Annotated in this window: 46 protein-coding genes, 2 tRNA genes and 4 pseudogenes; 17 read left to right on the top strand and 35 right to left on the bottom strand. The window is 64.8% G+C overall.

What is annotated here, in order from left to right:
- The 4 genes and pseudogenes from PI86_RS06470 to PI86_RS06485 all read left to right on the top strand — a co-directional run.
- A pseudogene (locus PI86_RS06470) lies at positions 1–360 on the top strand (collagen-like triple helix repeat-containing protein); the annotation flags it as partial.
- A gap of 40 nt (positions 361–400) precedes the next feature.
- On the top strand, positions 401–1,831 hold the full coding sequence (locus PI86_RS06475; protein WP_039320054.1) for a collagen-like triple helix repeat-containing protein: 1,431 nt from the start codon (positions 401–403) through the stop codon (positions 1,829–1,831).
- Positions 1,832–1,973: 142 nt separating this feature from the next.
- Positions 1,974–3,659, top strand: a complete 1,686-nt coding sequence (locus PI86_RS06480; protein ID WP_039320056.1) for a ShlB/FhaC/HecB family hemolysin secretion/activation protein — start codon at positions 1,974–1,976, stop codon at positions 3,657–3,659.
- A 166-nt stretch (positions 3,660–3,825) separates the two neighbouring features.
- A complete protein-coding gene (locus tag PI86_RS06485) occupies positions 3,826–4,287 on the top strand; it encodes a DUF2147 domain-containing protein (RefSeq protein WP_014897205.1) in 462 nt (153 codons plus the stop codon).
- 101 nt (positions 4,288–4,388) lie between these two features.
- Here PI86_RS06485 and PI86_RS06490 read toward each other — a convergent pair whose 3' ends face one another.
- The 6 genes from PI86_RS06490 to typA form a co-directional block, all read right to left on the bottom strand.
- Positions 4,389–4,799: a transposase gene (locus PI86_RS06490; RefSeq protein WP_039320061.1), complete on the bottom strand. Its 411-nt coding sequence runs from the start codon at positions 4,797–4,799 to the stop codon at positions 4,389–4,391.
- 144 nt (positions 4,800–4,943) lie between these two features.
- A complete protein-coding gene (gene zapE, locus PI86_RS06495) occupies positions 4,944–6,041 on the bottom strand; it encodes a cell division protein ZapE (protein ID WP_014897207.1) in 1,098 nt (365 codons plus the stop codon).
- A gap of 100 nt (positions 6,042–6,141) precedes the next feature.
- Complete coding sequence (lpdA, locus tag PI86_RS06500; RefSeq protein WP_039320067.1) at positions 6,142–7,572, bottom strand: dihydrolipoyl dehydrogenase; 1,431 nt, start codon at positions 7,570–7,572, stop codon at positions 6,142–6,144.
- A gap of 81 nt (positions 7,573–7,653) precedes the next feature.
- Positions 7,654–8,928: a 2-oxoglutarate dehydrogenase complex dihydrolipoyllysine-residue succinyltransferase gene (odhB, locus tag PI86_RS06505; protein ID WP_039320069.1), complete on the bottom strand. Its 1,275-nt coding sequence runs from the start codon at positions 8,926–8,928 to the stop codon at positions 7,654–7,656.
- A 135-nt stretch (positions 8,929–9,063) separates the two neighbouring features.
- Positions 9,064–11,928 (bottom strand): 2-oxoglutarate dehydrogenase E1 component, encoded by a 2,865-nt coding sequence (locus tag PI86_RS06510; protein WP_039320072.1) that lies wholly within the window; start codon positions 11,926–11,928, stop codon positions 9,064–9,066.
- A 318-nt stretch (positions 11,929–12,246) separates the two neighbouring features.
- Positions 12,247–14,073 carry a translational GTPase TypA gene (typA, locus tag PI86_RS06515; protein ID WP_011351805.1) on the bottom strand — a complete coding sequence of 609 codons (1,827 nt, stop codon included), beginning with the start codon at positions 14,071–14,073 and terminating at the stop codon, positions 12,247–12,249.
- 337 nt (positions 14,074–14,410) lie between these two features.
- On the opposite strand from typA, the gene PI86_RS06520 reads away from it, so the two are divergent.
- The 4 genes from PI86_RS06520 to PI86_RS06535 all read left to right on the top strand — a co-directional run bounded on the left by PI86_RS06520 (position 14,411) and on the right by PI86_RS06535 (position 19,341).
- A complete protein-coding gene (locus PI86_RS06520) occupies positions 14,411–14,902 on the top strand; it encodes a MarR family winged helix-turn-helix transcriptional regulator (RefSeq protein ID WP_014897211.1) in 492 nt (163 codons plus the stop codon).
- 87 nt (positions 14,903–14,989) lie between these two features.
- On the top strand, positions 14,990–16,486 hold the full coding sequence (locus PI86_RS06525; RefSeq protein ID WP_039320078.1) for an efflux transporter outer membrane subunit: 1,497 nt from the start codon (positions 14,990–14,992) through the stop codon (positions 16,484–16,486).
- A gap of 52 nt (positions 16,487–16,538) precedes the next feature.
- Positions 16,539–17,753: an HlyD family secretion protein gene (locus PI86_RS06530; protein ID WP_039320080.1), complete on the top strand. Its 1,215-nt coding sequence runs from the start codon at positions 16,539–16,541 to the stop codon at positions 17,751–17,753.
- 28 nt (positions 17,754–17,781) lie between these two features.
- Entirely contained in the window at positions 17,782–19,341 is a 1,560-nt protein-coding gene (locus PI86_RS06535) for a DHA2 family efflux MFS transporter permease subunit (protein ID WP_039320083.1), read from the top strand.
- Between the two features lie 84 nt (positions 19,342–19,425).
- Here PI86_RS06535 and truB read toward each other — a convergent pair whose 3' ends face one another.
- The 9 genes and pseudogenes from truB to PI86_RS06580 all read right to left on the bottom strand — a co-directional run bounded on the left by truB (position 19,426) and on the right by PI86_RS06580 (position 31,499).
- A complete protein-coding gene (gene truB, locus PI86_RS06540) occupies positions 19,426–20,358 on the bottom strand; it encodes a tRNA pseudouridine(55) synthase TruB (protein ID WP_039320086.1) in 933 nt (310 codons plus the stop codon).
- A 13-nt stretch (positions 20,359–20,371) separates the two neighbouring features.
- Positions 20,372–20,770 (bottom strand): 30S ribosome-binding factor RbfA, encoded by a 399-nt coding sequence (rbfA, locus tag PI86_RS06545; RefSeq protein WP_039320088.1) that lies wholly within the window; start codon positions 20,768–20,770, stop codon positions 20,372–20,374.
- A gap of 112 nt (positions 20,771–20,882) precedes the next feature.
- Complete coding sequence (infB, locus tag PI86_RS06550; protein WP_039320091.1) at positions 20,883–23,804, bottom strand: translation initiation factor IF-2; 2,922 nt, start codon at positions 23,802–23,804, stop codon at positions 20,883–20,885.
- A gap of 91 nt (positions 23,805–23,895) precedes the next feature.
- Positions 23,896–25,371 carry a transcription termination factor NusA gene (gene nusA / locus PI86_RS06555; RefSeq protein ID WP_039320094.1) on the bottom strand — a complete coding sequence of 492 codons (1,476 nt, stop codon included), beginning with the start codon at positions 25,369–25,371 and terminating at the stop codon, positions 23,896–23,898.
- Positions 25,371–25,829: a ribosome maturation factor RimP gene (gene rimP, locus PI86_RS06560; protein WP_014897219.1), complete on the bottom strand. Its 459-nt coding sequence runs from the start codon at positions 25,827–25,829 to the stop codon at positions 25,371–25,373. The genes nusA and rimP overlap by 1 nt, the downstream gene beginning before the upstream one ends.
- Positions 25,830–26,254: 425 nt before the next feature.
- Positions 26,255–27,976 carry a 23S rRNA pseudouridine(2605) synthase RluB gene (gene rluB / locus PI86_RS06565; RefSeq protein ID WP_039320097.1) on the bottom strand — a complete coding sequence of 574 codons (1,722 nt, stop codon included), beginning with the start codon at positions 27,974–27,976 and terminating at the stop codon, positions 26,255–26,257.
- A gap of 60 nt (positions 27,977–28,036) precedes the next feature.
- Entirely contained in the window at positions 28,037–29,059 is a 1,023-nt protein-coding gene (gene scpB, locus PI86_RS06570; protein ID WP_039320100.1) for an SMC-Scp complex subunit ScpB, read from the bottom strand.
- A 272-nt stretch (positions 29,060–29,331) separates the two neighbouring features.
- Positions 29,332–30,532, bottom strand: a pseudogene (locus PI86_RS06575) (pyridoxal phosphate-dependent aminotransferase).
- A 64-nt stretch (positions 30,533–30,596) separates the two neighbouring features.
- Positions 30,597–31,499, bottom strand: coding sequence for a LysR family transcriptional regulator (locus PI86_RS06580; protein ID WP_039320103.1), 903 nt, complete (start codon positions 31,497–31,499; stop codon positions 30,597–30,599).
- Positions 31,500–31,929: 430 nt separating this feature from the next.
- Here PI86_RS06580 and PI86_RS06585 point away from each other — a divergent pair.
- Both PI86_RS06585 and PI86_RS16190 read left to right on the top strand, forming a co-directional pair.
- Positions 31,930–32,325: pseudogene (locus PI86_RS06585) on the top strand (transposase); the annotation flags it as partial.
- A gap of 201 nt (positions 32,326–32,526) precedes the next feature.
- Positions 32,527–32,778 carry a hypothetical protein gene (locus PI86_RS16190; protein ID WP_082012160.1) on the top strand — a complete coding sequence of 84 codons (252 nt, stop codon included), beginning with the start codon at positions 32,527–32,529 and terminating at the stop codon, positions 32,776–32,778.
- Between the two features lie 191 nt (positions 32,779–32,969).
- Here PI86_RS16190 and PI86_RS06595 read toward each other — a convergent pair whose 3' ends face one another.
- Positions 32,970–33,287 carry a hypothetical protein gene (locus PI86_RS06595; protein ID WP_039320107.1) on the bottom strand — a complete coding sequence of 106 codons (318 nt, stop codon included), beginning with the start codon at positions 33,285–33,287 and terminating at the stop codon, positions 32,970–32,972.
- A 157-nt stretch (positions 33,288–33,444) separates the two neighbouring features.
- On the opposite strand from PI86_RS06595, the gene PI86_RS06600 reads away from it, so the two are divergent.
- From PI86_RS06600 to PI86_RS06610, 3 genes are all read left to right on the top strand, one after another.
- Positions 33,445–34,161 carry a YdcF family protein gene (locus PI86_RS06600; RefSeq protein WP_039320109.1) on the top strand — a complete coding sequence of 239 codons (717 nt, stop codon included), beginning with the start codon at positions 33,445–33,447 and terminating at the stop codon, positions 34,159–34,161.
- Between the two features lie 219 nt (positions 34,162–34,380).
- Positions 34,381–34,653 (top strand): hypothetical protein, encoded by a 273-nt coding sequence (locus PI86_RS06605; RefSeq protein ID WP_014897228.1) that lies wholly within the window; start codon positions 34,381–34,383, stop codon positions 34,651–34,653.
- A 136-nt stretch (positions 34,654–34,789) separates the two neighbouring features.
- Positions 34,790–35,047 (top strand): hypothetical protein, encoded by a 258-nt coding sequence (locus PI86_RS06610; RefSeq protein ID WP_014897229.1) that lies wholly within the window; start codon positions 34,790–34,792, stop codon positions 35,045–35,047.
- 46 nt (positions 35,048–35,093) lie between these two features.
- Here PI86_RS06610 and PI86_RS16195 read toward each other — a convergent pair.
- The 3 genes and pseudogenes from PI86_RS16195 to PI86_RS06620 form a co-directional block, all read right to left on the bottom strand.
- Positions 35,094–35,402 (bottom strand): annotated as a pseudogene (locus PI86_RS16195) (putative quinol monooxygenase); the annotation flags it as partial.
- A gap of 521 nt (positions 35,403–35,923) precedes the next feature.
- Positions 35,924–37,132 carry an outer membrane protein assembly factor BamC gene (gene bamC / locus PI86_RS06615; protein ID WP_014897230.1) on the bottom strand — a complete coding sequence of 403 codons (1,209 nt, stop codon included), beginning with the start codon at positions 37,130–37,132 and terminating at the stop codon, positions 35,924–35,926.
- Between the two features lie 140 nt (positions 37,133–37,272).
- Positions 37,273–37,349 (bottom strand) — tRNA-Pro (locus tag PI86_RS06620).
- A gap of 414 nt (positions 37,350–37,763) precedes the next feature.
- Between PI86_RS06620 and PI86_RS06625 the strand changes: the two genes are divergently transcribed.
- Both PI86_RS06625 and PI86_RS06630 read left to right on the top strand, forming a co-directional pair.
- Positions 37,764–38,579 (top strand): tyrosine-protein phosphatase, encoded by an 816-nt coding sequence (locus PI86_RS06625; protein ID WP_235362699.1) that lies wholly within the window; start codon positions 37,764–37,766, stop codon positions 38,577–38,579.
- 347 nt (positions 38,580–38,926) lie between these two features.
- The gene (locus PI86_RS06630) at positions 38,927–41,137 is read left to right on the top strand and encodes a lipoprotein (RefSeq protein WP_039320113.1); all 2,211 of its coding nucleotides are present in this window, start codon (positions 38,927–38,929) and stop codon (positions 41,135–41,137) included.
- 78 nt (positions 41,138–41,215) lie between these two features.
- On the opposite strand, the gene PI86_RS06635 is transcribed toward PI86_RS06630, so the two are convergent.
- The 14 genes from PI86_RS06635 to PI86_RS06700 form a co-directional block, all read right to left on the bottom strand.
- Entirely contained in the window at positions 41,216–41,629 is a 414-nt protein-coding gene (locus PI86_RS06635; RefSeq protein ID WP_014897233.1) for a MerR family transcriptional regulator, read from the bottom strand.
- A 62-nt stretch (positions 41,630–41,691) separates the two neighbouring features.
- Positions 41,692–42,078 carry an integration host factor subunit alpha gene (locus PI86_RS06640; RefSeq protein ID WP_006486093.1) on the bottom strand — a complete coding sequence of 129 codons (387 nt, stop codon included), beginning with the start codon at positions 42,076–42,078 and terminating at the stop codon, positions 41,692–41,694.
- A gap of 72 nt (positions 42,079–42,150) precedes the next feature.
- Positions 42,151–44,580, bottom strand: a complete 2,430-nt coding sequence (pheT, locus tag PI86_RS06645; protein WP_039320117.1) for a phenylalanine--tRNA ligase subunit beta — start codon at positions 44,578–44,580, stop codon at positions 42,151–42,153.
- A gap of 96 nt (positions 44,581–44,676) precedes the next feature.
- Positions 44,677–45,690 (bottom strand): phenylalanine--tRNA ligase subunit alpha, encoded by a 1,014-nt coding sequence (gene pheS, locus PI86_RS06650; RefSeq protein ID WP_014897235.1) that lies wholly within the window; start codon positions 45,688–45,690, stop codon positions 44,677–44,679.
- 148 nt (positions 45,691–45,838) lie between these two features.
- Positions 45,839–46,198, bottom strand: a complete 360-nt coding sequence (rplT, locus tag PI86_RS06655; RefSeq protein WP_004192938.1) for a 50S ribosomal protein L20 — start codon at positions 46,196–46,198, stop codon at positions 45,839–45,841.
- A gap of 30 nt (positions 46,199–46,228) precedes the next feature.
- A complete protein-coding gene (rpmI, locus tag PI86_RS06660; RefSeq protein ID WP_004191477.1) occupies positions 46,229–46,426 on the bottom strand; it encodes a 50S ribosomal protein L35 in 198 nt (65 codons plus the stop codon).
- Positions 46,427–46,616: 190 nt separating this feature from the next.
- Positions 46,617–47,141 (bottom strand): translation initiation factor IF-3, encoded by a 525-nt coding sequence (infC, locus tag PI86_RS06665; RefSeq protein ID WP_080599380.1) that lies wholly within the window; start codon positions 47,139–47,141, stop codon positions 46,617–46,619.
- Positions 47,142–47,190: 49 nt separating this feature from the next.
- Entirely contained in the window at positions 47,191–49,098 is a 1,908-nt protein-coding gene (thrS, locus tag PI86_RS06670; protein WP_014897236.1) for a threonine--tRNA ligase, read from the bottom strand.
- 271 nt (positions 49,099–49,369) lie between these two features.
- Positions 49,370–49,446: transfer RNA gene (locus PI86_RS06675), tRNA-Val, on the bottom strand.
- A 96-nt stretch (positions 49,447–49,542) separates the two neighbouring features.
- Positions 49,543–51,777: a RelA/SpoT family protein gene (locus tag PI86_RS06680; protein WP_014897237.1), complete on the bottom strand. Its 2,235-nt coding sequence runs from the start codon at positions 51,775–51,777 to the stop codon at positions 49,543–49,545.
- 39 nt (positions 51,778–51,816) lie between these two features.
- Positions 51,817–52,170, bottom strand: coding sequence for a RidA family protein (locus PI86_RS06685; protein WP_014897238.1), 354 nt, complete (start codon positions 52,168–52,170; stop codon positions 51,817–51,819).
- A gap of 81 nt (positions 52,171–52,251) precedes the next feature.
- Positions 52,252–53,148: an alpha/beta fold hydrolase gene (locus tag PI86_RS06690; RefSeq protein WP_014897239.1), complete on the bottom strand. Its 897-nt coding sequence runs from the start codon at positions 53,146–53,148 to the stop codon at positions 52,252–52,254.
- A gap of 210 nt (positions 53,149–53,358) precedes the next feature.
- Positions 53,359–54,000, bottom strand: coding sequence for a CoA transferase subunit B (locus tag PI86_RS06695; RefSeq protein WP_039320124.1), 642 nt, complete (start codon positions 53,998–54,000; stop codon positions 53,359–53,361).
- Between the two features lies 1 nt (position 54,001).
- Positions 54,002–54,706, bottom strand: coding sequence for a CoA transferase subunit A (locus tag PI86_RS06700; protein ID WP_014897241.1), 705 nt, complete (start codon positions 54,704–54,706; stop codon positions 54,002–54,004).
- Positions 54,707–54,929: 223 nt separating this feature from the next.
- Between PI86_RS06700 and PI86_RS06705 the strand changes: the two genes are divergently transcribed.
- Entirely contained in the window at positions 54,930–55,475 is a 546-nt protein-coding gene (locus PI86_RS06705) for a LuxR C-terminal-related transcriptional regulator (RefSeq protein WP_014897242.1), read from the top strand.
- A gap of 105 nt (positions 55,476–55,580) precedes the next feature.
- On the opposite strand, the gene PI86_RS06710 is transcribed toward PI86_RS06705, so the two are convergent.
- Positions 55,581–56,012, bottom strand: coding sequence for an acyl-CoA thioesterase (locus tag PI86_RS06710; RefSeq protein ID WP_039320126.1), 432 nt, complete (start codon positions 56,010–56,012; stop codon positions 55,581–55,583).
- A gap of 32 nt (positions 56,013–56,044) precedes the next feature.
- Positions 56,045–56,821, bottom strand: a complete 777-nt coding sequence (locus tag PI86_RS06715) for an SDR family oxidoreductase (protein WP_039320127.1) — start codon at positions 56,819–56,821, stop codon at positions 56,045–56,047.
- A gap of 178 nt (positions 56,822–56,999) precedes the next feature.
- On the opposite strand from PI86_RS06715, the gene PI86_RS06720 reads away from it, so the two are divergent.
- A partial coding sequence (locus PI86_RS06720; RefSeq protein ID WP_039320129.1) for an NAD(P)/FAD-dependent oxidoreductase occupies positions 57,000–57,514 on the top strand: 515 nt, incomplete at its 3' end.

Here is a 57,514-nt window from a genome sequence, read left to right on the forward strand (position 1 = left end):
GCACTCGGCGGTGCAGCGGGCGGCACGAGCGGTGGTCCGCTCGCACCGGTCACCGGTCTCGTCTCCACCGTCACCGGCGCACTCGGCGGTGCAGCGGGCGGCAGCGGTGGTCCGCTCGCACCGGTCACCGGCCTGGTCTCCACGGTCACGGGCGCACTCGGCGGCGCGACGGGTGGCACCAGCGGCAGCAACCCGCTTGCCCCCGTAGCGGGCGCGGTTTCCGCAGTGACCAGCACGGTCGGCGCCCCGGCTCTGAGCGGCGCCACGGGCACCGTCACGAACTCGGGCTCCGGCTCGAACCTGCTCGCGCCTGTCACGTCACTGATCGGCGGCCTGCTCGGCGGCACGCACGGCAAGTAATCCGACGTCCATTCATCGACAAGACAGCGAGGAGTCCATCATGTCCCAGCAACGTTCCATCACGACGATCGCGCTGCGCCAGTGGCGCATGCCCCTCACCGCCCTCGCCACGGCCTGCCTGCTGGCCGCATGCGGCGGCAACAGCGTCAGCACGCCGCCGACCAGCAACAACAGCACCGGCTCCAGCGGCACGAGCGGTACCAGCGGCACGAGCGGTACCAGCGGTACGACGACCGGCACGAAGGGCGTCGTCAACACGGTCGGCCAGACCGGGACCGACCTCGGCAGCACGGTCGGCAACATCAGCGTGCCGGGTCTCGGCGACGGTGTGACGAAGGGTGTCGGCAGCACGCTGTCCAGCACCGGCACGATCCTCGGCGCGGCCACCGATGCCGTGAGCAACGGCCTGGGACAGATCGGCACGACGAAGGATCCGATCGGCACGACGGTCGCCGGCCTCGGGAATGTCGTCGGCGCGACGAGCAACACCGTGTCCGGGCTGAGCTCGACGGTCAAGGCGCTGGGCACCGGTCAGCTCGCGCCGCTCGCCCCCGTCACGACGCCGGTCGGCACCGTGCTCGACACGGTCGCCAACGGCCTGTCGGCCGCTGGCACGACGATCGGCTCGACGCTGTCGTCGGGTGCCGTGCAGCAGGTTACGCAACCGCTCAGCTCGGCGATCACGCCGCTGGTGATCACCGCGGGCCAGGTCACGCAACAGGTCGGCACGACCACCGGCCTCGGACAACCCGTGTCGGGCCTGCTCGGCCAGGTCGGCGGCGCAATCAGCTCGGCGGGCACGAAGGTCGCAAGCACCTCGAACCAACCGCTCGTCGGCGACGTCGGTCAACTCGTCACCGCGGTCGGCAACACCGTGACCAACGCGGGCGGCCTCGTGAACCCGAACGGCCCGAACGGCGCGGCACCGATCCCCGGCCTGATCACGAGCCTCGTCGGCGGTTCGACGACAACGGTCCAGAACGGCACGTCGTCGTCGGGCTCGAGCTCGACGAACCCGCTCGGCGGCTTGCTGTCCGGCCTCGGCTCGACGCCGCTCGGTTCGCTCACGGGTGCTGTCGGCGGCGCAACGGGCAGCTCGGGCAGCAATCCGCTCGCACCGGTCACGGGCCTCGTCTCGACGGTCACCGGCGCACTGGGCGGCCTCGGCGGCTCGGGTGGCAGCAGCCCGCTCGCGCCTGTCACCGGCCTGGTGTCGACGGTCACGGGCACGCTGGGCGGTGCAACAGGTGGCGCAGGCGGGGCAAACCCTCTCGCGCCCGTCACCGGTTTGCTGAATACTGTCACCGGCGCGGTCGGCGGTGCAGCGGGAGCCGGGGGTTCGTCGAACGCGCTCGCACCGGTCACGTCGCTGGTCGGCAGCGTGTCGGGTACGGCATCGTCGGGCAGTTCGACGGGCCTCCTGGCACCGGTCACGGGATTGCTCGGCACGCTGGGTAGCGTCGGCAAGTAAGGAGGACGACCGCGCCTTTGCAGCCGGAGCACGGCGCGGCCGTACAAACACAACCGGCAATGCGGCACGCAGCGCGGGGCACCCAGGTGCCGCGCGCTCAAATTACAAAGAAGACGAAAAGCAAGGCCTACGAGGAAGAACAATGAAATCCAGAGTCGACAGATGGATGATGCTGCTCGCCATCGCGGCGGCCGGCACGGCACATGCGCAGACGCGCGCGGCAGGTAACCCGCTCGATTCCCTCCCCCAGATCAACGCACCGAAGAAAGGCCCAAGCGTCACCGTGCAGGTCGCGCCGCAGGCGCCGCAATTGCAAGAGCTGCTGTCGCGCCACCTGACGCCGACGACGTTTCAGGTCGAGGGCGTGAAGTCGGTGCCGTTCGACGAAATCTCGCGTCGCTTCACGCCACTCGTCGGCAAGGACATCACGATCGGCGAACTGATCGAAACCGCCAACGGCGTGACCAAGCTGTACCAGGACCGCGGCTACGCGCTGTCGTTCGCGTTCATTCCCGCGCAGACGTTCGAGAACGGTGTCGTGCGCGTCACGGTCGTCGAGGGCTACGTGTCGGATGTCAAGGTCACCGGCAAGCCGGGCGCGATGGAATCGAAGATCCGCGCGATCGCCGCGCACATCACGGCCGATCGTCCGCTGCGTCGCGCCACGTTCGAACGCTACGTGAACACGTTCGGCCTCCTGCCCGGCGTCTCGGTGAAGGCCAACGTGCCGCCGCCGCAGACGACCGACGGCGCGACGACGCTTGAACTGGCCGTCGATCGCAAGGCATTCAACATCAGCACCGGCATCGACTTCAATCACCCCGGCGTCCAGGGTCTCATCACCGCGACGGAGAATGGCCTCACGTCGTTCGGCGAGCAGTTGAGCATTTCCGCGCTGGTGCCGCCCGGGCGCGACAAGCAGACCTACGTCGCGTTCAGCGGCGCGGTGCCGGTCGGCAGCAGCGGCCTGGTCACGCGTCTCGATGCCAGCACGTATCGCGGCAAGCCAACCGACAACCCCGGCCTGCCGTCGAGCGTCGAGCGCACGGTCAAGAACGAGAAGCTCAGTCTTTCGGCATCCTATCCGTTACTGTTGAACAACCAGCGCAGCCTGCTCGGCACCGTGTCGGGCTACGCGTCGCACAACGAGGACCGTTACCAGAACAAGATCTCCGGCAACAGCATCGACACCCGCTCACAGGTTCGCGTGCTGCAGATGCAGCTCGACTACACGAGCGTATCGGCCAAGCAGGTGCAGAAGCTGAGCGTGAACGTCGCCAAGGGCTTCAACATTCTCGGCGCGTCGAAAGCGCAGGACATCACGATCGGCTCGAACACGACGTCGGTCGACAGCCCGATTTCACTGACCTTCGTCCGTACCGGTGCGACCTTCACGCAGACCAACGAATGGCCGTTCAAGATCGGCACGTCGGTTTCGCTGACCGGCCAGTACAGCCCCGACTCGCTGCCGACGTCGGAACAGATCTCGTTCGGCTCGACGCGCTACGCGCTCGGCTATCAGCCCGGCGAAACGTCGGGGGACTCGGGTTGGGGGATGTCGCTGGAACTCAATCGCGGGTTCACGCCGGGCTGGACGTACATGAAATCCATCACGCCGTACGTCGCGTACGACATGGCGCGCGTGTACCTGCACACCGGCACACCGTCGCCGAGCCGCCTGTCGTCGGTCGGTATCGGCGTGCGCTTCACGGACAGCCGTTACTACAGCCTCGACCTGAACATCGCGAAACCGGTCGGCGATGCCCCCGTCGAAAGTGCATCGCGCAGCCCGCGCGTGAATGCAGCCTTCTCGTACCAGCTCAACTGATCCGTCACCGAACAGCCCGCGTCTCGCAGGCTGTTTCGATTAGAGCCCCCTCTATCAAACGCAGCGCGCGGTTTCACGTATTCTGGCAAAGCTCGCAACATGCCACCGCCCCATGCAGACGGTCGTGCGGGCAAATCGAACACGACATGAAACAAGGAGGAAGACAATGGTTCAACTGACCCGCCCGTTGCGTGCACTGGCCATCACCGGCGCACTGCTCGCCTGCGCCGCCCCGACGTTTGCCCAATCCGACAGCCCCATCGGCATGTGGCAGACGATCGACGACAATACCCATGCACCGAAGGCACTCGTGCAGATTGCCGATGACGGCGACGGTTCGCTGTCGGGCAAGGTCGTCAAGGGCCTCGGTGCCAACGACACACCCGATCGCCGCTGCGGCGCATGCACGGACGAGCGCAAGGATCAGCTCATCAAGGGCATGACGATCATCAAGGCGATGAAGAAGGACGGCGACCACTGGGACGGCGGCAACATTCTCGACCCTGAAAACGGCAAGGTCTACAAGTGCAAGATGTCGCTGGAAGACGGCGGCCAGAAGCTTGTCGTGCGCGGCTACATCGGCGTGTCGCTGCTTGGCCGCTCGCAGACCTGGGTTCGCGCGCAATAACACCAGGCGCATCAAAACGCGTGCGCAATAAAAAATCGGCCTGCGACGACGTCGTCAGGCCGATTTTGCTTTGATACGGACGCTAATGAAATGGACGGGCATCATGCCGCGTGCTTCAGCGTATCGGGCGCATAGTTGCCCGGTGCCCGATAGGCCGGCGCTGCCGCACTGCGCACCTCTGCTGCCTTCGATTGCGTGTGCTTGCGCATTCGCGAGGACAGCTCGTTGCACAGATTCACGCCGGCGTCGCCATACAGCTCGCGCATCACCTGCATCAGCGTGCCCGTCTCGTGCCAGGTCTTGAAGCGACGATGGCAGGTCTGATATGAAGGGTAACGACGCGGCATCGCGGACCAGGTCGCGCCGCTATAGATCACCCAGAGTACGCCGTTCAGGACGGCGCGCGTGTTGGCCAACGGACGACCGCGCAACTCGGTGCGCGGCTGCATTTCGGGCAGAAGCGGCACGACGCAGCGCCACTCATGGTCGGTCAGATCGCGATACGGTGTCATGGACATCTCCAGCCTTAGTAACCATGACACAACGATATCGGCTGACCTCACCGATGAATATAAGACAAATCCGAAAATACCCCAAGTTCCGGATAATTTGACCGGAATTGACGTTTGATGCCCGCCAATTGCCGGAAGCCACGATCAGGTCAGCGAAGTATCGACGATGCGACGCGGTGTCTCGATGTACTCCTTCGACTGCATCTCGACGATTCGCGATACCGTGCGCGCGAATTCGTTCGCCATCGGCCCTTCGACGTACAACTGCTCGGCCGGCACCGCCGCGGACATCAGCAGCTTGACCTTGTGGTCGTACAGCACGTCGATGAGCCAGGTGAAGCGACGCGCCTCGGACGCCATCCGCGGCGACATCTGCGGCACCTCGGACAGCACGATCGCATGGAAGCGGCTGGCCAGTTCGAGATAGTCGTTCTGCGAACGCGGGCCGCCGCACAGCGTCGCGAAATCGAACCAGACGACGCCGTCGGCCTTGCGCAGCGCCTTCAGTTCGCGCTTCTCGATATGCAGGATCGGGCTTTCGTCCGGCACCGCGGCGAGCTTCGCGAATGCATGGCGCAGTTCGCGATCGGCGTCCGCGCCGAGCGGCGTGTGATACATCTTCACCTGTGCAAGCGTGCGCTGGCGGTAATCGACGCCCGCGTCGACGTTCAGCACGTCGAGCTTTTCCTTGATCAGCGCGATGGCCGGCAGCATGCGGTCACGATGCAGCCCGTCGGGATAGAGATCGTCGGGATCGTAGTTGGACGTCATCACGAACTGCACGCCGTTGTTGAACAGGCGGTCGAGCAGCCGGTACAGGATCATCGCGTCGGCAATGTCCGATACGTGAAATTCGTCGAAGCAGATCAGCCGGTAGCGCTTCGCGATGCGTCGCGCCAGTTCGTCGAGCGGATCGGCCTGCCCTTTCAGTTCCTCGAGTTCGCGGTGCACTTCACGCATGAACTCGTGGAAATGCAGGCGCGTCTTGCGCTGCACGGGCACCACCGCGTAGAAGCTGTCCATCAGGAAGCTCTTGCCGCGGCCCACGCCGCCCCACATGTAGACGCCGCGCGGCAGGTCCGGATGATTGATGAGCTTCTTGAACGCGTTCGAGCGGCGCGCCTTGTAGTCGACCCACTCGTCGAAGCAGCGCTGCAGGCGATCGACGGCAGCGCGCTGGGCGGGATCGGACTGATAGCCGCGCGTGGTCAATTCGCGCGTGTAGTATTCGGTGACGTTCATCAGGACAAACCGGAAAAAACGAAGGCGAGCGGGAAACCCCCGCCCGCCTTCGTCATGAGACGGCTGCGCCGGCCGACGGCCGGCCGGCGCTATACCGCGCTCAGCTGTTCAGCGAGCGCTTGTCGACGGCGAGCGCCGCTTCGCGCATCACTTCCGACATCGACGGGTGCGGATGGCAGATGCGGGCGATGTCTTCCGACGCCGCCTTGAACTCCATTGCCACCACGGCTTCCGCGATCAGGTCCGACGCGTTCGCCGCGATCACGTGCACGCCGAGCAGTTCGTCGGTCTTCGCGTCTGCGATCATCTTCACGAAGCCGTCCGGCGCGTTCATGCCGAGCGCGCGGCCGTTGATCGAGAACGGGAACTTGCCCGACTTGATCTCGCGGCCTTCGGCCTTCAGCTGCTGTTCCGTCTTGCCGACCCAGGCGATTTCCGGGTACGTGTAGATCACCCACGGAATGCAGTTGTAGTCGATGTGCGGCTTCTGGCCGTCGATCACTTCCGCGACCAGCACGCCTTCGTCTTCCGCCTTGTGCGCGAGCATCGGGCCACGCACCACGTCGCCGATCGCGTACACGTTCGGCACGGCCGTGCGGCAGTGGTCGTCCACGTCGATGAAGCCGCGCTCGTTCGCCTTCAGGCCGATTGCCTCGAGGCCGAGGTTGTCGGTGTTCGGCACGCGGCCGACCGACACGATCAGGCGGTCGGCGTCGAGCGTCTGCGCGTTGCCGTCCTTGTCCGTGTAAGCGATCGACACGCCGTCCGCGGTCGTCTTCACGTCGCCGATCTGCACGCCGAGATGGATGTCGAGGCCCTGCTTCTTGAACAGCTTGGCCGCTTCCTTCGCGAGCGCTTCGTCGGCTGCGCCGAGAAACGCCGGCAGCGCTTCAAGCACCGTCACTTCAGCGCCCAGGCGGCGCCACACCGAGCCGAGCTCGAGGCCGATCACGCCTGCGCCGATCACGGCGAGCTTCTTCGGCACCGAGTCGAACGTCAGCGCACCTTCGTTGTCCGACACGATCTTGTTGTCGACCGGGACGTTCGGCAGGTGACGCGCCTTCGAACCCGTCGCGATGATCACGTTCTTCGCGGTGACGACTTCGGTTTCACCCTCGCCGCTCACTTCGATCTGCACGCCGGTGTCGGTCTTGCCGGCGAACTTGCCATGACCCTTCAGCCAGGTGATCTTGTTCTTCTTGAACAGGAACTCGATCCCGCTCGTCATCTTCTCGACGATCGCATCCTTGCGGCCCAGCATCTTCGCGACGTCGATCTTCACGCCATCGACCGTGATGCCGTGGTCGGCCAGGTGGTGCGACGTGTTCTCGAACTCTTCCGACGAAGCGAGCAGCGCCTTCGACGGAATGCAGCCGACGTTCAGGCAGGTGCCGCCGAGCTTCAGCGCGCCGGCCGGATTCTTCCACTTCTCGATACAGGCAACGGTCTTGCCGAGCTGCGCCGCGCGAATCGCGGCGATGTAGCCGCCGGGGCCGGCCCCGATCACGACGACGTCAAATTCCTTGGACATGACAATCCTTTCTACTTGTGCGTCCGCAGGTTCGCGCGTATGCGCGAACCTGCGGAACGGGTCAATGCAGTGAGACTCGGCTTACAGGTCGAGCAGCAGGCGTGCCGGATCTTCCAGCGCGTCCTTCATCGCGACGAGCGACAGCACCGCTTCGCGGCCGTCGATGATCCGGTGGTCGTACGACAGTGCCAGGTAGTTGATCGGACGGATCACGATCTGGCCGTTTTCGACAACCGGACGCTCCTTCGTCGCGTGCACGCCGAGGATCGCCGACTGCGGCGGGTTGATGATCGGGGTCGACAGCATCGAGCCGAACACGCCGCCGTTCGAGATCGAGAACGTACCGCCCGTCATTTCCTCGATCGACAGCTTGCCGTCCTTCGCCTTCTGGCCGAATTCGGCGATCTTCTTCTCGATCTCGGCGAGGCTCAGCTGATCCGCGTTGCGCAGGATCGGCACGACCAGGCCGCGCGGCGAACCGACCGCGATACCGATGTCGAAGTAGCCGTGATAGACGATGTCGTTACCGTCGATCGACGCGTTCACCAGCGGGAACTTCTTCAGCGCGTGCACGGCCGCCTTCACGAAGAACGACATGAAGCCGAGCTTCACGCCGTGTTCCTTCTCGAACTTGTCCTTGTACTTGTTGCGCAGTTCCATGACCGGAGCCATGTTGACTTCGTTGAACGTCGTCAGGATCGCGTTGGTCTGCTGCGATTCGAGCAGACGCTCGGCGATACGCGCACGCAGGCGCGACATCGGCACACGCTGTTCCGGACGGTCGTTCAGCCAGGTCGTCGCCGACGCCGGCACCTTCACTTCCGGCAGCGACGGCTTCGCCGCGGCCTTTGCCGGTGCGGCAGCCGGAGCTGCCTTCGGTGCGCTGCCAGCGGCCAGCGCGTCGCCCTTCGTGACGCGGCCGTCGCGGCCCGAACCTGCGACGTCGCCGGCCGACAGGCCCTTCTCGGCCAGCAGCTTCGATGCGGCCGGCGATGCCGTAGCCGAGCTGGATGCCGTTGCGGCGACCGGCTGTGCTGCCGGTGCGGCTGCAGCAGGCGCTGCTGCCGGCTTGACTTCGGCGGCGCCAGCCGCAGCTTCGGCTGCACCTGCCTTCGCTTCGGTGTCGATCGTCGCGATCAGCTGATCGGCAACGACGGTGTCACCGTCGTTCTGCAGCACTTGCGCGAGCACGCCCGCTGCCGGTGCCGGCACTTCGAGCACGACCTTGTCGGTCTCGAGTTCGATCAGGATTTCGTCCTGCGCGACTGCTTCGCCCGGCTTCTTCTTCCACTGCAGCATGGTCGCTTCCGAAACCGACTCCGAAAGCTGGGGGACTTTGACTTCTACGATAGCCATGTGATTTTCCTGGATGCTTAATCTGGGTAATGACGAGGTTCGTGCGATTCCTTCGGCCGGTGCGGCACGCCACGCGCCCGGCAGGCCAAAAGAGACGGGAAAGCGCCGCGCGCCTTCCCGTTTCGCTTCCGTCGGTTATTTCGCGATCGATCCGCTCTTCAGGCGGCCGAAAGCACCTTCGATCAGGGCCTTCTGCTGCTCGTAGTGCTTCGCGTAGTAGCCAACCGCCGGCGAGGCCGAAGCCGGACGGCCGCTGTATGCCAGCTTCTGCCCTTCCTTCATGCCTTCCTTCAGATGGTGCTCGACGTAGAACCAAGGGCCCTGGTTCTGCGGCTCGTCCTGCACCCAGACCACTTCAGTCGCGTTCTCGTACTTCTTCAATTCGGTTTCGAACTGCTTGTGCGCGAACGGATACAGCTGCTCGATACGGATGATCGCGACGTCGTTCGCCTTCGCTTCGCGGCGATGCGCGACGAGGTCGTAGTACACGCGACCCGAGCAAGCCAGCACGCGCTTGACCTTCTTCGCGTCGATGCCGCCGTCGGTTTCGCCCAGCACCGGCTGGAACGAACCCTTCGCCAGTTCCGACAGGTCCGACACCGCTTCCTTGTGACGCAGCAGCGACTTCGGCGTTGCGACGATCAGCGGCTTGCGGAACAGGCGGATCATCTGGCGGCGCAGCAGGTGGAAGATCTGCGCCGGCGTCGTCGGCTGAACGACCTGCATGTTGTGATCGGCACACAGCTGCAGGAAACGCTCGATACGGGTCGACGAGTGTTCCGGACCCTGGCCTTCGTAGCCGTGCGGCAGCAGCATCGTGAGACCCGACACGCGGCCCCACTTCACTTCGCCCGACGAGATGAACTGGTCGATCACGACCTGCGCACCGTTGACGAAGTCGCCGAACTGCGCTTCCCACAGCACGAGCGTGTTCGGCTCGGCGGTCGAGTAGCCGTATTCAAAGCCCAGCACCGCTTCTTCCGACAGCACCGAGTCGATCACCGTGAACTTCGCCTGGCCGTCGGCGATGTTCTGCAGCGGCACGTACGTGCCGTCGTTCCAGCGCTCGCGGTTCTGGTCGTGCAGCACCGCGTGACGGTGCGTGAACGTGCCGCGGCCCGAGTCCTGGCCGGTCAGGCGCACCGAGTAGCCCGATGCGACGAGCGACGCGAACGCGAGGTGTTCGCCCATGCCCCAGTCGAGCGGCTGGTCGCCACGCGCCATGTTGCGGCGATCGTTGATCACGCGCTCGACGAGCGGGTGAACCTTGAAGTTTTCCGGGACCGTCGTGATGCGTTCGCCCAGGCGCTTCAGTTCGGCGAGCGGCACGGCCGTATCGGCTGCGTCCGTCCACTTGCGGTTCAGGAACGGAACCCAGTCGACTGCGTACTTGCTCTTGTAGTTCGACAGGACCGGATCAACGGTGTGGTGGCCGTCGTCCATCGCCTTGCGGTACGCCTTCACGTAGCCGTCGGCGTCTTCCGCGGTGATCACGCCCTGCTGCACGAGCTTCTCGGCGTACAGCGCACGAGTGCCCGGGTGCTGCGCGATCTTCTTGTACATCAGCGGCTGCGTGACCGCCGGCGTGTCCTGCTCGTTGTGACCCAGCTTGCGGAAGCAGACGATGTCGATCACGACATCCTTGTGGAACTGCATCCGGTAGTCGATCGCGATCTGGATCGCGAGCACGACAGCTTCCGGATCGTCGCCGTTCACGTGCAGCACCGGCGCTTCGATCATCTTGACCACGTCGGTACAGTACAGCGTCGAGCGCGCATCGCGCGGGTCCGACGTCGTGAAGCCGATCTGGTTGTTGATGACGATGTGCAGCGTGCCGTGCGTGCCGTAACCGCGCGTCTGCGCGAGGTTCAGCGTTTCCATCACGACGCCCTGGCCAGCGAAGGCCGCGTCGCCGTGGATCTGCACCGGCAGCACTTGCAGGCCGTCTTCGTCGCCGCGACGATCCATCCGCGCCTTCGCCGAACCTTCGACCACCGGGTTCACGATTTCGAGGTGCGACGGGTTGAATGCGAGCGACAGGTGGACCGGGCCGCCTTCGGTCGACACGTCCGACGAGAAGCCCTTGTGGTACTTCACGTCGCCGGCCGGCAGGTCGTCGACGTGCTTGCCTTCGAATTCGGCAAACAGGTCAGCCGGCATCTTGCCCAGCGTATTGACCAGCACGTTCAGGCGGCCGCGGTGTGCCATGCCGATGATGATTTCCTGCACGCCGGTCTTGCCCGCGTGCTGGACGACTTCGTCCATCGCCGCGATGAAGCTTTCGCCGCCTTCGAGCGAGAAACGCTTCTGGCCGACGTACTTGGTATGCAGATAGCGCTCGAGGCCTTCCGCTGCCGTCAGGCGATTCAGGATGTGCTTCTTCTTGTCGATCGAGAAGGACGGCGTCGCGCGGGTCGATTCCAGGCGCTCCTGCCACCAGCGCTTCTGCTCCGGGTCGCTGATGTACATGTACTCGGCGCCGATCGTGCCGCAGTACGTGTCACGCAGGCCCTTGACGATATCGCGCAGCGAAGCCTGGTCGAAACCGAAATACAGGTTGCTCGCGCTGTACGTCTGGTCGAGGTCGCCTTCGGAGAAGTCGTAGAACGCGGGTTCGAGTTCGGGAATGGCGGGACGTTCGCGACGCTTCAGCGGATCCAGATTGGCCCATTGCGAGCCGAGGAAGCGATAGGCACTGATGAGGGACTGGACGTGGACCTGCTTGCGCGCGGTCGCCAGATTGCTGGTGCTTTCGCGCGGGATGAAGGCATTGGCCTTCGCGCGCTCGGCGAACGATTCGACGATCGGAAAATGGGCGACGTCATTGGCATTCGAGCCGTCGGTTGCAGGCACGTTCTGCAGCGCGTCGAAATACTCTCGCCAGTTCTCCGGCACCGATGCCGGATTGTTGAGGTATGCATCGTACAGTTCTTCAACGTACGAAGCATTGCCGCCGAACAGATAGGAGTTCAGCTGAAACTGCTTCATTACATCTGACATTTTACGCTCACCTTTCTTCGAGCTTCTCGAGAAATAGCGGGTTACTCAACCTTCCGCGACACGGCCTGACCGTTTAGCGGATTGCGAATCAAGTCTTGCTTGGAAGGACCTAAAACTTGCGTGCGCGCAGCATATCACAGAACCGTTACCGAAGTTCACGACGAAATGTGCCTGAAAGCACCGCGCGACGGGGTTTTGCCGGATTGCCACGACCCGCTGGAACAGTGTTTTGCAGGCACCCGGGTTGCGCATTGTGCAGATGCAAAAAAGGCCGCCCGAGGGCAGCCTTTTCCGTCATGCAGTGAACAGTCGAAACGCTTAGTCGACCGCGCCTTCGCGGCTCGCGCGGCGACGCTCGTGCTCCTTCAGGAAGCGCTTGCGCAGGCGGATCGACTGCGGCGTCACTTCGACGAGCTCGTCGTCGTCGATGAATTCGACCGCGTATTCCAGCGACATCTGGACCGGCGGCACGAGGCGCACGGCTTCGTCGGTACCCGACGCACGCACGTTGGTCAGCTGCTTGCCCTTGATCGGGTTCACGACGAGGTCGTTGTCGCGGCTGTGGATACCGATGATCATGCCTTCATACAGCGCGTCACCCGGCTTCACGAACATGCGGCCGCGATCCTGCAGCTTCCACAGTGCGTAGGCCACGGCAGCGCCGTCGTCCTGCGAGATCAGCACGCCGTTGCGGCGCTCGAAGACCGAGCCGTCCTTGACCGGTGCGTACGAGTCGAAGATGTGGCTCATCAGGCCCGTGCCGCGCGTGAGCGTCAGGAATTCGCTCTGGAAGCCGATCAGGCCACGCGCCGAAATCTTGTACTCCAGACGCGTGCGGCCGCGGCCGTCCGATGCCATGTCGAGCATCTCGCCCTTGCGGCGGCCGAGCTCTTCCATCACGCCGCCCTGGTGTTCGTCTTCGACGTCGACGGTCAGCAGCTCGTACGGCTCGTGCCGCACGCCGTCGATTTCCTGCATCACGACGCGCGGACGCGACACGGCGAGCTCATAGCCTTCACGGCGCATGTTCTCGACGAGAATCGTCAGGTGCAGCTCGCCGCGGCCCGACACTTCGAACACCGTTTCGTCGCCCGTGTCCTTCACGCGCAGCGCGACGTTGTGGTTCAGTTCCTTCATCAGGCGGTCGCGGATCTGGCGGCTCGTGACGAACTTGCCTTCGCGGCCGGCGAGCGGCGACGAGTTGACGAGGAAGTTCATCGTCAGCGTCGGCTCGTCGACGGTGATCATCGGCAGCGCTTCCGGCGTATCGACCGCGCAGATCGTTGCGCCGATGCCGACGTCTTCAATACCGTTGATCAGCACGATGTCGCCCGCTTCGGCCGATTCGACCTGCACGCGCTCGAGGCCCGTGAACGACAGCACCTGGTTGATCTTGCGGTTCAGCACGTCGCCTTCCGGGCCAAAGCGCATCGCGACCGGCTGGCCCGGCTTGATGCGACCGCGCGTGATGCGGCCGACGCCGATCCGGCCGACGTACGTCGAATAGTCCAGCGACGTGATCTGCAGCTGCAGCGGCGCTTCCGGATCAGCCGGGCGGACCGGCACGTGCTCGAGGACCGCTTCGAACAGCGGGCGCATGTCGCCTTCGCGCGCCGCCGGGTCGAGCGACGCATAGCCGTTCAGGCCCGATGCGTAGACGATCGGGAAGTCGAGCTGCTCTTCGGTTGCGCCGAGCTTGTCGAACAGGTCGAAGGTCTGGTTGATGACCCAGTCGATCCGCGCACCCGGACGGTCGATCTTGTTGACGATGACGATCGGCTTCAGGCCGAGCGCGAGCGCCTTCTTCGTGACGAAGCGCGTCTGCGGCATCGGGCCTTCGACAGCGTCGACGAGCAGCAGCACCGAGTCGACCATCGACAGCACGCGCTCGACCTCGCCACCGAAGTCCGCGTGCCCCGGCGTGTCGACGATGTTGATGTGCGTGCCTTCGTATTCGACCGCGCAGTTCTTCGCGAGAATCGTGATCCCGCGCTCTTTTTCGATGTCGTTCGAGTCCATCACCCGCTCGGCAATCTGCTGGTTCTCGCGGAAGGTGCCGGACTGGCGAAGCAGTTGGTCGACGAGCGTGGTCTTGCCGTGGTCGACGTGAGCGATGATGGCGATGTTGCGAAGGGCGCGGGTCATAGAAACCTGGAAATCGTTGAACGCGCAAACGCGCACGCTCCGTTCAGTCACCAGGACACGTGCGCGCGCGTTGCAGCTTGGAAACCACAAATTATAGCACGTGCGAGTGTCGAAAGCCGGATGGCCCGTTGCAACGCAACAAACGCCGCACGTCCGCCCTTCCCCCGGGCGGCCCCGCTCGACCGTCCGTAGCCGGTGCCAGCCCGCCGAATACCCTTATGCCAACAAGGGAATTCCGGATCACGGAGCGCGCCCTTGCCCGTTCGATTAACATTTGCCGCGGCAAACAATTGTGCCTATACTGCTGCCTAGTCAACTATTGCAGCTTCAGGGTTTTATGTCGGATTCTCCTTCCCAACCGCCCGTTTCGCCGCTGTCCTCGTATCAGATGAACGACAGCGTCGGCTATCTGATGTCGCGCGTGAAATCGGTGATGACCAACCTCGTCACGCAGCGCACGCAGGAAGAGCTCGGCATCACGGGCACACAGGCGAGCATGCTGTTCATGATCGCGGTCGGCAAATGCTCGACGGCCGCCGAGCTCGCGCGGGAATACGGGATCGACGCGAGCGCGGTCACACGCCTGCTCGATCGCGTCGAGAAACGCGGCCTGTTGTCCCGCGTGCGCAGCATCGAGGATCGGCGGGTCGTGCGCCTCGAGCTGACCGACGAAGGCCGTGCGCTTGCCGAGCGTCTGCCGCCGGTGTTCCGCAGCGTGCTCGACGAGCTGCTGGACGGCTTTACGCCGGAGGAAGTCGGGTTCCTGAAGAGCATGCTGCGCCGCATTCTCAGCAACTACTGCGAGACCGCCGGCGGCAGCATCACGTAATAGTTGCCATAACAATTACTTTTGACAGATTAATGTAAGGAAATCCTTGCAGTGTCCATCATTCATTCCGAGTCAGGGAACAGCGCGATGAAAGCCTCCCCGTTGTCCGTGCGCGCCGGGTCGTGCCGCGCCGCCGTCGCCGCCGCGGTTGCCGCGCTGGCGTTGGCGGGCTGCGCAAACTACATCGGCATCAAGAGCGACAAGCAGATCGCTCCCGCATCGCAATTCGAAACGGCCCAGAGCCTGCCGGCCCAGGGCGGCCAGTGGCCGGCGCTCGACTGGGCGAGCCAGTTCGGCGATCCACAGCTGCCGAAGCTGATCGACGAGGCGCTCCAGGGCAACCCGTCGATCGCACAGGCGCAGGCGCGCATCGCGAAGGCGTCGTCGTACATCGAATCGTCGCGCTCGAACCTGATGCCGAAGGCCGAGGCCAGCTACTCGTGGACACGCGAGCTGTATTCGGCGAATGCGCTGTTTCCGCCCCCGTACGGCGGCCAGTGGTACAGCGAGAACAACGCGCTCGCCAGCGCATCATGGGATCTCGATCTGTGGGGCAAGAACCGCGAGCGCCTGCACATGGCCGTGTCGCAGGAAAAGGCCGCCGAAGCCGACATGCAGCAGGCGCGCATCACCCTCGCAGCGTCGGTGGCCCGCACCTACAACTCGCTCGCGCAACTCTATGCGCTGCGCGACATCGCGCAACGTGAAATCACCAACCGCCAGACGGTCGGCAAGATCACCGACGGCCGCGTGTCGGCCGGCCTCGACACCAATGTCGAGCGGCAGACCGCGCGCGGCAATATCGCCACGACCCAGGCGTCGCTGTCGGACCTCGACGGCCAGATCACGACGGTGCGCTACCAGCTCGCCGCGCTGCTCGGCAAGGGGCCTGACCGCGGGCTGCAGATCGCCGCGCCCGTGATGAACCCGAACGGCGAAGTCGCACTGCCGGGCAACCTGCCGGCCGACCTCGTGTCGCGCCGCCCCGACATCGTCGCCGCGCGCTGGCAGGTCGAGGCCGCGATGCACGACGTGAAGGAAGCGAAGGCCGAGTTCTTCCCGGACGTGAACCTCGCGGCCAGCTTCGGCTTCGACGCATTCGGCTGGGGCAAATTCCTGAACTTCGCGAGCCGCCAGGCGCAGTTCGGCCCCGCCATCCACCTGCCGATCTTCGACGCCGGCGCGTTGCGCGCGCAGCTCAAGGGCCGCTATGCGGACTTCGACCTGTCGGTCGCGAACTACAACCAGACGCTGATCAGCGCGCTGAACGACGTCGCGACGCAGGTCGCGTCGATCCGCGCGGTCGATCGCCAGATGGACGACGCACAGCGCGCGCTCGACGCATCGACGCGTGCGTACGACCTCGCCGTGATCCGCTACAAGGCCGGCCTGTCGCCGCAGCTCCAGGTGCTGACCGCGGACAGCAACCGCCTCGCATCGGAACAGACGGTGACCAACCTGAAGATGCGCCGGCGCGACATGCAGCTTGCGCTGATCAAGGCGCTCGGCGGCGGGTTCGACGCGACCGGCACGCGGCTCGCCGCGCCCGAAGCGGACAAGCAGACAAAACAGGCCGCCAACTGATCCGGCGCCACCACTACGCAGATACTCGAAATAACGGACGGAGAAAATCGCCATGAGCGACCCTCAACAAAGCGCCGCCAGCGCACAACAGAGCAACGGGAAGCGCAAACGGATGATGACGCTGCTGATCGCGGTCATCGTCATTGCGGCCATCGCGTACGGTCTGTACTACTTCCTCGTCGCGCGCTTCCATGAAGAGACCGACGACGCATACGTGAACGGCAACGTCGTGCAGATCACGCCGCAGGTCACCGGTACGGTGATCGCCGTGAAGGCGGACGATACGCAGACGGTCAAGGCCGGCGATCCGCTGGTCGTACTCGACCCGGCCGATTCGCAGGTCGCGCTGCAAGAGGCCGAAGCCAACCTCGCGCAGACGGTGCGCCAGGTCCGCGGCCTGTTCGTCAACGACGACCAGTATCGTGCGCAGGTCGCGCTGCGCCAGTCCGACCTGTCGAAGGCGCAGGACGATCTGCGCCGCCGGATGGCCGTCGCGCAGACGGGCGCCGTGTCGCAGGAAGAAATCTCCCATGCGCGCGACGCCGTGCGCGCCGCGCAGGCATCGGTCGACGCTGCGCAGCAGCAGCTCGCATCGAACCGCGCGCTGACCACGAACACGACGATCGCATCGCACCCGAACGTCATGGCCGCGGCAGCGAAGGTTCGCGACGCGTACCTCGCGAATGCGCGTAACGTGCTGCCCGCGCCGGTCACGGGCTATGTCGCGAAGCGCTCGGTGCAGGTCGGCCAGCGCGTGTCGCCGGGCAACCCGCTGATGTCGGTCGTGCCGCTGAACGCGGTGTGGGTCGACGCGAACTTCAAGGAAGTCCAGCTCAAGCACATGCGCATCGGCCAGCCGGTCGAGCTGACGGCCGACATCTACGGCTCGTCGGCCGTCTACCACGGCAAGGTCGTCGGCTTCTCGGCCGGCACCGGCTCGGCGTTCTCGCTGCTGCCGGCGCAGAACGCGACCGGCAACTGGATCAAGGTCGTGCAGCGCCTGCCGGTGCGTATCGAGATCGACCCGAAGGAACTCGAGAAGCACCCGCTGCGCATCGGCCTGTCGATGCAGGTCGACGTCGACATCAAGGACGAACGCGGCGACCAGCTCGCCAATGCGCAGAACACCGTCTACGAGACCAACGTGTTCGCGAAGTACGGCGATGAAGCCGACGCCGAAATCGCTCGCATCGTCGCCGAGAACGCGGGCGGCAACGCGCCGGCACCGGCCGCGGCGAAGTCGAACAGCGCCGCCAAGATGATGTAACGGCTCCGACTCCGGAAAAACTACCGACATGGCACAGGCTCCTGTCTCCCACCCGCCGCTGCAGGGCGGGCAACTCGTGCTCGGGACGATCGCAGTATCGCTCGCGGTGTTCATGAACGTGCTCGACACGTCCATCGCGAACGTCGCGATCCCGACCATCTCGGGCGACCTTGGCGTGTCGTCCGACCAGGGTACGTGGGTCATCACGTCGTTCGCGGTGGCGAATGCGATCTCCGTGCCGCTCACGGGCTGGCTGACCGACCGCTTCGGACAGGTGCGCCTGTTCCTCGCGTCGATCATCCTGTTCGTCATCTCGTCATGGATGTGCGGGCTGGCGCCGAGCCTGCCATTCCTGCTCGCGTCGCGCGTGCTCCAGGGCGCGGTCGCGGGGCCGATGATTCCGCTGTCGCAATCGCTGCTGCTGTCGAGCTACCCGCGCGCAAAGGCGCCGATGGCGCTCGCCCTGTGGTCGATGACGACGCTGATCGCACCGGTCGCAGGCCCGATCCTCGGCGGCTGGATCTCGGACAACTATTCGTGGCCGTGGATCTTCTACGTGAACATCCCGGTCGGCATCGGCGCCGCGCTTGCCACGTGGTCGATCTATCGCACGCGCGAATCGACGGTGCGCCGCGCGCCGATCGATGGCGTCGGCCTCGCGCTGCTCGTGCTGTGGGTCGGCTCCCTGCAGATCATGCTCGACAAAGGCAAGGATCTCGACTGGTTCTCGTCGACCACGATCATCGCGCTCGCGCTGATCGCGGTCATCTCGTTCGCGTTCTTCGTGATCTGGGAGCTGACGGCAGAACATCCGGTCGTCGACCTGTCGCTGTTCCGCAGGCGCAACTTCACGGGCGGCACGATCGCGCTCGCGGTCGGCTACGGGCTCTACTTCGGCAATCTGGTGCTGCTGCCGCTGTGGCTGCAGACCCAGATCGGCTATACGGCAACCGACGCCGGCCTCGTGATGGCCCCGGTCGGGCTGTTCGCGATCCTGCTGTCGCCGCTGACCGGCAAGTTCCTGCCGCGCACGGACCCGCGCTATATCGCGACCGCCGCGTTCCTGACGTTCGCGCTGTGCTTCTGGATGCGCTCGCGCTATACGACCGGCGTCGACCAATGGTCGCTGACGCTGCCGACGCTCGTGCAAGGCATCGCGATGGCGGGCTTCTTCATCCCGCTCGTGTCGATCACGCTGTCCGGCCTGCCCGGCCACCGCATTCCCGCAGCATCGGGCCTGTCGAACTTCGTGCGGATCATGTGCGGCGGCATCGGCACGTCGATCTTCCAGACCGCGTGGGATCACCGGAACAACTTCCACCACGCGCAACTGGTCGAGCAGGCCAACCCGTACAACCCGACGTTCAACCAGGCCGTCACGCAGATGGGCAACCTCGGGCTGACGCCGGATCAGGCGCACGGCCTCGTCAACAACATGGCCACGCAGCAGGCTGCGCAACTCGGCGTGAACGACCTGTTCTATATATCGGCAGCGATCTTCGTGCTGCTGATCGGACTGATCTGGATCACGAAGCCCGAACGGGCCGGCGGCGGCGATGCCGGTGCGGCGGCGTCGGCTGCGCACTGAGCGCCACGCTCTGACGCGCGCGCAAAACAAAAAGCCCGGTCGACCCGGGCTTTTTTCAATCCGACGGCGCGTGCGCGCCGCGAATCATGCAGCCGTCACCACGAGGCGTTCGGGTGCGAGCACGCCATTGGCCTTGCGAGCCACGCCGAGCAACCGCGCCGCGTCGTACACGCGCACGCGCTCACCCTCCGTCGCGTCGATCGGGTCGAGCGCCGACAGCGGCAGGCGCTGACCGTGCAGAAACCGCTTCGCGCTGGCTTCGTCGAGACGAACGAGCGGAAACGTCGACAGCAACGCGTCGACCGGCTGAAGCCACGCATCGCGCGCGGCTTCGTCGGCGTCGGACAGCGCATCGAGCGTCACCGCATGCTCGAGCGTCAGCGCACCGACGCCCGTGCGACGCAGCATCGTCAGGTGTGCGCCGCAACCGAGCGCTTCGCCGATGTCTTCCGCCAGCGTGCGCACATACGTGCCCTTGCTGCACGTCACGCGAAACGTCACGTCCGGCAGTTCGCAGGCAAGCAGGTCGAGCGCATGGATCGTCACGTTGCGCCCTTCCCGTTCGACGGTCTGGCCCGCACGCGCGTATTCGTACAGCGGCTTGCCGTCACGCTTGAGCGCCGAATACATCGGCGGCACCTGCACGATCTCGCCGGTAAAGCGCGCGAGCGCCGCTTCCACCGCCGGCCGGTCGCATTCGACGGCGCGCGTGTCGAGCACGTCGCCTTCCGCGTCGCCGGTGGTCGTGCGCACGCCGAGACGCATCGTCGCTTCGTAGGTCTTGTCCGCGTCGAGCAAATCCTGCGAAAACTTCGTCGCCTCGCCGAAGCACAGTGGCAACAGACCGGAGGCCAGCGGATCGAGCGTGCCGGTATGGCCGGCTTTCTTCGCGAGCAGCAGACGCTTCGCGCGAATCAGGGCGTCGTTGCTCGACAGGCCGACCGGCTTGTCGAGCAGGAGGACACCGTCCAGCGCGCGCCGCGGCACGCGTGGACGCTGGGATGCTGCAGTCGTCATATGCGGTGCGAGCTCAGTCGTCCTTCACCGGCGCGTCGGCTTCGTCGTCGTCCTTCGCGCGCGTCGAGTTGGCTTCCTTGATCAGGCGCGACATTTCCACGGCCTTCTCGATCGTCTGGTCGTAATGGAAATGCAGCGTCGGCACCGTATGGATGTGCAGGCGCTTGAACAGCAGGTTGTGCAGGTGGCCCGACGCATGGTTCAGCGCCTCCTGCGTCTTGGCCGGATCGCCGGTAAGCGCGGTGAAGTACACCTTCGCATGCGCGTAGTCCGGCGTGAGTTCCACGCTCTGGATGGTCACGATGCCGATGCGCGGGTCCTTGACCTCGCGCATGATGAGTTCGGACAGATCGCGCTGAATCTGGTCAGCAATCTGAACGTTGCGATTGGGGGAAGTACGTTTCCTGGACATGATCGATCCGTGATCCCGTTATCAGGATAAAGCGGCGCGCCGTTGGCACGCCACCATGAAAATGGGCGGGACAGGCCCAAGCCTGCCCCGCCCATGAGCCGATACGCGACGATTACAACGTACGCGCGACTTCGGTCACTTCGAAGACTTCGAACTGGTCGCCTTCGATGATGTCGTTGAAGTTCTTCACCGACATACCGCACTCGAAGCCTTGCTTGACTTCCTTCACGTCGTCCTTGAAACGCTTCAGCGATTCGAGTTCGCCCGTGAAGATCACGACGTTGTTGCGCAGCACGCGAACCGACGACGAGCGCTTGACGATACCGTCGGTGACCATACAGCCGGCAACCGTACCGACCTTCGGCACCTTGAACACCTGGCGCACCTCGACCATGCCGGTCACGACTTCGCGCTTCTCCGGCGCCAGCATGCCCGACATCGCGGCCTTCACCTCATCCACTGCGTCGTAGATGATGTTGTAGTAGCGGATGTCGATACCGTTCGCTTCGGCCAGCTTGCGCGCCTGTGCATCCGCACGCGTGTTGAAGCCGATGATGACCGCCTTCGATGCCGTTGCCAGGTTGACGTCGTTTTCGCTGATGCCGCCCACCGCGCTGTGCACGATCTGCACGCGCACTTCGTCGGTCGACAGCTTGAGCAGCGATTGCACGAGTGCTTCCTGCGAGCCCTGCACGTCCGCCTTGATGATGAGCGGCAGGTTCTGCACTTCGCCTTCACCCATCTGCTCGAGCATGCTTTCCAGCTTCGCAGCCTGCTGCTTCGCAAGCTTGACGTCGCGGAACTTGCCCTGGCGGAACAACGCGATTTCACGCGCCTTGCGCTCGTCCGGCAGCACGATCACTTCCTCGCCTGCACCCGGCACTTCCGACAGACCCTGGATTTCGACCGGGATCGACGGGCCAGCTTCCTTCGTCGGCTTGCCGTTCTCGTCGAGCATCGCACGCACGCGGCCATAAGCCGTGCCTGCGAGCACGATGTCGCCGCGGTTCAGCGTACCGGACTGCACCAGGATCGTCGCGACCGGGCCCTTGCCCTTGTCGAGCTTCGCTTCGATCACAATACCCTTGGCCGGCGCCTCGACCGGTGCCTTCAGCTCCAGCACTTCGGCCTGCAGCAGCACGTTCTCGAGCAGGTCGTCGATACCGACGCCCGTCTTCGCCGACACCGGCACGAACGGCGAATCGCCACCGTATTCTTCCGGCACGACACCTTCCGCGACCAGTTCCTGCTTGACACGGTCCGGGTTCGCTTCCGGCTTGTCGATCTTGTTGATCGCAACGACGATCGGCACGCCACCTGCCTTCGCGTGGGCGATGGCTTCCTTCGTCTGCGGCATCACGCCGTCGTCGGCCGCTACCACCAGCACCACGATGTCGGTCGCCTTCGCGCCGCGTGCACGCATTGCCGTGAACGCTTCGTGACCCGGCGTATCGAGGAACGTGATGACGCCGCGCGGCGTGTCGACGTGATAAGCGCCGATGTGCTGCGTAATGCCGCCCGCTTCGCCCGCTGCAACCTTCGCGCGGCGGATGTGGTCGAGCAGCGAGGTCTTGCCGTGGTCAACGTGACCCATCACCGTGACGACCGGCGGACGCGGCAGTTGCTCCGCATCGGTACCAGTCTCGCCTTCGACCAGCAGTGCTTCCGGATCGTCCAGCTTCGCCGCAACCGCGCGGTGGCCCAGTTCCTCGACGACGATCATCGCCGTTTCCTGGTCCAGCACCTGGTTGATCGTGACCATCTGGCCCATCTTCATCATCACCTTGATGACTTCCGAGGCCTTGATCGACATCTTGTGCGCGAGATCGGCGACCGAAACGGTTTCCGGCACGTGCACTTCACGCACGATCGGCTCGGTCGGCGCCTGGAACGACGATGCGCTGTCCTGGTGACGGCCGCGCCCCTTCGGGCCGCCGCGCCAGCCGCGGTCGACACCGCCGCTCGAATCGCCGCGCGTCTTGATGCCGCGGCGCTTGGCCGCGTCGTCCTGCCAGCCGCCCTTGCCGCCGCCCGGCTTCTTGTTGCGGTCGCCCGCGCCTGCCGGTGCCTGCGTCGTCGCCGGCGCTGCGCCGGCCGGCTTCTTCACGGCCGGACGTGCCTGCGCGCCTGCGCCCGCCGGCTTTGCCGGCTTGTGCAGCGTGCCCTTCGCTTCGGCCGGCTTCGGCGGCTCGACCGGCTTCGGCGGCTCGACTGCCTTGACCACGGCCTTGCGCGGCGTGTTCATCATTTCGCGGATCGCGCGCGCTTCGGCTTCTGCCGCCGCGCGACGCTTGCTGATCTCTTCCTGCTCGGCGCGCGCCTTGTCGGCAGCCTCGCGGGCTGCGTCCTCGGCCTTCTTCGCCGCTTCGCGCTGTGCCGCACGTTCGGCGGCCGCGCGTGCTTCATCCTGCGCGGACTGCGCACCTGCTGCTTCCTGCTTGGCCTCGGCGGCCTGCTGCGCAGCAGCCTGCTGTGCCGCTGCAGCTTCGGCCGCGGCACGCTTCGCCGCCGCTTCTTCCTCGGCACGGCGGCGCTCAGCCTCGGCCGCTTCCTCGCGGGCACGGCGCTCGGCTTCCTCGCGCTCGAGGCGCTCCTGGCGCTCGCGCAGTTCCTGCGCCTGCTGCTCAAGCAGCTCTGCCTCGCGGCGCGCCTCTTCCTCGCGACGCTTCAGTTCTGCATCGTCGTCCGCTTCGGCGACCTGCGCCTGACCCTGTTCCGCACCCTCGGCCACGTCGTCGCGCTTGACGAACGTGCGCTTCTTGCGGACCTCGACCTGAATGGTGCGAGCCTTGCCCGTCGCGTCAGACTGCTTGATCTCCGACGTATGCTTGCGGGTCAGCGTGATCTTGCGCTTGTCGCCGTCGGTTGCGCCATGCGACTTGCGCAAATGATCGAGCAGACGCGCCTTGTCCGCCTCGGACAGCGCATCGTCTTCACTCGCTTTCTGGACGCCCGCTGCCTGCAGCTGCTCGAGCAGCACACCAGCAGGCATTTTCAGTTCCGCGGCAAATTGGGCTACGTTGTTACTCGCCATTCATTCCTCTTAGTGCAAGGACAGATTCCTTGCGGTTAGCATCGGGTCAGGCCATACGGCCGCCATCAAATCAGTGCGCCATGGTCATTTCTCACTGGAACCAATGTTCACGTGCTTTCATGATCAACGCCTTAGCGGCATCCTCTTCCATCCCGGTCATGTCGACCAGTTCATCCACAGCCAGCTCGGCGACATCGTCGCGCGTCTGCATACCGTGTTCAGCCAGCTTCGCGAGCAACTCCGGCGTGACGCCGTCGAGGCCCTTCAGATCCAGCGCTGCGTTCTCGACCTTTTCTTCGTTCGCGATCGCCATCGTCAGCAGTGCGTCGCGTGCGCGGTTGCGCAGCTCGTGCACGGTGTCCTCGTCGAACGCCTCGATTTCGAGCATTTCGTTGAGCGGCACGTAGGCGATCTCTTCGAGGCTCGTGAAGCCTTCGTCGATCAGGATGTCGGCAACTTCTTCGTCGACGTCGAGACGCGCCATGAACAGCGCACGCAGTCGGTCGCGCTCTTCACCCTGCTTCAGGGCGGATTCGTCCGGCGTCATGATGTTGATCTGCCAGCCGGTCAGTTCGCCGGCAAGGCGAACGTTCTGACCGCTGCGGCCGATCGCGACAGCCAGCTCGTTCTCGTCGACGACCACGTCCATCGAGTGCTTTTCTTCATCGACGACGATCGACTGGACGGCTGCCGGCGCGAGCGCGCCGATCACGAACTGGGCGGGATCCTCGGACCATAGCACGATGTCGATGTTTTCGCCACCGAGCTCGTTGCGCACGGCCTGCACGCGGGAGCCGCGAATGCCGACGCAGGTGCCGATCGGATCGATCCGCTTGTCGTAGGCGATCACGCCGATCTTCGCGCGCACGCCCGGATCGCGAGCGGCTGCCTTGATTTCGAGCAGGCCCTGCTCGATTTCCGGCACTTCCATCTCGAACAGCTTCATCAGGAACTCGGGCGCCGTGCGCGAGAGTTCGATCTGCGGGCCGCGCGCCGTGCGGTCGACCTTCGCGATGTACGCACGCACGCGGTCGCCCACGCGCAGGTTTTCCTTCGGGATCAGCTGGTCGCGGCGCAGCAGCGCTTCGACACGGCCCGATTCGACGATGAAGTTGCCCTTGTCGAGGCGCTTCACCGTCCCCGTCATGATCTTTTCGCCGCGTTCGAGGTAGTCGTTCAGGATCTGCTCGCGCTCGGCATCGCGCACCTTCTGCAGGATCACCTGCTTCGCGGCCTGCGCGCCGATGCGGCCGAACTCGATCGACGGCACCGGCTCCTCGATGAATTCGCCGACTTCGACGTCGGGCTTTTGTTCACGTGCTTCAAACAGCAGGATCTCGCGATCCGGCTCCTGCAAGCCTGCCTCGTCGGGCACGACGAGCCAGCGACGGAAGGTTTCGTGCTCGCCGCTTTCGCGATCGATATGGACGCGGATTTCGGCGCCTTCGTCGAACAGCTTCTTGGAAGCGGACGCGAGCGCAGCCTCGAGGGCGCCCAGCACCACATCCTTGTCGACGTTTTTCTCGCGCGCCAGCGCATCCACCAGCATCAACACTTCGCGACTCATTATTTGCGGCTCCTAAAGTCAACTTGCGGAATCAGGCGGGCTTTGTCGATATCGGCCAGCGTGAAATCCAGCATGGCCGCCTCGCCCTTCTTCCTCTCAAATTCCAAACCGATCGTTTCGCCATTCGGCGCGTGCAGAATGCCCCGGTACGTCTTGCGCCCGTCCAGCGGCTTTTTCAAGGTCACGGAAACTTCGCTGCCGGCGAAGCGCTCGAAGTCGGCCAGTTTCTTCAACGGGCGGTCGAGCCCCGGGGACGAGACTTCGAGCCGTTCGTAATCGATGTTTTCGACCGTCAAGACGTGCTGGAGCTGACGCGTGACCTTTTCGCAATCTTCGAGCGAGATGCCGGCAGGCTGATCGATATAGATGCAAAGCATGCCGCGCCCGGTGCGCTCGAGATCCACCAGCTCGTAGCCGAGCCCGGTGACCGTGGTTTCTATCAGTTCCGTCAGTTGCACAGTGTCCTCTCAGGTGTTCGCGCCCGCCGCTCGCGATTCACCCGCGGGCGCGCGCCTTAGCCGGCGCAGGAAGCGCTACCCGAGATGCCTAACCGTTTCAGCAAAAAAAAATGGGCGGAACGCCCATCTTCTTACTGGTGGTCGCACCTGAGCCGCACATTGAATCCGTACGCCCAGCGACTCCGCGATTATAGCGATTTTTGGCGCAAACGCCAAGCCAGCCGGTAAAAGCGGCGTCCAGCCCGCCTTTATCGACCAAAAATGCGAAACCGGACTGTCCGACCAGGCGAAACAATCCGGCAGCGCAACATATATACAGTCAAAAGCAAACCACGCAACGCGAGGTGCCGCCCTCATCGGGCCGATGCAGGTCTCGCCGGCACACCGGCGGCCTCACGCCGCCGTATGCCGTATGCCGGAAGCGCTCAGCGACCGCGCGAGCGGTTGCGCTGCGGACGCTGGCCGCCGCGTGCGCCGCCACCGCCACCGCTACCGCCGTTGCCGGCGCCTTCGGCGCGATTGCCGTTCGGATTGCGGTTGCCGCCCTTGCCGCCACCACGCTTGCCGCCCGCGCCTTCACGCTTCGGACCCGCACCGTACGACGCGCGATTGCCGTCGACATCGCGACCGCCACCCGAGCGGTTGCCATAGCCCGACGGCGAAACCGGCAGGCTGCCGTAGCCGCTCAAGCCCGGCAGGCCCGGACCGCCACGACGGCCGCCGCGACGCGGCTGGTCGAGCTGACCATGCGTCGTCAGCACCGGCTCGCGGCTGATGAAGCCCATCGACGTCTCCATCGGATCGGGCTGACGGCGCTCGGCCTGGCCGCCACCACTGCGCTTGCCCTTCTCTTCGGACGGCGCCTTCAGGCCGACGGTCGCCATCAGCTTGCGCACCTGCGCCTCGTCGAGCTCTTCCCAGCGGCCGCGCTTCAGGCCGCGCGGCAGCGGGATCGGGCCGTGACGCGTACGGATCAGGCGGCTGACCATCAAGCCGGCCGCCTCGAACATCCGGCGCACTTCGCGGTTGCGGCCTTCAGCCAGCGCAACGTGATACCAGTGGTTCGTGCCTTCGCCGCCGCCGTCGCGGATACGCAGAAAGTTTGCCGGACCGTCGTCGAGCTCGACGCCATGCAGCAGCTTCTGCCGCATGCCTTCGGACAACTCGCCGACGACGCGCACCGCATACTCGCGCTCGACGCTGTAGCGTGGATGCATGAAGCGGTTCGCGAGATCGCCCGACGTCGTCAGCATCAGCAGACCTTCGGTATTGAAGTCGAGGCGGCCGACCGCGAGCCATTTCGCCGTCTTCATCGGCGGCAGGCGGTCGAACACCGACGGACGACCTTCCGGGTCCGCATGGCTGACGATCTCGCCCGTCGGCTTGTGGTACAGCAGCACGCGCGGCGGCTTGTTCGGCAGCTTGCGCTTGACCGGCTTGCCGTTGATCCGGACCTGGTCGGTCGGCATGATGCGCTGGCCGATGTGCGCGGGCTCGCCGTTCACCGACACGCGGCCGGCGACGATCAGCTCTTCCATCTCGCGGCGCGAGCCCATGCCCGCTTCCGCGAGCACCTTATGGAGCTTCGGCGCGTCGTCGTCCGGCGACAGCACGCGCTTGTTCGTCGGCTGGCTGCGACCGCGACGCAGCATCGGCGCACGTACGCCGCTGCCGCCCGCCGAATTGTCCGCGTCGAAGGCCGGCGACGTCACATAGGCGAACAGATCGTCCTGCGACGCGTCGCTGTCGGCCTTCGCTGCGCCACCCTCGGCTTTCGCGGCACCGCCGCGCCGGCCTTGACCGCCTTGTGCGCCCTGCGCACCCTTGGCTGCGCCTTCGCGCTTGCCGGCCGGCTTGCGACCGCCCTTGGGCGCGCCTTCCTTGCGCGGTGCGCGCGCGGGGCGCTGCGCTTCCGCGGCTTCGGCCGGCTGCGCTTCCGCGCCTTCGTCGCCTTGCGGCTCGCCGTCGGCGCCCTTCGACTTGGCCGCCGCACGACGGCGCGCGATCAGGCTGCGCGGGCCGCGCCGCAGGCCGCGGCGGGGACGCTCGTCACCACCCGCGGCAGGAGCGTCCTGCTCCGGCGTATCGTCGGCACGCGCGGCCTGCACGGCAGGCGCGGACGATTCAATATCGTGGATATCTGTCAAAACAACCTCAAAATGTCAGGTCCCGCGCCCGGCGCGGGCGCGGCAAGAAGTCGGCCGCGATCAGGCGCGGCGCTGTTCGGGTTCTGCTTCGTCGTCCGGCAGCGCGTCGGCGCCGATGGGCGCACTGGCGCTTCGTACGGCGTCGGCAAGACTGTCCGACGTATCGTCCAGCATCTCGCCGTCCGCGGGACGGGAGCGGGTGGCGTCGGCCTGGCCAGCCTCGCCCGGCATGTCGCCGGCCGCTTCCGCTCCGCCTCCGGCAGCCGCGTCGGCGGCCGGCTTGCGATCTTCCTCGTTCCATTGCACGCGCAGCGGCTCGGGCTGCACGCCGGTCGGCACCGCTTCGGCACCGCCCTGTTCCGATTGCCCGCGATCAGCTTCGAGCGTATCGCGGTTCGGCATTTCCTGCGTCGACGCGACGTCCGTCGCGGCGTCGCCCGGCAATTCGTCCGGTTGCACGTGCGACTCATCGGCCGCCGCTGCACCGGCTTCCAGCAACGCGCCTGCAGCCGGCGCAGCGCCGTCGAAGTCCATCGCCTGCTGCGCGAGCAGCGCAGCCTCGATGTTCGCGGCGGGCTCCTCGAGCGCCGGCAAGTCGTCGAGCGCCTTCAGACCGAGATCGTCGAGGAACTGCTTGGTCGTCGCGTACAAGGCCGGACGCCCCGGCACGTCGCGATGCCCGATCACTTCGATCCAGCCGCGATCCTCGAGCTGCTTGACCACCTGCGTATTGACCGTGACGCCGCGAATCTCTTCGATGTCGCCGCGCGTGACGGGTTGCCGATACGCAATGATCGCGAGCGTTTCGAGCACCGCACGCGAATATTTCGGCGGCTTCTCGGGATGCAGGCGATCCAGAAAGTGGCGCATCGCCGGCTTGCTCTGAAAGCGCCATCCGGTTGCCAGCGCCACCAGTTCGACGCCGCGGCCGGACCAATCCTGTTTCAGATCTTCGAGCAACGTGCGGACCGTGTCAGCCGACACGCCGTCGGCAAAGAGCTTGCGCAAATCGCCGAGCTTCAGCGGTTCCTGCGCGCAGATCAAAGCAGTCTCGAGGACGATCTTCGCCTCTTGGGTATTCATGCAGCTAGGCCAGACCCTGTGGTCAAACGAACCGGATCAACAAACAGACGAAAGGAACGGAAGACGCGCTCGCCCGATTCTGATCGGTCATATTGATGGGAGCACGAACCGGGGGCGGCGAACCAACTTCAAGCCAGGCCCAAACCGGACGGAACAGCACGGCTCAACGACGGAACCGCGTGACTGAGCGCCATCTTACGCAAAATTGCCCGGTGCGTAAAGATGAGCCGAACGGCCCGCCGACCACGGGCCGCGTCCGCTCCGCCCCCGCTTCAGCGCCGGGCCGCGCCGCGCGCAAGGAAGTCGCGCAAACGCTCGACGCCCGCATCGAGCCGCGCCGGATCGCACGCGTAGCACCACCGCACGAACCCCTCTCCCTCCGGGCCGAACGCGCGCCCGGGCGCGAGTCCGAGCCCCACCTCGCGCACCAGCGCCTTGCAGAACGCGAGACTGTCGTCCGCGCCCGGCAAGCGCAGAAACAGGTACATCGCGCCCGGCGGCGACTGCACCTCGACGTCCGGCAACGTTCGCAGCGCGGCGACCAGATGGTCGCGCGCGTCACGCAGCGCCGCGACGAACGATCGCACGAACGGTTCGCCGTCGCTCAGTGCGACTGCGCCGGCGGCCTGGATGAAACCCGGCGCGCACGACGTGTTGTACTCGACCAGCTTCGACAGATCGCCCATGACCGACGCGGGTGCAACCAGCCACCCGAGCCGCCAGCCCGTCATCGCCCATGCCTTCGAGAACGAATTGACGACGACCACCCGCTCGTCGCGCGACGCAATATCGAGGAACGACGGCGCGCCGGCCGCATCGAACGCGAGCCGTTCGTACACCTCGTCGGCCACCAGCCAGATTCCGTGCCGGCGGCAATGCGCGAGCACGGCCTGCCGGTCGTCACGGGACATCGTCCAGCCGGTCGGATTGTTCGGCGAGTTGACGAACAGCATCCGTGTGCCGGGGGTCAGTGCCGCGAGCAGCCGGTCGACGTCGAGCCGCCAGCCCGCATCGCCATAGCCCAGCGGCACGCACTCGACCTGCGCACCGAGGATCTTCGGAATTTCGACGAGATTCGGCCAGAGCGGCGTAACCGCGACGACGCGATCTCCCGGGCCGACCAGCATCTGGGCGGCCAGCATCAGTGCGCTCACGCCGGAACTCGTCACGGCGATCGCATCGGCGGCCGTCGCGCCGTGCCGCGCGCTCACGTAAGCCGCAATCGCATCACGCAGCGGCGCTATGCCGAGATTGGGCGTATAGAAGGTTGCCATCGCGCAGCGCAGCGGCTGCGGCGTCACGAATGAACGCCGGCGTCACCCGGTCGGATTCGCCGAACCAGAACGGCAGCACGTCGCGCACGCCGATGCCGGCGTTCGCCACTTCCCTGATCAGCGACGGACGCAGCGCGTGGACCGCACTGCGCGCCGCCGGCTCGCCCGTTACCGGGCCGGCATCTACGAAATGCACCATCGAGAACCACCGCCGAGGAACACGATCCGCGTAGTGTACCGGCACGCGCGCCAGATCAGTCCCCTCAGTCGAGATCCTCGGCCCGCGCCGGCATCTGGCGCACGAGTTCCCAGATCGCTTGCGCCGCGGGCGACAGCGACCGGTCGCGACGCCGTACGAGCTCGACGGTGCGCTCGGTACGCGGCGTCAGCGGCCGCGCGACCAGCGTCGAGCCGGCGGGCAGCGGCAGCGACAGCCACGGCTGCACGCTCACGCCGACGCCGGCCTCGACGAGCCCGAACACCGTCGCCGAATGGCCGAGTTCCTGCATGACCGTCGCGCTCACCTGATGGGCGGCCAGCGCGGCGTCGATCAGCGGCCGGCTTCCGGACGCATGGTCGAGCAGCACGAGCCGCTCGCCGTCGAGTGCCGTCCACGGCACCTCGGCCCGCGCCGCGAGCGGATGATCGGCGCGCGCGACGAGGCAGAACGAATCGGTCATCAGCGGCTCGCACACGAGATCGGCCACGGCGAGCGGCCCGATCACGACGCCGAAATCGACTTCGCTCGACTTCACCTTGCGCAGCACGTCGCTCTGCACGTCGTCGCGCAGGCCGAGCGTGACGAACGGGAACTGGCGCTCGCACGACGCGACGACGCGCGGCATCAGCCGGCACGCGATCGTCGGGCTCGCCGCGACGATCACGCGCCCCCGGCGCTGCTCACCGATCTCGCGAATCTCGCGCAGCGTGTCGTCCAGATCGTCGATCAGGCGCGACACGCTCGCGATCAGGTTCCCGCCGACGTCGGTCAGTTGCACGTCGCGCGTCGTCCGGTCGATCAGCTTCAGCCCGAGCTCGGCCTCGAGCTCACGCACGCAGCGGCTGACCGCGGACTGCGTGAGCCCGATCTCGTCGCCCGCGCGACTGAAGCTCCTGAGCCGCGCAACCTCGATGAACACGCGAAGCTGGCGCAGCGTAACGTTCATCCCCTCACCTCATCAATCGTCGTTATCGATGCGCGATTTTAATGCGCGAATCCGGCTTCGATGTGCGAATCCGGCATGGGCCGCACATGTTTCGCTGCGGTGCAATATTCGCGCAAACGCACGTGGCACGGGCGAATTGCACAAGATTGGTGATTGTCCTGATTTGCTGCCGGGTTATTTTGGCGTCTTATACGCCCCTAGCTGACTTAGCCGTTAGCTCGCTGCCAAGCGGCTCTCGAGGGAATCGCCCCCGACATGGCACGCTTCGTGCATAACCTGACGCACAGGGCGCAGGTTTCGCGGGACGGAAGGCAGAAACGCCGCTGCCGGCCAACCGGACGCCCCCACCCGGCACTCGATATCCGAGTGCTTGAAGAGTGCGCGGCGCAGGGCAGCGCACCGGAGTTAGCTTCGCTGAGGTGAGGACATGATGCTGTTCGACGATTTGAGAGATAACGAGTGGGCGCTGGTCGAGGGTCTGTTTTGCTCGGAACCCGCACGGAGCGAACGGCGCGGCCGTCCCCGCGTGGAGGCCCGTTCGGTGGTAAACGCCGTGCTGTGGGTACTGTCGACCGGTGAAGGCTGGTCGAAGCTGCCGGGCCGCTATCCGTCGCCGCCGACCTGCCGTCGCCGCTTCGACGAATGGCAAGCAGACGGCACGCTGGCCGAGATCGTCAAGCGACTCGGCACGAGCGGCCGCCAGATCTCGCTGCGCGGGCGCATCGGGGCGAGCGCGACGAAGCCGCCCGCACCGCCGAGCCGCGACCGGCTGCGCGGCGCCTTCTGGACCAATCCGGAATCCTGGCGCGCCCCTGTCAAGATGGCGTAACGGATGCCAGATCGGGCGGCCTCGGCCGCCCGGTTGCTTTCAGCACCACGTACTTTGCGCGACATCCGTGTTGCCGTCGATTACCGTTGTCGCGCCGCGATACATCTATTTACCATTATTTACAGCAAGCCTGCACTCCCGCGCTTACCTTAGCGTCATATCAACAGGCCGCGCCGACGGCTTGAAGGGAGCCCCGCCATGAAATCAATGTCACTGCTCGTCGCATGCGGCATTGTCATTTCGCTGGCGCTGACCGGCCCCGCTCACGCTGACGATCGCGCGAAGCCACCCCACCGCCAGCAGGAGCACCGAAATACCCTTCGCCAGCAACAACCCGCGGCATCGCCCAACCGACAGACCGTGCCGCGCGGCGACCTGCGCGGCGACATCGCAAGCAACGCGCGCGCACGGATCGGCTCGCAACCGTCCGACATGCCACATCATCCGTAGCCCGGCAATCTGCAGGATTTGATCAAAGAAAATTCCCAAATTCGGGAACTGCCCGGCATACGGCGAGTCACATCGTTGCCATGAGCACAGCGTGGCAACAGCAAAAGTATCCGGTACGCCCGTATCCTCGCGATACGGGCTTTTTTTTGGCGCCGGCGGCGGGCGGCGCGCGAAGACAGGACGGGCCGCCGCTACAGGCGGCTTTCGAGGATCGCCACGGCGCTTGCGTCGCTCAGGACGTAGTCGTCTATGCGGCGATCGGTCCAGGAAAGCAATTTCTCGTCGCGCTCGAGGCGCGCACATTCGGCTCGACCATTATCGGTCAGCACGGCAATGTCGACCGGCGCATGGAAACCCGGTGCGGGTGCAACGGTCTTCTGCCTGACCGTGTCCATCAGCCCAAGCGACCGGAGATACTCGAACACGCCCGGGCGGCGCGCCCACGGTACCTGGCGGTACTGCACTCGTCTCAATGCGTCGAGCACCGCTTCGTTGGAATACGTGGCCATCTCGATTCTTTCTTAAAGTGCAGCGACAATGCGAAGCGGCGCGCCGGGCGGGGTCTCCGCCCGCCGATACCGCCACCGATTCTGGAGGCCGACGTTCGGCGTCGCGTCAAGGCTGGATCGTCAGCCATCCATAAAAAGACACCATACCCCAATCAAATTGATTCTGTTCGATTCATTTGTACTTCTCTTCATCTGTTTCCTGCTCTGCCGCAAGCGGCGCCGACTCGTCGCGATCGTTGCCGCGGCGCTGTTCTGGCTACTCGCAACAGGCTGGCTCGCCGCACCGCTCATCGCATGGAGCGAGGCAGGCGTCACCCCGGTCGAGCACCCCGACATGCACGGGCGGACCACGCTGATCATCATCGGCGCCGGCACGCGGCGCGCCGATACCGGCCTACGGCCGCCACCCGACGGGGACGCGCGCATCCTCAAGATCGCGGCGCTCTATCGCACGTGCCGGCAGCAGGCCACCCGCTGCACCGTGGTGATGTCCGGCGGCGACCCGCAACATCACGGCGAGACCGAAGCGGCCGTCTACGGGCGCCGGTTGCTCGCGGAAGGCGTCGATTCCGGCGACCTCGTTCTCGAACCGAACAGCCGCACGACCTACGAAAACGCGAAATTCACTGCATCTATACTACGCTCACAACATGACGACTCGCGCATTCTCGTGACGTCGTCGTATCAGATGCGCCGCGCATTGCTCGATTTCCGCCGCTTCGATATCGATCCACAGCCCGTCTACGCGAATCGCCGGCGCGCGCAAACGGGCTGGCTGCCCCGCTGGCATAACCTCGTGAATGCCGATCAGGCGCTGCACGAACTGGTCGGTATCGCACAATTTCACGTGTACCGACTGCTTGGATGGTTTTGACGGCGCTGCAAAACGGCAGCGGAATGTCGACACCTCGCGGGATGGCATGCGCATGACGGAACGCGCGAAGTGTTGCGCGACTTCAACGGGGCCTTGCGCCCCGCCTCGATCCGGTGCACATTGATCCGTCACTTTTGTTACACTCGACACGCACTCGATTGCAGTCGCCAGACAAAACGGCAACACTCGGGTTCATCACCACTTAGCGGAGGTAAAGCAATGAAGAAGACGTCCCTGGCTATCCTGGTTGCGATGTCGGCGCTGACTGGCGCAGCGTATGCGCAAGAGAGCACGCAGATCCAGACCATCACCGACCCGGCCAAGATCGCCGAGATCGAGCAGCGCGCACAGGCGCTGCAACAGCAGCAAGCAGCCGAGGCTGCACAGCCGGCGGCGCAGGAAGAGCACCATCACGTCAAGAAGGCTGCTCACCACAAGGCAGCGAAGAAGGCTGGCAAGAAGGCCGCTCCGGCAGACGCTGCCAGCCAGTAAGTTCGGCGGCACCGCACAAGCGAAAAGCCGAATCCGGGCATCCGGGTTCGGCTTTTTTGGTTGCGGCGCCCGCGCGCTGTGCTAAAGTCGCGCACCGAAATTTTCCACCCGTGCGCACCCCGGTGCGGAGGACAGCATGAGCAACATTCAACTCGACATCGAGTGGACCGAAGCAGCCACTCGCAAGATCAAGCAACTGATGCCGCGCGGCTCGGACGATGCGTACCTCGCGCTGCCGCCGATCGAGTGCCTGCCGATGGAGGGCGATGTGCTTTTCCTCGGCCCGCAAGGCAAGCAGCAACCGTTCATCGTCGCCGAACGCCAGTATCACCATGAAGGCGATGCCGACTGGACGATCATCCTGATTCTCGACGTACCCGACACGTCACACTGACGCGCCACTGCGGCCGGATACGCGTCCGGCCGCCCCACCCTGCCCGGACGAGCGTCGACAGCACGCGCATTTTGGATCGATCGATCCAGTCCGCGGCCGCTTCGCTGCAAGCCCAAGCAAGAATATGCGCGCAACGCGTGTGCGCAGCCAACACCGCGTCGCTCTCCCAGCGTTCAACGAATACGAACCGCATCGGCTCCTTCAGGTCACGGCGCAAGTCGCACCGCAGCGCGCCGGCGTCGTTGCAGGCGGGCTCGACGATTCCTTCAAGCGCGCCGCGCAACGACTCCTCGTCGCCCGGTTTCGCCACGATGAGCGCGACGACTGCGATTCCCGCCCTTCCCGACGCCGCCATTTGGAACAATTCGAGAGTACGTGAATCCCGTACCGGCCGTGTCGGCGCGCCATCGAAAGGCGACCGCACAAAAAAAATTGCCCGCGCTTCAGAGAAGCGCGGGCGAAACCGTCGCCCTACGAGGATAGGCGACGGGGCCATCGGGATCCGCGCGCCGCGCGGATCGTCATCGGTTGTGCCGGCGTTCGCTGCGCCGGCTTCTGAAGACGTCGACACCGTTGGTCGGGCGCTCGCGACGCCCGCCCGGTATCTGACATCCTCCTCCCTGTCCTAACGATTCAAACTTATAAAGCAGTTTGCGTGCCAAGTGCGATTACACGGACACCCAATTGATTTATAAGGATATTTTTCCAGATCATGACGATGTAACACCTGCTCAGCTGCCGTAACGCGCGAATGTTACGTAACGTCACGAGGAGGGACAGAACGTCCCGCACGCGCCGTCGCCGACGCCGACGCGCGCGACCATAAAAAAACCCGCCGGAAGGCGGGCTTTTTCAGGGATCGGGATCGTGCCGCAATCAGCGCAGCTGATTCACGAGCAGCCCCATGATCTGCCGGGCCGGCGACGACGTATCGATCGCACCCGAATCGTCGATGACCGCCACGCGCGTCTGGTCGGGCGTCAGCGCCTTCACGTTGACGCGATACTGCTTCGCCTGCTTTTCCTTCTTGCCGTGGAACAGCTGGCTCCAGAAACCCTGCTCGGCCGCGGTCAGATCCTTCGGATCGACATAACGCACGAAATACAGCCCCTTCGTGCGATCACGATCGTCGACCGTGAAGTTCGCGCGATCGAGCGCGAGGCCGACATGCAGCCACGACCGATCGTACGGCTCGCCGAGCGTCACTTCGGACGGCACCGCGCCCGAGTCGACGTCGTTTCCTTGCGACGAGGTACGCGCGACGTTCTGCGCGGCGATCGCCGCGGCAGCGGCCTTCGATGCGTCCGTATCCGCCTTCTTCTCCTGCGGCGCCGCGTTGTCCTTGATGTTCGCGATCGGCGGCTCGCCGTTCTTCGCGCGCTGCTCGTTCTGCGCGAGCACCGCCATCAAGCGCTTGAGGTATTCCGTCTCGAGCGCCGGATCGTTCGGCTTCGATTCCCACTTGCTCGAATCGTTGCTCGCGCCCGTGAGCGCCTCGCGCATGCCCTTCTGGCTGATGAACACGTAGGTGCCGCCATCCGGCGCCGAATCGAGGCGCGTCCGGTATTTGTTACGTTCGGCCGTCACGTACGAATTGCCCATCGCCTTCGAAATCACGCTACGGATCAGGCCGTCGTTGATTTGCGGATGGGTCTCGTTCCAGTCGGTTTCCATCACGCCCTTGTCGCGCTGGTCGACGACGAGCAGGAAGCCTTGCTCCTGCCAGAAACGGCGGACCTGCGGCCAGATGTCGGCGGGCTTCCTGCCGTCGATCACGAGCCAGCTCTCGGTACCGTCGCGCTGGATATGCATGCCGGTCACGGCCGGGGCGACGGTGTCCGTCGAGGGCGCCGTGTGCTGGACCTGTTGGAGCGCGGACAGGGAAGTCGCGCCACCCTGCGGCGGCAGCGAACGCTGATCGGCCGTCTCGTCGAGCATGTTGGGCGGCACTGCGAGCGACGCTTCCTTCGATTTCGAATCGCTCTTGTAGTCCACTTTCGTGGGCGACGACGTACCGCAACCGGCGACGAGCGCGCCGGTGGCGAGCACTGCAGCGAACCGCATGGTAAGACGAAGATCAGTCATGTTCGGGGAATCCTCTTCCGCTAAATCACGGCGCTTTCCGTGGATCAACCTTGCATTTTACCGGGGCCGCGCCGCGATGTGCAAAAAAGCGACGGGCAAGAAAAAACCCGCGTCAGCCTGAACTGACGCGGGTTCTTGTCTGGTCGGGGCGAGAGGATTTGAACCTCCGACCACCTGCACCCCATGCAGGTACGCTACCAGGCTGCGCTACGCCCCGAAAGAAAAAAATTATAACAGACAGTTCGCCGATTTAGAACGGGTCGCATGCATTTTGTGACTATTCCTGTGAAATTTTTCGGCCGGCCGGCCGTGCAACCCGACCCGTATGCCCCCGCGGCGCTAGCACCGTGCATGCCCCCGCCTAATCGAAAAGGACGATGGCCGTTTCGCCACGGATCGTTACCGTGCGGTTGCCCTGCGCGAGATCGATCCGCAGGCGCGGCGCCCGACTGCATGCCGATCGAGACGGCACGTCCCCGCTCTGCCCGCCGCACCGGCATGCCGGCGGCGGTCTCGGTCGCGATTGCGGTCAGGACTTCCTGTAACGGTCTCCGACAAAGGCCAGTGAATGAACCAGAAAAACGAAATTTCCCGCCGACATTTTCTCCGGCTGGGTGCAGGCACGATAGGCATGGCGCTGGGCAGCGCGTCGTTGCTGTCCGCGTGCGGCGGCGACTCGATCTCGGTCGCAACGGTCACGACACCCAGGCTCGGTTCGGCAGCCAACTTTCGCGATACGGCAGGACCGGACGGAACGGGCTACGCGACGGCAAGCGGCGCAGCGATGAAAAAAGGCGTGATCTACCGCTCGCCCGCGCTCGCGTTGTCCGCTGCCGACCTCGCAACCGTCAATACGCTCGGTATCACGCAGGTTTGCGATCTGCGTACGACCTCTGAAATCCAGACGCAGCCGGATGTGACATTGAACGGCGCCACGTGGCAGAACCTCAACGTGCTCGGCGTCGCCAATCTCGGGCCGCTTCCGACCACCGGCGCCACCGCGACGGCATTCATGCAAAGCATGTACCGCGCGTTCGTCACGTCGGAAACGGCGCGGACGAGCTACCACGCACTATTCGCGGGCTTTGCCGCGTCCGGCGGCAACCTGGTGTTCCACTGCACGGCCGGCAAGGATCGCACCGGTTGGGCGACGGCCATTCTGCACACGATCCTGGGCGTGCCCCAGCAGACGATTCTCGCCGACTACCTGCTGACCAACGTCTATAGCGCGTCCGAAATCGCCGCGTCCGTTGCGCACGCGCAGAAGGCCGGCGGACAGGATGCGGCCGACATGATGGCCGCGCTGCAGGGGGCGCAAGCCGCCTACTTGCAGACAGCACTCGATCAGGTCACCACGTCGTACGGATCGATGGCGTCGTACATCAGCAATGGCCTGCAGCTCGACCAGGCAACGCTGAATTCGATCCGGCAGCGCATGTTGGTCTGAACGGCCCGGCGAGCGGCGATGGCGCTATCGCGGCCCCGCCGCGGTCGCCCCGGATCGGCGACGATGTCGCTCCTCGCCACGAAACCCGCGCGAACCGGGACTGACGCGGGTTTGCCGATCCTGCCGCCGATGCCGCCTCCGCTTCGACTGAAACCAAACGACCGTTTGATCTTGTCGCCCCGCCGCCGCGAATCCGTTGTCCCGTCTCCCGCCGGCCGGTCTTGCGCCGCCTCCCGCTGTTTGGTAACGCCGCTCTAGCACGCTATGACACACTGCACGGCATCGACACCCGCGCCGTGCATTGGCCGTGTGCGCGCGTCGATCACGACAAGACATGGAGACAGACGATGCGGAATGCGGTCCGGCGCGGCCATCGCTCGCCTTTGGCAATTTTCGACTGGAGATCCGGCCCGCGACGCGCGGCCGCCTCGGGTTCACTCGGCACCTCCCGTGCGCTCGGCTGCAGTGCACTTGCGCTCGCGCTGCTCTGCACCGGCTGCGCGGAACCGGCCGCGCAGCGCGACGGCAACGCGTCGATCGCATCGACGAAGATCGAACGCGCGAAGGCGGAACGCCTCGCCCATGAACAGCAGATCGCACGCGCCGTGCCGTCGCTCGCGTCGATCAGCCTCACGCAACCGCGTCCGTTCACGCTGCGCGACTCGGGGCAGAACGGCGCGATGACGTTCCTGCGCGACGTCGATTTCCGCATCGTCAACAACCTCGGCTTCTTCATCCACCAGTTGTCCGCGACACTCGTGCCGACGCAGGCCGGCGCGCCGATCGTGTTCGACGATCCGACGAGCTTCGAGATCGACGTGCACGAAGGCATGGTCACGCTCGACGACGCGAAGCTGACCGCGCTCTTCAACACCTACATCTTCGGCTACCGTAACGCGCCGCTGCGCAAGCTCGCCGTCTCGGCTGGTGACGGGGTGATCCATCTGCAAGGCGAGATGCAGCGCGACGGCTGGGTGCCGTTCTCGCTGACCGGCACGCTCGCGGTCCGCGACGGCAGCCAGCTCGTGTTCCACCCGACCGGCGTGCGCGTGTCGGGCATCAACGCGCAGGCGGTGATGCGCGCAGCCAACGTGAAGATGGCCGATCTGCTGAAGGTCGAGACGCCGATCGCACGGCTCGCCGGCGACGACCTCGTGATGTCGGTCGACAAGCTGATGCCGCCGCCGCGGCTGAAGATCAGGATCACCGCGCTGCGCGTGACCCCCGCCGGCCTCGACCTGACGCTCGATGACGGCTCGCACGCCGGCTTCGCGTTGCCCGCGAACGCGCCGCAACAGGCGATGTACATCCGCGGCGGCGACGTGAAGTTCATGCGCTCGATGCCGATGAACGCCGACATCCTGATCGGCCCCGTCGATCCGGCGAAGCGCGACCAGAATTTCGTGTTCGACCTGTATCACTATCGCGACCAGGTATCGGCCGGCTATTTCAATTTCGACGAACGCGGCGCAATGGCGATCCGCATGCCGTCGTACGCGGGGCCTGCAAGCGGTGCCCCGCTCGGCAATGCGGCAGCTCGGCTGAACGACAGCTTCCTCGCCGCGCAGCAGAACGTGTTGCGCGATTCACGCCAGCATTGGGAAGCATTTGCGCTCGCGGCCAGCGCACCGCAGCCCGGCATGCAGAAAGTCGCGATACGACGCACGCCGACCACGCCGTTCAACGAACGCCACGTGTCGAACCGCAATCCGACGATCCATCTGCACAACGTCGACTTCAACCTGTCCGGCGACATCGGCTTCCATGTTGAGGATCTCGACGTCCAGATGATCGCGAAGCGGCCTGGCGAACCCGTCGACCTCGACGATCCGAACCAGTACGACATCCGCATTCTGGGCGGCACGGTCGTCGAATCGTGGAAGGCGATGTCCGCGCTCTTCAACAACTATCTGCTCGACTACTCGCCGCGCTCGCTGAACGACCTGCAATTGAGCGCGGATGGCCAGGACCTGCGTGTCCAGGGCGGCATCAAGCTCTGGAACCATGTGCCCGGCGTGTGGCTGCCGACCGACATGAAGGGCTCGCTCTCGGTGCTCGACGACCGGCACCTCGCATTCAAGCCGTCGCAGGTGTCGGTGCTCGGCATCCCGCAGGCGCAGCTACTGCGCTCGCTCGGCATCGAGCTCGCGTCGCTGACGCCGCTGCAGCGCCGCGGCGCGGAACTGCGCGGCGACGCGCTCGTGCTCGACCAGTACACGGTGTTTCCGCCGCCGATCCTGAACGGCAAGCTCGGCCACGCGACGGTCGAACGCGACGGGCTGCGCCTCACGTTTCGGCGCGCCGCCGACGTGCCCGTGCCGAAGCAGCCGCAAATCGACGCGTCGAGCTACATGTGGATGGAGGGCGGCGACATGAAGATGTTCAATGTGCTCGAACTGAACGTGCGCGCGTTGATCCGGAATTCGGCCGAGGCCGGCCCAATGCGTTTCGACCTGTACGGCTACCGCAGCCAGGTCGCGCAGGGTTCGGTGCGGATGCTGCCGGACGGCACGCTCGTCGTCGACATGGGCAAGCCGAATCCGCTCGCAGCGCGCTGACGTGCATCGCCCGCCTGCATGAAAAAAGCCCGGTGGCGCTTCGCCAACCGGGCTCATTCTGCTATTCGCGCGTCGCGCTCAGTCGTGCTTCAGTCCGTCGATCACATCGAGAAGCGCCTGTCGCAATGCGATCACGTCGACCGCTGCACCCGGCTTGCCCGGCGCACGCACATCGGCGACCGGCACGTCGGGCTCGACCGGTGCTGCGGCGGCACGTTCGCCGCCCGGCGAATCGAGCCGGTTGCGCGCCCCGTTGATCGTGAACCCCTGTTCGTACAGCAACTCGCGAATCCGCCGGATCAGCAGCACTTCGTGGTGCTGATAATACCGGCGATTGCCGCGCCGCTTCACCGGCCGCAACTGCGTGAATTCCTGTTCCCAGTAACGCAGCACGTGCGGCTTGACCCCACACAGTTCGCTGACTTCGCCGATCGTGAAGTAGCGCTTCGCGGGAATCGGAGGCAAGACGACTTTCTCAACCGTAGTGGTCATCGTCGGTTAACCGTCGGTAAAGGGTGCGCGGCGGCCGCGCGGAGACCTCAGCGCGCGGAGCCTTACTCCGCGCCGTTTTCGACCAGCGCCTTCAGCTTCTGGCTCGCGTGGAAGGTTACCACCCGGCGGGCCGCGATCGGGATCGCCTCGCCCGTCTTCGGATTACGACCCGGACGCTGCGGCTTGTCGCGCAACTGGAAGTTGCCGAACCCCGACAGCTTGACGCTTTCACCGTTTTCGAGCGCGTCGCGGATCACTTCGAAAAACGCCTCGACCATGTCCTTCGCTTCACGCTTGTTCAGCCCGACGCTGTCGAACAGCAGCTCCGCCAGTTCCGCTTTCGTCAGCGTCGGCGTCTCGGTGGACGCCGGCGCCGAAGCGTCGCGGTTCATGGCGCTGCGTTGCGCCGTCAGGAGGGCTTCGAATTCACTCGAGGTCATGTCGTTCATATCTGCCATACAGCGCGTTAAACCAAAACTTACGATGGGGAAAAGCCACCCGCGAACGGGCGGCCCCTCTCCTTAGCCGCGCAGGCGCGCACCGGCACGAGCCATCCGCTCGACCAGCGTCTGGATCGCCTGATCGACGACCTCGTCCTGTAGCGTGCCAGCCGCATCCTGCAGCGTCACGCGGAAGGCAAGGCTCTTCTCGTGCGCGGCAAGACCACCGGAAGTATTTGATTTTGCACGAAATTCGTCGAAGAGTACAACCTTCTGAACGAATCGGCAGGCGTCCTCGGCCAGCGCCTTCTTCATTTCGTCGAAAAGTGCCTGAACCTCGACCGCTTGATCGACCACGACGGCGATATCGCGACGCACCGGCGGGAATTTCGACACGTCGGTCGGTGCCGGCAGCGCACGTGCGATCAGCGCGTCGGCGTCGATTTCGAACATCACCGGCGCATGCGGCAGCTCGTACTTCTGCATCAGGCGCGGATGCAGCTCGCCGATCCAGCCGACTGCGCGGCCATCGACTTCGATGCGTGCGCTGCGGCCCGGATGGAGGGCCGGATGCTCGGCCTTCACGAAGCGCGCGGCGGCCGGCGCGAGCAGCGCCTCGAGATCGCCCTTCACGTCGAAGAAATCGACCGCACGGGTTGCCACGCCCCACTGCTCGTCGACTGCCGGGCCGTATGCGAGCGCGCCGACCCGCTTCGGCTGCGTGTAGCCTTCGACGGTCAGCTCGCCAGCCTTCACCGACGGATCGGCGAGGAACACCCGGCCCGTTTCGAACACGCGCACGCGATCCGCGCGACGGTTCAGGTTGTGGCGCAGCACCGAGATCAGGCTGCCGAACAACGTCGTGCGCATCACCGACAGCTGGCTCGCGATCGGGTTCAGCAGGCGGATCGGGTTGTCGTTGCCGGCGAAGTCGTGCTCCCACTCCGCATCGACGAAGCTGAAGTTGACCGTTTCCGCATAGTCGCGTGCCGCCAGCGCATGACGGATGTCATGGATCGAACGCTGCGTCTCGTTGGTCGCGCGCATCTCGCTCGTCGCGACCGGCGGACGCGCCGGAATCCTCTCGAAGCCGTAAATGCGCGCGACTTCCTCGATCAGGTCTTCCTCGATCTCGATGTCGAAGCGGTGCGACGGCGGCGTGACCAGGAATGCGTCGTCGGCACGCTCGAACGGCAGGCGCAGGCGCGTGAAGATGTCCGCGATCTCGTCGGCGTCGATCTTCACGCCGATGATGCGGTTGGCGCGCGACACGCGCATCTTCACCGGTGCGCGCTGCGGCAGGTTCACCGCCTGGTCGTCGACCGGGCCGGCCTTGCCGCCGCAGATCTCGAGAATCAGCTGCGTGATGCGCTCGACGTGCTCGACGGTCGTCGCATAGTCGACGCCGCGCTCGAAGCGATGGGCCGCATCGGTCGAGAAGTTGTACTTGCGCGCACGGCCGCGGATGCTGTCCGGCCACCAGAACGCGGCTTCCAGGTAGATGTTGGTCGTGTCGAGCGTGACGGCCGTGCTGTCGCCGCCCATGATGCCCGCGAGGCTTTCGACCTGACGGTCGTCCGAAATCACGCCAACCGTTTCGTCGAGTTCGACCGTGTTGCCGTTCAGCAGCTTCAGCGACTCGCCGCGCTTGCCCCAGCGCACCTCGATGCCGCCGTGGATCTTGTCCAGATCGAACACGTGCGACGGACGGCCGAGCTCGAACATCACGTAGTTCGAGATATCGACGAGCGCCGACACGCTGCGCTGGCCCGATCGCTCGAGGCGCTCGACCATCCATTGCGGCGTCTTCGCATGCGCGTTCACGCCGCGGATCACGCGACCCGAGAAGCGGCCGCACAGATCGGGCGCAGCGATGCGCACGGGGAGCGTCTCGTCGAGCTCGACGCGCACCGGACGGATGTCGACCGGCGTCAGCGGAGCGCCGGTGATCGCGGCCGTCTCGCGCGCGATGCCGAACACCGACAGGCAGTCGGCCTTGTTCGGTGTCAGCTTGATTTCGAAGATCGTGTCGTCGAGATTGAGCGTGTCGCGGATGTCCTGGCCAACTGGCGTGTCTTGCGGCAGGATCAGCAGGCCGCTGTGGTCCTCGGACAGCTTCAGCTCGCGCGCCGAGCACAGCATCCCCTGGCTCTCCACGCCGCGCAGCTTCGACAGCTTGATCGCGAACGGCTTGCCGCCCTCTTCTGCCGGCGGCAGTTCCGCGCCGACCAGCGCGACCGGCACCTTGATGCCGGGCGCCACGTTGGGTGCGCCGCACACGATATTCAGCGTCGCGCCGGTGCCGGCGTCGACCTGGCAGACATTGAGCTTGTCCGCATCCGGATGCTTGACGACTTCGAGCACGCGACCGACGACGATCTTCGACGTCGGCGGCGCAGCCTTGCTCAGCGATTCGACTTCGAGCCCCGCCATCGTCAGCGCGTGCGACAGTTCGTCGGTCGTCAGCTGCGGGTCGACAAAGGTTCTCAACCAGGATTCAGGGAATTGCATGGATGTCTACGTTCGAAACAGGTTAGATCGACGCCCGGGCCCCGTCGGAAACGTCCGGCGGGGCGTGCGCGGGCACATGTCGGCGCGGCGCTTGCGTTAGGCGAACTGGCGCAGGAAACGCAGATCGTTCTCGAAGAACAGCCGGAGATCCTGGACGCCGTAGCGCAGCATCGTCAGGCGCTCGAGGCCGCTGCCGAACGCGAAGCCGATGTAGCGCTCGGGATCGAGGCCCATGTTGCGGATCACGGTCGGATGCACCTGCCCCGAGCCGGAGATCTCGAGCCATTTGCCGGCGTTCTTGCCGTGCTCGAACATCATGTCGATCTCGGCCGACGGTTCCGTGAACGGGAAATACGACGGACGGAAGCGCACGAGGATGTCGTCGCGCTCGAAGAATTTCTTCAGGAAATCGGTATAGACGCCCTTGAGGTCGGCGAAGCTGATGTTTTCGTCGATCCACAGCCCCTCGACCTGATTGAACATCGGCGAGTGGGTCGCATCGCTGTCGACGCGATACGTGCGGCCCGGCGCGATCACCTTGATCGGCGGACGGTTCATGCGCGCGTAACGCACCTGCATCGGGCTCGTGTGCGTTCGCAGCAGCAGCTGGCGGCCGTCGGCATCCTTGCCTTCGACGTAGAAGGTGTCCTGCATCGAACGCGCCGGATGGTTCTCCGGGCTGTTCAGCGACGTGAAGTTGTACCAGTCGGTCTCGATTTCGGGACCGTCGGCCACGTCGAAGCCGATCGAGCGGAAAATCTGTTCGACGCGCTCCCAGGTGCGCATCACGGGGTGCAGGCTGCCTGCACCGGCGCCGCGGCCCGGCAGCGTGACGTCGATTGCCTCGGCCGCGAGGCGCTGGTTCAGCAGCGCGTCGGCGAGCGCCTGGCGACGTGCGGTCAGCGCGGCTTCAACCTGCTGCTTCACGACGTTGATGCGTGCGCCTTCGGTCTTGCGTGCTTCGGGATCGAGCTTGCCGAGGCCCTTGAGCAACTCGGTCAGCGCACCCGACTTGCCGAGAAATCGTGCTTTCTCGTTTTCGAGCGTGGTGATGTCGGCAGCCTGTTCGAAGGACTGCTGCGCGTCGGCGACAATCTGGTCCAGATCCATAGATCCCATCATTTCCAACGTCATTCGATCTTGGCGTGCGAAATCGCCCACCAAACAAAAAAGGGGCTCGGAAGAGCCCCGTTTTCGCTGCAGCGGCCGAGACTACCGGAACGTCGCTGCAACTAACCACGCAGTGCTAATTTCGCAATTAGGCTGCAACGGCGGCTTTCACCTGCTTGACGATCGCAGCAAAAGCAGCCTTGTCGAACACCGCCATGTCGGCCAGGACCTTACGGTCGAGTTCGATCGACGCCTTCTTCAGGCCGTTGATGAACACGCTGTAGGTCATGTCGTGCTGGCGAACTGCCGCGTTGATACGCGTGATCCACAGTGCGCGGAACACACGCTTCTTGTTGCGGCGATCGCGGTACGCGTACTGACCAGCCCGCATCACCGCCTGCTTGGCGATGCGGTAGACGTTATTGCGACGGCCGCGATAACCCTTGGCCAGGTTGATGATCTTCTTGTGGCGGGCCCGTGCGGTTACCCCACGTTTGACTCGAGGCATGTTTCTCTCCTTAGAGTATCAGTTGAGGGGTTACGCGAACGGCAGCATCGCGCGGACGGAGTTCAGATCGGAATCATGAACTGCCGTTGCGCCGCGCAGGTGACGCTTGTTCTTCGTGGTTTTCTTGGTCAGGATGTGACGCTTGAAGGCTTGACCGCGCTTGACGGTACCGCCCGGACGCACCACGAAGCGCTTTGCAGCACTCTTCTTGGTCTTCATCTTAGGCATGACGAACAACTCCAGTTTATTAGATGGCGATGGGTGTGCGGTTGGCTTGCGCCCTTGACCCGCCCTTCGAAACCCAGTCCACTTGTGTACGGCGAACCGCTTGCGCAGCCGCCGTCATTGCTGGCACGTCGCCCTGACCGGGCAACGCGCCGAACCACTGTCGAACCTGCGCGGCAAGCGCGCGGGCCCGTTACTTCTTTTTCTTCGGCGAGAGCACCATGATCATCTGGCGCCCTTCCATCTTCGGCATCTGCTCGACCTGGCCGACTTCCTCGAGATCCGTGCGCAGACGCTCAAGCATCCGCATACCGATCTCCTGGTGAGCCATTTCGCGACCGCGGAAACGCAACGTGATCTTCGTCTTGTCGCCCTCTTCGAGGAAGCGCACGAGGTTGCGAAGCTTGACGTTGTAGTCACCGTCATCGGTACCCGGGCGGAACTTGACTTCCTTGACCTGGATGACCTTCTGCTTCAGCTTCGCTTCGTGCTGCTTCTTCGATTCCTGGTACTTGAACTTGCCGTAATCCATCAGACGGCAAACCGGGGGAACCGCTTGCGGCGCGATTTCCACCAGGTCAACATCCAGTTCTTCCGATTTACGGAAAGCATCAGCGAGTTTTACGATACCGAGCGGTTCGTTCTCGAGCCCGACCAGACGCACTTCCGGCGCAGTGATTTCACCGTTGATGCGATGCGACGACTTATCAGTAGCGATGTTACGTTTCCTCTAAAAATTAAAAAAACGAGCCGCGCTGCCAGGGCGGTTACTTGAACGAGCGCAGGTCTTCCTGCAGACGCTCAACGAAGGCTTCGACCGGCATAACGCCAAGGTCGACGCCGCCACGGGCACGCACGGCTACCGTTTGCGCATCACGCTCCTTATCACCCACGACGAGGAGATAAGGCACCTTTTCCAGCGTGTGCTCGCGTATTTTATAGCTAATCTTCTCGTTGCGCAAATCGGCCGCCACTCTAACCCCTTGTTTTTGCAACGTTTGGGCCAGAGATTGTGCATATTCGGCCTGACTTTCGGCGATATTGAGCACAATTGCCTGGAACGGCGCGAGCCAGGCCGGCATCGCGCCGGCATGGTGCTCGATCAGAATCCCCAGGAATCGCTCCATCGAACCGACGATCGCACGGTGCAGCATCACGGGCCGGCGGCGACTGTTGTCTTCAGCGACGTACTCGGCGCCGAGGCGCTCCGGCAGCACCATGTCGAGCTGCAGCGTGCCGCACTGCCACGAGCGGCCGAGCGCATCCTTGATGTGGTATTCGATCTTCGGGCCATAGAACGCACCCTCGCCCGGCAGCTCTTCCCACGACAGGCCGCACGCCGTCAGCGCGTCGCGCAGGCCCTGCTCGGCGCGATCCCACGTTTCGTCGGTGCCCGCACGCTGGTCAGGGCGCAGCGACAGCTTGATGTCGATGTGCTCGAACCCGAAATCCTTGTACACGCTCATCGCCAGCGTGTTGAACGCGATCGATTCGGAAATGAACTGCTCTTCCGTACAGAAGATGTGCGCATCGTCCTGCACGAAGCCGCGCACGCGCATCAGGCCATGCAGCGCGCCCGACGCTTCGTTGCGATGGCACGAACCGAATTCCGCGTAGCGCAGCGGCAGGTCGCGATACGAGCGCAGGCCGTGCTTGAACACCTGGACGTGACCCGGGCAGTTCATCGGCTTGATCGCGTAGTCGCGCTTCTCCGACTCCGTCGTGAACATGTTCTCGCGGTAGTTCTGCCAGTGGCCCGACGCTTCCCACAGCGAGCGGTCCATGATCATCGGCGTCTTGATCTCGAGATAGCCGGCGTCGTTCACGCGGCGGCGCATGTACTGCTCGACCTGCTGCCACAGCGCCCAGCCCTTCGGATGCCAGAACACCATGCCCGGCGACTCTTCCTGCATGTGGAACAGGTCGAGCTGCTTGCCGAGCTTGCGGTGGTCGCGCTTTTCCGCTTCCTCGAGCATGTGCAGGTATTGATCCTGGTCTTCCTTCTTCGTCCAGGCGGTACCGTAGATGCGCTGCAGCTGCTCGTTCTTCGAGTCGCCGCGCCAGTACGCGCCCGCGACCTTCATCAGCTTGAAGACCTTCAGCTTGCCGGTCGACGGCACGTGCGGGCCGCGGCACAGGTCGGTGAAGCCGCCGTGCGAGTACAGCTTGATTTCGTCGCTTTGCGGAATCGATTCGATGATCTCGGCCTTGTACTTCTCGCCGAGGCTGCGGAAATAGCCAGCCGCCTCGTCGCGCGACACGACGCGGCGCGTGACCGGCTCATCCTTCTTCACGAGTTCCTGCATGCGCTTTTCGATCTTTTCCAGATCTTCCGGCGTAAACGGACGGTTGTACGAGAAGTCGTAGTAGAAGCCGTTGTCGATCACCGGACCGATCGTCACCTGCGCATCCGGATACAGATCCTTCACAGCGTACGCGAGCAAGTGCGCGGTCGAGTGACGGATGATGTCGAGACCGTCGGCGTCCTTGTCCGTGACGATCGCGAGCGATGCGTCGCGATCGATCACCGTGGACGTATCGACGAGTTCGCCGTCGAGCTTGCCACCAAGCGCAGCCTTCGCAAGGCCGGGACCGATCGAGGCTGCAACCTCGGCAACTGTCACCGGATGCTCGTATTGTCGAACTGAGCCGTCAGGCAAGCGTATCGAAACCATAGCAATCTCCGTGATGCCGACAGTGGGCGGCAAACCAGGCACGCGATATAAAAGTCACGCGCGAAAATTTCGCGACAAAAAAAATGCGGCCCCGCTTTCGAGGGGCCGCATTCGATACTTCACTCAAACTGAAAGGGCGAAAACGTTCCTCGACTAGCGTCGCTCCGAAAAGGTTTCGGTCAACGTTCGCGGTGTCATAACCGTATTCGCCTTGTTCGCGTTGAGTTATTTACTGCATCGAACACCCGGAAACCGGGCATTCTCAATTCGTTGGTAGGCTCGATTGGACTCGAACCAACGACCCCCACCATGTCAAGGTGGTGCTCTAACCAGCTGAGCTACGAGCCTAGAGAAGCTAAGATTATATGGAGTTGACGCACGCTTGGCAAGTGTTTTTATGCGGTCGCAGCAAAATAACCGAGCTCCAACCCCATTACGGGAGCGTCACGCCTTGCGCCCCGCCCGCACGACGCCCGTCACTTCACCGAGCAGCGTGCACGCACGCTGCACCTGTGCCGAATTCGTCACCTCGACCGTGAACTGCATGAATGCCGCATTGCGGCGGCTCTGCGTCTTCACGCCCACCACGTTCATCTTCTCGCGCGCGAACACTTCGGAGATGTCGCGCAGCAATCCCTGCCGGTCGCTCGCCTCGATCATCAGGTCGACCGGATAGACGGACGCACCGCGTCCGCCCAGCACGTCGGCCGACCAGGTCGTCTGCAGCACGCGCTCCGGCGCGCGCTCGACCATCCGCCGGAACGTCGGACAGTCGCTGCGATGGATCGACATCCCCTTGCCGCGCGTCACGAAACCGCTGATCGGGTCGGGCGGCGCCGGACGGCAGCAGCGCGCAAGCTGGGTCAGCAGTGCATCGACGCCCACCACCAGCACGCCGGTCGACGCGCCGTGCGCGACGCTCGCCCCGCTGCTGCGCTTCTCGAAATCGGCGGGTGCCTCAGGCGCATGTTCGGGCGGCGGCGCATCGGAGAGCGCGTGCTCGACGTTGCGCAGGCTGAACTCTTCCTTGCCGACGACCGAGAACAATTCCTCGGGCGACTTGAAGCCGAGCTTCGTGGCGAGGTTGTCGAGGTTGACCGACGTCTTGCCCTCGCGCTGCAGCGTCTTTTCGACGAGCGCGCGGCCATGCGCGATGTTCTCTTCCTGCTCGATCGAGTTGAACCACGCACGCACCTTCTGTCGCGCGCGCGGGCTCTTCAGATAACCGAGCTGCAGGTTCAGCCAGTCGCGTGACGGCCCGCCCTCCTTCACCGCGACGATCTCGACCGTCTGGCCGTTCGCGAGCGACGTATTCAGCGGCACCATCACGCCGTCGACGCGCGCGCCGCGGCAACGATGGCCGAGCTCGCTGTGCAGGTGGTAGGCGAAATCGACCGGCGTCGCGCCCTGCGGCAGCGCGATCACGCGCGCCTGCGGCGTCAGCACGTAGATGTGGTCGTCGTCGAGCGACGTCTCGCGCAACTGCGCCCACGCCTTGTCGCCGGACACTTCGGCGCCGTCCTCGACGTCGTCCTTCCACGCGAGCAGCTGGCGCAGCCAGGCGATCTTCTCGTCGTACTTGTCGCTCGCCGAGAACTGACCGCCATAACCGCGCGCGCCCGCTTCCTTGTAGCGCCAGTGCGCGGCGACGCCATACTCGGCAAACCGGTGCATGTCCTGCGTGCGGATCTGCACTTCGAACGCACGGCCGTCGTCGCCGATCACGACCGTATGCAGCGACTTGTAGCCGTTCGGCTTCGGCCTCGAGATGTAGTCGTCGAATTCCTTCGGCACCGGCTGCCACAGGTGATGCACGATGCCGAGCACCGCGTAGCAATCCTTGATGTCAGGCACGATCACGCGGAATGCGCGCACGTCGTACAGCTCGGAGAAATCGAGCTCCTTGCCGCGCATCTTGCGCCAGATGCTGTAGATGTGCTTGGGCCGCCCGCTCACGTCGGCCGGGATGTGCGCTTCCGCCAGCTCGTGCTGCAACCGCTCGATCGCCTCCGCAACGTACGCCTCGCGTTCGATGCGCTTCTCGTCGAGCAGTTTGGCGATGCGTTTGTACGTGACCGGATCCTCGAAGCGGAACGCGAGATCCTCGAGCTCCCACTTCAGTTGCCAGATGCCGAGACGGTTCGCGAGCGGCGCGTAGATCTCGAGCGTCTCGCGCGCGACGTCGGGCGGCGGATCGATCTTCGCTGCCGCGTAGTAACGCAGCGACTGCAGCCGCGACGCAAGCCGGATCAGCACTACGCGGATGTCCTGCGCGAACGCGAGCAGCATCTTGCGCAGCGCCTCGATCTGCGTGCGCCGCTCTTCCGCTGCGTCGCGCCCGGTGTCGGGCTTCGCATTCTGCGCGGCGCGCAGGCTGACGGTGCCGAGCCGCAGCAGCTTGCGCACGTCGGCCACGAGCCGCGCGACCTCTTCGCCGAACCGCTCGGTCAGCTCGCGCCCGGGATCGCTCAGATGCGGCGTCAGCACGAACAGCGCGGCCGCCTGCATCGCGTGCGGATCGACGTTCAGCGTACGCATGATCGACGCCGTGCCCGCCGAGTGATCGGCGAGCAGCTCGCCCGACGACAGGCGCGCGTCGCCGGCCCGCTCGCGCACGAACGCGAGCACGTCGTCGAACGACGGCGCAGCGACGGAAGAAGCGGAAACGGACTCGGTCATCGCACGGCCTGGCGTATTGCGGTCATCGTGGTGCTTCGCTCAGCTCCGCTGCGCGGCGACGACGACGATCTCGACGAGCAGCGCCGGATCCGCGAGCTTCGCCTCGACGGTGGCGCGCGGCGGCGTGTTGCCCTGCGCGACCCACGCGTCCCACTCCGCGTTCATGCCTTCGAAGTTCGCGAGATCCGAAATGTAGATCTGCACCGACAGCAGATGCGCCTTGTCGCTGTTCGCTTCGGCGAGCAGGCGGTCGATGTGGCCGAGCACTTCGCGCGTCTGGCCCTTGATGTCCTGGGTGGTGTCTTCGGCGATCTGGCCGGCCAGATACACGGTACCGTTGTGGATCGCGGTTTCGGAGAGACGGGCCCCGACGTGGTGACGAATGACTGCCATGGAATGTTCCGGTCGTATGAGTGGGTGAAGAGTCGGCGACGACGCGGCCCGCGTGCCGCCGAACCGAATATTATGACGCGTTTATGCAACGCCTTCGACGAAAAACCGGCGTGCGAGCGCAATCTGGTCGGCACGGGTGAACGCCGGCGCATGACCCGCGCCCGGAATCTCGACCCGCGCCACATGCCGGCCGCGGCGCACCATCTCGGCGACGGTGTCGCGCGACAGCAGGTCGGAGCTTTCACCCCGCACGACGAGCAGCGACGCGTCCGTCGTCTCGATCGCGCGCCACAGCGCGGCCTCGCCGAGCGCGGCCAGTTCGGGCGTGGTCGCCTTGAACGGTTCGGCAATGCGCGGATCGTAGCGCATCGTCCAGTCGCCCTCGGGCAGTTCGCGCAGCAACGGCGCGTTGATCTCGCGCCACTCGTCGCCGGACAGCGCGCCGAACGGCAGCGACAGCGACGTCAGGTAGTCGATGCCTTCCTGCTCGGTCGCGAAGCGCGGCTGCACGCCGAGGTATTCGCCGATGCGCGTCAGCGAATCGGGCTCGATGCGCGGGCCGACGTCGTTGACGATCATCCGGCGCAGCGGCGAACCGGACAACCCGGCGAGCGCCATCCCGATCAGCCCGCCCATCGACGTGCCGAACCAGTCGACCGATTCGACGTCGAGCCGCGCGATCAGCGTCACCATGTCGGCCACATATTGCGGAATCGCGTAAAGCCGCGGGTCGGCGAGCCAGTCGGAGCGGCCGCGCCCGACGACGTCGGGGCAAACGACGCGATACGTATCGGACAGCGCGGCGGCAAGCCGGTCAAAATCGCGCCCCGAACGGGTCAGGCCGTGCACGCAGACCAGCACGCGCGGATTGGCGGGATCGCCCCATTCGGTATAGGCGACGTGGTGAAGGCCGGCGACGCTTGCACATTGCACGCGCCGCTGACGGGGAACCGGAGGATTCGCTGAGGTTGTTGGCATCGTTGGCATCCTGTCGAACGGGGGCGGCACGGCGGGACATCGCTTGTGTCCGCTTGTGCCGCCCGATGCAAACGATTGTAAACCGCTTCGCTCAGGCGAGTCGGCGCAACCGGGACGCGGATGCGCCGTTCACCCGCCACCAATGACAAACGCCCCGCGTGCCGTCGTCCGGCATGCGGGGCGCCGCAACCGCGCTCGCGCGCGGCGAACTTACGCGACCGCGCTCACATCGAGCGGCGCGCCGGTCTTCGTCTGGATTTCTTCCGCGCTGACACCGTCGGCAAGCTCGAGCACCTTCAGGCCGTCCGGCGTCACTTCGATCACGCCGAGATCGGTGATGATCAGGTCGACCACGCCGACACCCGTCAGCGGCAGGTTGCATTCGTCGAGAATCTTGTGCTGGTCGCCCTTCGCGACATGCTCCATCAGCACGACGACGCGCTTCACGCCCGCGACGAGATCCATCGCACCGCCCATCCCCTTGATCATCTTGCCGGGGATCATCCAGTTCGCGAGGTCGCCCTTCTTGCTGACCTGCATCGCGCCGAGGATCGCGAGGTTGATGTGGCCACCGCGGATCATCGCGAACGAATCGGCCGACGAGAAGATCGACGAGCCCGGCAGCGTCGTGACGGTCTGCTTGCCGGCGTTGATCAGGTCGGCGTCGACTTCGTCCTCGGTCGGCGACGGGCCGATACCGAGCAGGCCGTTCTCCGACTGCAGCCAGACTTCGACACCTTCCGGCACGTGGTTCGCGACGAGCGTCGGCAAGCCGATGCCGAGGTTCACGTAGAAGCCGTCCTGCAGTTCCTTCGCCGCGCGCGCGGCCATCTGGTCACGATTCCAGGCCATGTCAGTCTCCTTTCGCGCGTACGACGCGTTGTTCGATGCGTTTTTCAGGCGTCGCGTTCAGCACGATGCGCTGCACGAAGATCCCCGGCGTATGGACCTGGTCCGGATCGAGTTCGCCGTTCTCGACGATCTCCTCGACTTCCGCCACGGTGATCTTGCCCGCCATCGCACACATCGGGTTGAAGTTGCGCGCGGTGCGGCGATAGATCAGGTTGCCGGACTTGTCTGCTTTCCACGCCTTCACCAGCGCGACGTCGGCCGTCAGCGACGGCTCGAGCACGTACTGGCGATCGCCGAACTGGCGCGTTTCCTTGCCTTCCGCGATCACGGTGCCGTAGCCCGTGTTCGTGAAGAACGCGGGGATGCCGGCACCGCCCGCACGCAGCTTCTCGGCGAGCGTGCCCTGCGGCGTGAATTCGAGCTCGAGTTCGCCGGCCAGGTACTGGCGCTCGAACTCCTTGTTCTCGCCGACGTACGACGAGATCATCTTCTTGATCTGGCGCGTTTCCAGCAGCAGGCCGAGACCGAAGCCGTCGACGCCCGCATTGTTGCTGATGCAGGTGATGCCCTTGACGGCGGAATCGCGCAGTGCCGCGATCAGCGCCTCGGGAATCCCGCACAGGCCGAAGCCGCCCACCGCGAAGGTCTGTCCGTCGCGGACGATCCCTTCCAGCGCGGCAGCCGCGCCAGGATAGACTTTGTTCATCTGTTTGTCCCTTCCTCTATGGAAACCAGCAAAACCGGTTCACGCGCCCATTGGGCCGCAAGCCCGCCGCATCATTCTATGCATGCACGGCGATGCCTGCGTCGAGGCGCGCTGTTTTTATATCGCGACAAACCGCCGCGAGATGCCTGAAAGGGTACGATGTGGCGCCGATGCGGCACAATACGCAAAAATACATAAGCATTTGCCTCCGCTTGCCTGCACCATGCCCGCTCTCGATTACCAGACTGCCTTTCACCTCGCGCCGCTCGGCCTCGTGATGTCGCGCGACCGCGTGATCGAGGACTGCAACGACGCGCTCGCGTCGATCTTCCGCTGCACGCGGGCCGACCTGATCGGGAAATCGTACGAGGTGCTCTATCCGTCGCCGGACGAATTCCAGCGGATCGGCGAACGTATCTCGCGCGTGATGATCGCGAACGGCACCTACGCCGATGACAGAATCATGAAACGCGCCGACGGCGAGCTGTTCTGGTGCCACGTCACGGGCCGCGCGCTCGACCGCACCGCGCCGCTCGCGGCCGGCGTGTGGACCTTCGAGGACCTGAGCGCGACACGCCGGGTCGCCGTGGAACTGACACCGCGCGAACGCGAGATCGCCGCACAGCTCGCCACTGGCAAGACCAGCAAGCAGATCGGGCGCGTGCTCGACATCAGTTCGCGCACCGTCGACATCTACCGCGCACGGCTGATGCGCAAGTACGGCACGAACAACACGCCGGAACTGCTGCAGCGCCTGCTCGGCCAGTAAACGGCGCCCCCGGAATGACGATCGGCCGCATGTCGCGGCCGATTCGGGGCTACCCGGAAATGACGACACCCCGGCGCCCGGGCGCCGGCTTCGCCGCCGCGGCGCTCAGTCGACCTTCTCCGCGAGCGCGCGCTCGACCGTATCGCGCAGCAATTGCGGCAGCGGCACCGACTTGCCGAGCGCATAGTCGACCCATACGCAGCGTGCGTGGCCGCGTGCATAGACGTGCTGCGGATCGTCCGCACGCCTGAGCTCGAAACCCGTGTCGAGGCTGCTGCGGCCCGGCTTCGCGGCCGACATCCTGGCGATCACGTCGCCCGGATAATGCAGTTGCTTCAGGAACTCCATCGACGCCGTGACGATCACGGGCCCCTGCCCCTCGCCGTTGCCGCCCGCGATGCCGAGCTCCTCGAACCACGAGATGCGGGCCTGCTCCATGTAACGGAAATAGACCGTGTTGTTCACGTGGCCGAACGCATCCATGTCACCCCAGCGGATCGGCATCGACATCTCAAAAACAGGGGAATAATCACTCATTGCAGTCTTCTTGGTTACTGAACGTCATCCACTCAGGCGAGGGCGAAGCCGTCGTCGGCGGAGATAATCGAGCCATTGATGAACTGCGACTCGTCGGCCGCGAGCAGCAACAACAGCCCGTCGAGATCCTGCGACTTGCCGACTCGCCGACGCGGCAGCATCGACTCCAGCTTCTGGCCCTGCTCGGTTTCCCACAGGTAATGATTGATTTCGGTATCGATATAGCCCGGACAGATCGCGTTGACGTTGATCCCGTGGCGGCCCCATTCGAGGGCCATCGCGCGCGTCATCTGCACGACCGCCGACTTGCTCATCGCATACAGTCCGATCTGCGGAAACACGCGCAGACCGGCCACCGACGCGATGTTGATGATCCGGTACGGCGGCTTGCCGTTGCCGTTCGAGCGCATCATCATCCGCTTCGCGACTTCCTGCGCGACGAAAAACGCGCCGCGCGTGTTGGTGTCGAACACGAACTCGAAATCGGCCGGCGTCACGTCGACGAGCTTCTGCATCGTCGAGACGCCCGAATTGTTCACCAGGATGTCGATCGTGCCGGCTTCCGTCTCCGCATGCGCAACGGCTGCCTTGATGCTCTGCACGTCGGTGACATCGAGCGACACGACATGCGCGGCACCGCCCTCCGCCTCGATCTCCGCGCGCAATTCCTTCAGGCGCTCGACACGGCGGCTCGCGAGCACGACCTTCGCACCCGCCTGCGACAGTACCTGCGCAAAGCGCTGTCCGAGGCCGCTCGACGCGCCCGTGACCAGCGCAACCTTGCCTTCCAGATTGATCGATCGACCCATTGCACATCCCCTTTCGATGTCGTTTCGCCGCAGCGGGCACCCTGTCCCACGCAGCATAACCCTAGCACAAAAAATAGAACGACCGTGCTAATCTATCCGCATGCTGTTGCGGCAAGCGTTTCGTTTCGCGGACAATACGCTCCCGAATAAAAGCATTCTAACGGTTAGAGGAACGCCAATGACCCCCGCAAGCCTCATCGAGCAATACGGCCCGCGCGAATCGATGGAATACGACGTCGTGATCGTCGGCGGCGGCCCCGCCGGGCTGTCTGCCGCGATCCGGCTCAAGCAGCTGGCTGCCGAGAAAGGCACCGAGATCGGCGTGTGCGTGCTCGAGAAGGGTTCCGAGATCGGCGCGCACATCCTGTCGGGCGCGGTGATGGATCCGCGCGCGATCAACGAACTGTTCCCCGACTGGAAGGAACGCGGCGCGCCGCTCGACGTCGAGGTGACGGAAGACCGCTTCCTGTTCCTGTCCGAGAAGAGCGCGGTCACGACGCCCAACTGGGCGCTGCCCGCCAACTTCCAGAACCACGGCAACTACGTGATTTCGCTGGGCAACGTCACGCGCTGGCTTGGGGCACAGGCCGAAGCGCTCGGCGTCGAGATCTTCCCGGGCTTCCCCGCTGCGGAGATTCTCTACAACGACGACGGCTCGGTGAAAGGCGTCGCGACCGGCAACATGGGCGTGGG

This window comes from Burkholderia sp. A9 (assembly GCF_000801975.1).

Coding starts and splice junctions, on each gene's coding strand:
- PI86_RS06475 (WP_039320054.1), top strand. CDS start 401: ATGTCCCAGCAACGTTCCATCACGACGATCGCGCTGCGCCAGTGGCGC.
- PI86_RS06480 (WP_039320056.1), top strand. CDS start 1,974: ATGAAATCCAGAGTCGACAGATGGATGATGCTGCTCGCCATCGCGGCG.
- PI86_RS06485 (WP_014897205.1), top strand. CDS start 3,826: ATGGTTCAACTGACCCGCCCGTTGCGTGCACTGGCCATCACCGGCGCA.
- PI86_RS06490 (WP_039320061.1), bottom strand. CDS start 4,799: ATGACACCGTATCGCGATCTGACCGACCATGAGTGGCGCTGCGTCGTG.
- zapE (WP_014897207.1), bottom strand. CDS start 6,041: ATGAACGTCACCGAATACTACACGCGCGAATTGACCACGCGCGGCTAT.
- lpdA (WP_039320067.1), bottom strand. CDS start 7,572: ATGTCCAAGGAATTTGACGTCGTCGTGATCGGGGCCGGCCCCGGCGGC.
- odhB (WP_039320069.1), bottom strand. CDS start 8,928: ATGGCTATCGTAGAAGTCAAAGTCCCCCAGCTTTCGGAGTCGGTTTCG.
- PI86_RS06510 (WP_039320072.1), bottom strand. CDS start 11,928: ATGTCAGATGTAATGAAGCAGTTTCAGCTGAACTCCTATCTGTTCGGC.
- typA (WP_011351805.1), bottom strand. CDS start 14,073: ATGACCCGCGCCCTTCGCAACATCGCCATCATCGCTCACGTCGACCAC.
- PI86_RS06520 (WP_014897211.1), top strand. CDS start 14,411: ATGTCGGATTCTCCTTCCCAACCGCCCGTTTCGCCGCTGTCCTCGTAT.
- PI86_RS06525 (WP_039320078.1), top strand. CDS start 14,990: ATGAAAGCCTCCCCGTTGTCCGTGCGCGCCGGGTCGTGCCGCGCCGCC.
- PI86_RS06530 (WP_039320080.1), top strand. CDS start 16,539: ATGAGCGACCCTCAACAAAGCGCCGCCAGCGCACAACAGAGCAACGGG.
- PI86_RS06535 (WP_039320083.1), top strand. CDS start 17,782: ATGGCACAGGCTCCTGTCTCCCACCCGCCGCTGCAGGGCGGGCAACTC.
- truB (WP_039320086.1), bottom strand. CDS start 20,358: ATGACGACTGCAGCATCCCAGCGTCCACGCGTGCCGCGGCGCGCGCTG.
- rbfA (WP_039320088.1), bottom strand. CDS start 20,770: ATGTCCAGGAAACGTACTTCCCCCAATCGCAACGTTCAGATTGCTGAC.
- infB (WP_039320091.1), bottom strand. CDS start 23,804: ATGGCGAGTAACAACGTAGCCCAATTTGCCGCGGAACTGAAAATGCCT.
- nusA (WP_039320094.1), bottom strand. CDS start 25,371: ATGAGTCGCGAAGTGTTGATGCTGGTGGATGCGCTGGCGCGCGAGAAA.
- scpB (WP_039320100.1), bottom strand. CDS start 29,059: ATGAATACCCAAGAGGCGAAGATCGTCCTCGAGACTGCTTTGATCTGC.
- PI86_RS06580 (WP_039320103.1), bottom strand. CDS start 31,499: ATGAACGTTACGCTGCGCCAGCTTCGCGTGTTCATCGAGGTTGCGCGG.
- PI86_RS16190 (WP_082012160.1), top strand. CDS start 32,527: ATGAAATCAATGTCACTGCTCGTCGCATGCGGCATTGTCATTTCGCTG.
- PI86_RS06595 (WP_039320107.1), bottom strand. CDS start 33,287: ATGGCCACGTATTCCAACGAAGCGGTGCTCGACGCATTGAGACGAGTG.
- PI86_RS06605 (WP_014897228.1), top strand. CDS start 34,381: ATGAAGAAGACGTCCCTGGCTATCCTGGTTGCGATGTCGGCGCTGACT.
- PI86_RS06610 (WP_014897229.1), top strand. CDS start 34,790: ATGAGCAACATTCAACTCGACATCGAGTGGACCGAAGCAGCCACTCGC.
- bamC (WP_014897230.1), bottom strand. CDS start 37,132: ATGACTGATCTTCGTCTTACCATGCGGTTCGCTGCAGTGCTCGCCACC.
- PI86_RS06625 (WP_235362699.1), top strand. CDS start 37,764: ATGGCGCTGGGCAGCGCGTCGTTGCTGTCCGCGTGCGGCGGCGACTCG.
- PI86_RS06630 (WP_039320113.1), top strand. CDS start 38,927: ATGCGGAATGCGGTCCGGCGCGGCCATCGCTCGCCTTTGGCAATTTTC.
- PI86_RS06635 (WP_014897233.1), bottom strand. CDS start 41,629: ATGACCACTACGGTTGAGAAAGTCGTCTTGCCTCCGATTCCCGCGAAG.
- PI86_RS06640 (WP_006486093.1), bottom strand. CDS start 42,078: ATGAACGACATGACCTCGAGTGAATTCGAAGCCCTCCTGACGGCGCAA.
- pheT (WP_039320117.1), bottom strand. CDS start 44,580: ATGCAATTCCCTGAATCCTGGTTGAGAACCTTTGTCGACCCGCAGCTG.
- pheS (WP_014897235.1), bottom strand. CDS start 45,690: ATGGATCTGGACCAGATTGTCGCCGACGCGCAGCAGTCCTTCGAACAG.
- rplT (WP_004192938.1), bottom strand. CDS start 46,198: ATGCCTCGAGTCAAACGTGGGGTAACCGCACGGGCCCGCCACAAGAAG.
- rpmI (WP_004191477.1), bottom strand. CDS start 46,426: ATGCCTAAGATGAAGACCAAGAAGAGTGCTGCAAAGCGCTTCGTGGTG.
- thrS (WP_014897236.1), bottom strand. CDS start 49,098: ATGGTTTCGATACGCTTGCCTGACGGCTCAGTTCGACAATACGAGCAT.
- PI86_RS06680 (WP_014897237.1), bottom strand. CDS start 51,777: ATGACCGAGTCCGTTTCCGCTTCTTCCGTCGCTGCGCCGTCGTTCGAC.
- PI86_RS06685 (WP_014897238.1), bottom strand. CDS start 52,170: ATGGCAGTCATTCGTCACCACGTCGGGGCCCGTCTCTCCGAAACCGCG.
- PI86_RS06690 (WP_014897239.1), bottom strand. CDS start 53,148: ATGCCAACAACCTCAGCGAATCCTCCGGTTCCCCGTCAGCGGCGCGTG.
- PI86_RS06695 (WP_039320124.1), bottom strand. CDS start 54,000: ATGGCCTGGAATCGTGACCAGATGGCCGCGCGCGCGGCGAAGGAACTG.
- PI86_RS06700 (WP_014897241.1), bottom strand. CDS start 54,706: ATGAACAAAGTCTATCCTGGCGCGGCTGCCGCGCTGGAAGGGATCGTC.
- PI86_RS06705 (WP_014897242.1), top strand. CDS start 54,930: ATGCCCGCTCTCGATTACCAGACTGCCTTTCACCTCGCGCCGCTCGGC.
- PI86_RS06710 (WP_039320126.1), bottom strand. CDS start 56,012: ATGAGTGATTATTCCCCTGTTTTTGAGATGTCGATGCCGATCCGCTGG.
- PI86_RS06715 (WP_039320127.1), bottom strand. CDS start 56,821: ATGGGTCGATCGATCAATCTGGAAGGCAAGGTTGCGCTGGTCACGGGC.